64 protein-coding genes (2 of these 64 only partly in view) are annotated in these 55840 nt (G+C 46.6%); 51 read left to right on the top strand and 13 right to left on the bottom strand.

What is annotated here, in order from left to right; translation table 11 throughout:
* The 6 genes from rpsI to rlmB form a co-directional block, all read left to right on the top strand.
* Nucleotides 1-166, top strand: the 3' end of a protein-coding gene (gene rpsI / locus Q4Q49_RS10425; protein ID WP_006083052.1) for a 30S ribosomal protein S9. The gene continues 227 nt to the left of window position 1, outside the view; the window shows 166 of its 393 coding nt (coding positions 228-393); the start codon falls outside the window, past its left edge; it ends in the stop codon at nucleotides 164-166.
* A 153-nt stretch (nucleotides 167-319) separates the two neighbouring features.
* Nucleotides 320-508, top strand: coding sequence for a DUF2065 domain-containing protein (locus Q4Q49_RS10420; RefSeq protein ID WP_006083051.1), 189 nt, complete (start codon nucleotides 320-322; stop codon nucleotides 506-508).
* Between the two features lie 72 nt (nucleotides 509-580).
* Nucleotides 581-1876 carry an adenylosuccinate synthase gene (locus tag Q4Q49_RS10415; RefSeq protein ID WP_106649428.1) on the top strand — a complete coding sequence of 432 codons (1296 nt, stop codon included), beginning with the start codon at nucleotides 581-583 and terminating at the stop codon, nucleotides 1874-1876.
* A 124-nt stretch (nucleotides 1877-2000) separates the two neighbouring features.
* A complete protein-coding gene (motX, locus tag Q4Q49_RS10410) occupies nucleotides 2001-2657 on the top strand; it encodes a flagellar protein MotX (RefSeq protein WP_106649429.1) in 657 nt (218 codons plus the stop codon).
* 36 nt (nucleotides 2658-2693) lie between these two features.
* Complete coding sequence (rnr, locus tag Q4Q49_RS10405; RefSeq protein WP_006083048.1) at nucleotides 2694-5117, top strand: ribonuclease R; 2424 nt, start codon at nucleotides 2694-2696, stop codon at nucleotides 5115-5117.
* Nucleotides 5118-5858, top strand: a complete 741-nt coding sequence (rlmB, locus tag Q4Q49_RS10400) for a 23S rRNA (guanosine(2251)-2'-O)-methyltransferase RlmB (RefSeq protein ID WP_311999300.1) — start codon at nucleotides 5118-5120, stop codon at nucleotides 5856-5858.
* Nucleotides 5859-6006: 148 nt separating this feature from the next.
* Here the strand turns inward: rlmB and Q4Q49_RS10395 are convergent, their stop codons facing one another.
* A complete protein-coding gene (locus Q4Q49_RS10395) occupies nucleotides 6007-7449 on the bottom strand; it encodes an MFS transporter (protein WP_311999299.1) in 1443 nt (480 codons plus the stop codon).
* A gap of 240 nt (nucleotides 7450-7689) precedes the next feature.
* Nucleotides 7690-8433, bottom strand: coding sequence for a DUF481 domain-containing protein (locus Q4Q49_RS10390; protein ID WP_311999298.1), 744 nt, complete (start codon nucleotides 8431-8433; stop codon nucleotides 7690-7692).
* A gap of 213 nt (nucleotides 8434-8646) precedes the next feature.
* Here Q4Q49_RS10390 and rpsF point away from each other — a divergent pair, with 213 nt between their 5' ends.
* Genes rpsF through rplI form a run of 4 tightly spaced genes read left to right on the top strand, consistent with a single transcriptional unit; the run spans nucleotide 8647 to nucleotide 10085 of the window.
* A complete protein-coding gene (gene rpsF, locus Q4Q49_RS10385) occupies nucleotides 8647-9042 on the top strand; it encodes a 30S ribosomal protein S6 (RefSeq protein WP_006083044.1) in 396 nt (131 codons plus the stop codon).
* 8 nt (nucleotides 9043-9050) lie between these two features.
* Complete coding sequence (priB, locus tag Q4Q49_RS10380; protein WP_006083043.1) at nucleotides 9051-9356, top strand: primosomal replication protein N; 306 nt, start codon at nucleotides 9051-9053, stop codon at nucleotides 9354-9356.
* A 12-nt stretch (nucleotides 9357-9368) separates the two neighbouring features.
* On the top strand, nucleotides 9369-9596 hold the full coding sequence (gene rpsR / locus Q4Q49_RS10375) for a 30S ribosomal protein S18 (RefSeq protein WP_006083042.1): 228 nt from the start codon (nucleotides 9369-9371) through the stop codon (nucleotides 9594-9596).
* 36 nt (nucleotides 9597-9632) lie between these two features.
* Complete coding sequence (rplI, locus tag Q4Q49_RS10370; RefSeq protein WP_106649434.1) at nucleotides 9633-10085, top strand: 50S ribosomal protein L9; 453 nt, start codon at nucleotides 9633-9635, stop codon at nucleotides 10083-10085.
* Nucleotides 10086-10338: 253 nt separating this feature from the next.
* Here the strand turns inward: rplI and Q4Q49_RS10365 are convergent, their stop codons facing one another.
* Nucleotides 10339-12537, bottom strand: coding sequence for a S46 family peptidase (locus Q4Q49_RS10365; RefSeq protein WP_311999297.1), 2199 nt, complete (start codon nucleotides 12535-12537; stop codon nucleotides 10339-10341).
* Nucleotides 12538-12662: 125 nt separating this feature from the next.
* Between Q4Q49_RS10365 and dnaB the strand changes: the two genes are divergently transcribed.
* Both dnaB and alr read left to right on the top strand, forming a co-directional pair.
* A complete protein-coding gene (gene dnaB, locus Q4Q49_RS10360; protein ID WP_006083039.1) occupies nucleotides 12663-14069 on the top strand; it encodes a replicative DNA helicase in 1407 nt (468 codons plus the stop codon).
* Between the two features lie 103 nt (nucleotides 14070-14172).
* Complete coding sequence (alr, locus tag Q4Q49_RS10355) at nucleotides 14173-15249, top strand: alanine racemase (protein ID WP_012586772.1); 1077 nt, start codon at nucleotides 14173-14175, stop codon at nucleotides 15247-15249.
* A gap of 550 nt (nucleotides 15250-15799) precedes the next feature.
* On the opposite strand, the gene Q4Q49_RS10350 is transcribed toward alr, so the two are convergent.
* The gene (locus Q4Q49_RS10350; protein WP_006083037.1) at nucleotides 15800-16264 is read right to left on the bottom strand and encodes a chemotaxis protein CheX; all 465 of its coding nucleotides are present in this window, start codon (nucleotides 16262-16264) and stop codon (nucleotides 15800-15802) included.
* Nucleotides 16265-16819: 555 nt separating this feature from the next.
* Here Q4Q49_RS10350 and Q4Q49_RS10345 point away from each other — a divergent pair.
* The 9 genes from Q4Q49_RS10345 (at nucleotide 16820) to Q4Q49_RS10305 (ending at nucleotide 25397) form a co-directional block, all read left to right on the top strand.
* Nucleotides 16820-19012: a TonB-dependent siderophore receptor gene (locus Q4Q49_RS10345; RefSeq protein ID WP_311999296.1), complete on the top strand. Its 2193-nt coding sequence runs from the start codon at nucleotides 16820-16822 to the stop codon at nucleotides 19010-19012.
* A gap of 99 nt (nucleotides 19013-19111) precedes the next feature.
* A complete protein-coding gene (locus Q4Q49_RS10340; protein WP_311999295.1) occupies nucleotides 19112-19786 on the top strand; it encodes a Fe2+-dependent dioxygenase in 675 nt (224 codons plus the stop codon).
* Nucleotides 19787-20222: 436 nt separating this feature from the next.
* A complete protein-coding gene (locus Q4Q49_RS10335; protein WP_311999293.1) occupies nucleotides 20223-20708 on the top strand; it encodes a hypothetical protein in 486 nt (161 codons plus the stop codon).
* Between the two features lie 130 nt (nucleotides 20709-20838).
* A complete protein-coding gene (locus Q4Q49_RS10330) occupies nucleotides 20839-21303 on the top strand; it encodes a hypothetical protein (RefSeq protein WP_041411001.1) in 465 nt (154 codons plus the stop codon).
* A 198-nt stretch (nucleotides 21304-21501) separates the two neighbouring features.
* Nucleotides 21502-21771 (top strand): DUF1778 domain-containing protein, encoded by a 270-nt coding sequence (locus Q4Q49_RS10325; RefSeq protein WP_012586779.1) that lies wholly within the window; start codon nucleotides 21502-21504, stop codon nucleotides 21769-21771.
* Entirely contained in the window at nucleotides 21768-22298 is a 531-nt protein-coding gene (locus tag Q4Q49_RS10320; RefSeq protein ID WP_311999292.1) for a GNAT family N-acetyltransferase, read from the top strand. Before Q4Q49_RS10325 ends, Q4Q49_RS10320 begins: the two co-directional genes overlap by 4 nt.
* A 344-nt stretch (nucleotides 22299-22642) precedes the next feature.
* Nucleotides 22643-23599 (top strand): hypothetical protein, encoded by a 957-nt coding sequence (locus Q4Q49_RS10315; RefSeq protein ID WP_311999291.1) that lies wholly within the window; start codon nucleotides 22643-22645, stop codon nucleotides 23597-23599.
* 78 nt (nucleotides 23600-23677) lie between these two features.
* Entirely contained in the window at nucleotides 23678-24829 is a 1152-nt protein-coding gene (locus tag Q4Q49_RS10310; protein ID WP_311999290.1) for a hypothetical protein, read from the top strand.
* An 88-nt stretch (nucleotides 24830-24917) separates the two neighbouring features.
* Nucleotides 24918-25397, top strand: a complete 480-nt coding sequence (locus tag Q4Q49_RS10305; protein ID WP_311999289.1) for a hypothetical protein — start codon at nucleotides 24918-24920, stop codon at nucleotides 25395-25397.
* Between the two features lie 79 nt (nucleotides 25398-25476).
* Here Q4Q49_RS10305 and Q4Q49_RS10300 read toward each other — a convergent pair whose 3' ends face one another.
* Genes Q4Q49_RS10300 through Q4Q49_RS10270 form a run of 7 tightly spaced genes read right to left on the bottom strand, consistent with a single transcriptional unit; the run spans nucleotide 25477 to nucleotide 27604 of the window.
* The gene (locus tag Q4Q49_RS10300) at nucleotides 25477-25794 is read right to left on the bottom strand and encodes a hypothetical protein (protein ID WP_311999288.1); all 318 of its coding nucleotides are present in this window, start codon (nucleotides 25792-25794) and stop codon (nucleotides 25477-25479) included.
* Nucleotides 25791-26021, bottom strand: coding sequence for a hypothetical protein (locus Q4Q49_RS10295; protein WP_012089043.1), 231 nt, complete (start codon nucleotides 26019-26021; stop codon nucleotides 25791-25793). Before Q4Q49_RS10295 ends, Q4Q49_RS10300 begins: the two co-directional genes overlap by 4 nt.
* Entirely contained in the window at nucleotides 26018-26296 is a 279-nt protein-coding gene (locus tag Q4Q49_RS10290) for a hypothetical protein (RefSeq protein ID WP_311999287.1), read from the bottom strand. The genes Q4Q49_RS10295 and Q4Q49_RS10290 overlap by 4 nt, the downstream gene beginning before the upstream one ends.
* Nucleotides 26297-26590, bottom strand: coding sequence for a hypothetical protein (locus tag Q4Q49_RS10285; RefSeq protein ID WP_311999286.1), 294 nt, complete (start codon nucleotides 26588-26590; stop codon nucleotides 26297-26299).
* Nucleotides 26591-26620: 30 nt separating this feature from the next.
* Complete coding sequence (locus Q4Q49_RS10280) at nucleotides 26621-26968, bottom strand: hypothetical protein (RefSeq protein WP_011847795.1); 348 nt, start codon at nucleotides 26966-26968, stop codon at nucleotides 26621-26623.
* A gap of 25 nt (nucleotides 26969-26993) precedes the next feature.
* On the bottom strand, nucleotides 26994-27254 hold the full coding sequence (locus Q4Q49_RS10275; RefSeq protein ID WP_011847794.1) for a pyocin activator PrtN family protein: 261 nt from the start codon (nucleotides 27252-27254) through the stop codon (nucleotides 26994-26996).
* Nucleotides 27251-27604: a hypothetical protein gene (locus Q4Q49_RS10270; RefSeq protein WP_012586789.1), complete on the bottom strand. Its 354-nt coding sequence runs from the start codon at nucleotides 27602-27604 to the stop codon at nucleotides 27251-27253. The genes Q4Q49_RS10275 and Q4Q49_RS10270 overlap by 4 nt, the downstream gene beginning before the upstream one ends.
* A 627-nt stretch (nucleotides 27605-28231) precedes the next feature.
* Between Q4Q49_RS10270 and Q4Q49_RS10265 the strand changes: the two genes are divergently transcribed.
* From Q4Q49_RS10265 to Q4Q49_RS10250, 4 genes are all read left to right on the top strand, one after another.
* Entirely contained in the window at nucleotides 28232-28684 is a 453-nt protein-coding gene (locus tag Q4Q49_RS10265; RefSeq protein WP_311999285.1) for a VOC family protein, read from the top strand.
* 85 nt (nucleotides 28685-28769) lie between these two features.
* Nucleotides 28770-29387, top strand: a complete 618-nt coding sequence (locus Q4Q49_RS10260; RefSeq protein ID WP_311999284.1) for a hypothetical protein — start codon at nucleotides 28770-28772, stop codon at nucleotides 29385-29387.
* A gap of 141 nt (nucleotides 29388-29528) precedes the next feature.
* A complete protein-coding gene (locus tag Q4Q49_RS10255; RefSeq protein ID WP_311999283.1) occupies nucleotides 29529-30068 on the top strand; it encodes a TIR domain-containing protein in 540 nt (179 codons plus the stop codon).
* Nucleotides 30068-30712, top strand: coding sequence for a hypothetical protein (locus Q4Q49_RS10250; RefSeq protein WP_311999282.1), 645 nt, complete (start codon nucleotides 30068-30070; stop codon nucleotides 30710-30712). Before Q4Q49_RS10255 ends, Q4Q49_RS10250 begins: the two co-directional genes overlap by 1 nt.
* 221 nt (nucleotides 30713-30933) lie before the next feature.
* Here Q4Q49_RS10250 and Q4Q49_RS10245 read toward each other — a convergent pair whose 3' ends face one another.
* Nucleotides 30934-31635, bottom strand: coding sequence for a helix-turn-helix transcriptional regulator (locus Q4Q49_RS10245; protein ID WP_311999281.1), 702 nt, complete (start codon nucleotides 31633-31635; stop codon nucleotides 30934-30936).
* A 79-nt stretch (nucleotides 31636-31714) separates the two neighbouring features.
* Here Q4Q49_RS10245 and Q4Q49_RS10240 point away from each other — a divergent pair, with 79 nt between their 5' ends.
* From Q4Q49_RS10240 to Q4Q49_RS10135, 23 genes are all read left to right on the top strand, one after another.
* Nucleotides 31715-31918, top strand: coding sequence for a Cro/CI family transcriptional regulator (locus tag Q4Q49_RS10240; protein WP_311999280.1), 204 nt, complete (start codon nucleotides 31715-31717; stop codon nucleotides 31916-31918).
* Nucleotides 31919-31949: 31 nt separating this feature from the next.
* Complete coding sequence (locus tag Q4Q49_RS10235; RefSeq protein WP_311999279.1) at nucleotides 31950-32558, top strand: hypothetical protein; 609 nt, start codon at nucleotides 31950-31952, stop codon at nucleotides 32556-32558.
* A gap of 164 nt (nucleotides 32559-32722) precedes the next feature.
* On the top strand, nucleotides 32723-33472 hold the full coding sequence (locus Q4Q49_RS10230) for a helix-turn-helix domain-containing protein (RefSeq protein WP_311999278.1): 750 nt from the start codon (nucleotides 32723-32725) through the stop codon (nucleotides 33470-33472).
* A complete protein-coding gene (locus Q4Q49_RS10225; protein ID WP_311999277.1) occupies nucleotides 33469-34155 on the top strand; it encodes a replication protein P in 687 nt (228 codons plus the stop codon). The genes Q4Q49_RS10230 and Q4Q49_RS10225 overlap by 4 nt, the downstream gene beginning before the upstream one ends.
* On the top strand, nucleotides 34145-35401 hold the full coding sequence (locus tag Q4Q49_RS10220; RefSeq protein ID WP_311999276.1) for a tyrosine-type recombinase/integrase: 1257 nt from the start codon (nucleotides 34145-34147) through the stop codon (nucleotides 35399-35401). The genes Q4Q49_RS10225 and Q4Q49_RS10220 overlap by 11 nt, the downstream gene beginning before the upstream one ends.
* Nucleotides 35402-35456: 55 nt before the next feature.
* Complete coding sequence (locus Q4Q49_RS10215; protein ID WP_115335513.1) at nucleotides 35457-35675, top strand: helix-turn-helix transcriptional regulator; 219 nt, start codon at nucleotides 35457-35459, stop codon at nucleotides 35673-35675.
* Nucleotides 35662-36039: a hypothetical protein gene (locus tag Q4Q49_RS10210; RefSeq protein ID WP_311999275.1), complete on the top strand. Its 378-nt coding sequence runs from the start codon at nucleotides 35662-35664 to the stop codon at nucleotides 36037-36039. Before Q4Q49_RS10215 ends, Q4Q49_RS10210 begins: the two co-directional genes overlap by 14 nt.
* An 8-nt stretch (nucleotides 36040-36047) precedes the next feature.
* Nucleotides 36048-36662, top strand: coding sequence for an oligoribonuclease (orn, locus tag Q4Q49_RS10205; RefSeq protein ID WP_011847781.1), 615 nt, complete (start codon nucleotides 36048-36050; stop codon nucleotides 36660-36662).
* Nucleotides 36663-36984: 322 nt separating this feature from the next.
* Nucleotides 36985-37647 (top strand): hypothetical protein, encoded by a 663-nt coding sequence (locus Q4Q49_RS10200; RefSeq protein ID WP_311999274.1) that lies wholly within the window; start codon nucleotides 36985-36987, stop codon nucleotides 37645-37647.
* 444 nt (nucleotides 37648-38091) lie between these two features.
* On the top strand, nucleotides 38092-38625 hold the full coding sequence (locus tag Q4Q49_RS10195) for a lysozyme (RefSeq protein WP_311999273.1): 534 nt from the start codon (nucleotides 38092-38094) through the stop codon (nucleotides 38623-38625).
* Nucleotides 38606-39109 carry a hypothetical protein gene (locus Q4Q49_RS10190; RefSeq protein ID WP_311999272.1) on the top strand — a complete coding sequence of 168 codons (504 nt, stop codon included), beginning with the start codon at nucleotides 38606-38608 and terminating at the stop codon, nucleotides 39107-39109. The genes Q4Q49_RS10195 and Q4Q49_RS10190 overlap by 20 nt, the downstream gene beginning before the upstream one ends.
* Nucleotides 38991-39239, top strand: a complete 249-nt coding sequence (locus Q4Q49_RS22185) for a hypothetical protein (RefSeq protein WP_409373184.1) — start codon at nucleotides 38991-38993, stop codon at nucleotides 39237-39239. Before Q4Q49_RS10190 ends, Q4Q49_RS22185 begins: the two co-directional genes overlap by 119 nt.
* Nucleotides 39220-39576 (top strand): HP1 family phage holin, encoded by a 357-nt coding sequence (locus Q4Q49_RS10185; protein ID WP_220592014.1) that lies wholly within the window; start codon nucleotides 39220-39222, stop codon nucleotides 39574-39576. Before Q4Q49_RS22185 ends, Q4Q49_RS10185 begins: the two co-directional genes overlap by 20 nt.
* A complete protein-coding gene (locus Q4Q49_RS10180; RefSeq protein WP_311999271.1) occupies nucleotides 39530-40063 on the top strand; it encodes a terminase small subunit in 534 nt (177 codons plus the stop codon). Before Q4Q49_RS10185 ends, Q4Q49_RS10180 begins: the two co-directional genes overlap by 47 nt.
* A complete protein-coding gene (locus tag Q4Q49_RS10175; protein ID WP_311999270.1) occupies nucleotides 40038-42035 on the top strand; it encodes a terminase gpA endonuclease subunit in 1998 nt (665 codons plus the stop codon). Before Q4Q49_RS10180 ends, Q4Q49_RS10175 begins: the two co-directional genes overlap by 26 nt.
* Before the next feature lie 29 nt (nucleotides 42036-42064).
* Complete coding sequence (locus Q4Q49_RS10170) at nucleotides 42065-42271, top strand: hypothetical protein (protein ID WP_106649468.1); 207 nt, start codon at nucleotides 42065-42067, stop codon at nucleotides 42269-42271.
* 49 nt (nucleotides 42272-42320) lie between these two features.
* Nucleotides 42321-43895 (top strand): phage portal protein, encoded by a 1575-nt coding sequence (locus Q4Q49_RS10165; protein ID WP_311999269.1) that lies wholly within the window; start codon nucleotides 42321-42323, stop codon nucleotides 43893-43895.
* Nucleotides 43804-45870 carry a ClpP-like prohead protease/major capsid protein fusion protein gene (locus tag Q4Q49_RS10160; protein ID WP_409373182.1) on the top strand — a complete coding sequence of 689 codons (2067 nt, stop codon included), beginning with the start codon at nucleotides 43804-43806 and terminating at the stop codon, nucleotides 45868-45870. Before Q4Q49_RS10165 ends, Q4Q49_RS10160 begins: the two co-directional genes overlap by 92 nt.
* 80 nt (nucleotides 45871-45950) lie before the next feature.
* The gene (locus tag Q4Q49_RS10155) at nucleotides 45951-46274 is read left to right on the top strand and encodes a capsid cement protein (protein WP_311999268.1); all 324 of its coding nucleotides are present in this window, start codon (nucleotides 45951-45953) and stop codon (nucleotides 46272-46274) included.
* Complete coding sequence (locus tag Q4Q49_RS10150; protein WP_311999267.1) at nucleotides 46267-46611, top strand: hypothetical protein; 345 nt, start codon at nucleotides 46267-46269, stop codon at nucleotides 46609-46611. Before Q4Q49_RS10155 ends, Q4Q49_RS10150 begins: the two co-directional genes overlap by 8 nt.
* Before the next feature lie 3 nt (nucleotides 46612-46614).
* Nucleotides 46615-47184 carry a hypothetical protein gene (locus Q4Q49_RS10145; RefSeq protein ID WP_311999266.1) on the top strand — a complete coding sequence of 190 codons (570 nt, stop codon included), beginning with the start codon at nucleotides 46615-46617 and terminating at the stop codon, nucleotides 47182-47184.
* A gap of 15 nt (nucleotides 47185-47199) precedes the next feature.
* Nucleotides 47200-47625, top strand: a complete 426-nt coding sequence (locus tag Q4Q49_RS10140; RefSeq protein WP_105251452.1) for a hypothetical protein — start codon at nucleotides 47200-47202, stop codon at nucleotides 47623-47625.
* Nucleotides 47622-48341, top strand: a complete 720-nt coding sequence (locus Q4Q49_RS10135; protein WP_106649474.1) for a hypothetical protein — start codon at nucleotides 47622-47624, stop codon at nucleotides 48339-48341. The genes Q4Q49_RS10140 and Q4Q49_RS10135 overlap by 4 nt, the downstream gene beginning before the upstream one ends.
* Before the next feature lie 91 nt (nucleotides 48342-48432).
* On the opposite strand, the gene Q4Q49_RS10130 is transcribed toward Q4Q49_RS10135, so the two are convergent.
* Nucleotides 48433-49017, bottom strand: a complete 585-nt coding sequence (locus Q4Q49_RS10130) for a Rha family transcriptional regulator (protein ID WP_311999265.1) — start codon at nucleotides 49015-49017, stop codon at nucleotides 48433-48435.
* 474 nt (nucleotides 49018-49491) lie between these two features.
* Between Q4Q49_RS10130 and Q4Q49_RS10125 the strand changes: the two genes are divergently transcribed.
* The 3 genes in view from Q4Q49_RS10125 to Q4Q49_RS10115 are tightly spaced (at most 38 nt apart) and all read left to right on the top strand, a layout consistent with a single transcriptional unit that may run on beyond the window.
* Nucleotides 49492-53412 carry a tape measure protein gene (locus Q4Q49_RS10125; protein ID WP_311999264.1) on the top strand — a complete coding sequence of 1307 codons (3921 nt, stop codon included), beginning with the start codon at nucleotides 49492-49494 and terminating at the stop codon, nucleotides 53410-53412.
* A 38-nt stretch (nucleotides 53413-53450) separates the two neighbouring features.
* A complete protein-coding gene (locus Q4Q49_RS10120) occupies nucleotides 53451-53822 on the top strand; it encodes a hypothetical protein (RefSeq protein ID WP_311999263.1) in 372 nt (123 codons plus the stop codon).
* 7 nt (nucleotides 53823-53829) lie between these two features.
* A protein-coding gene (locus Q4Q49_RS10115) for a hypothetical protein (protein ID WP_311999262.1) crosses the window boundary here: on the top strand, nucleotides 53830-55840 show its 5' portion. 464 nt of this gene lie beyond the right edge of the window; 2011 of the gene's 2475 nt are visible here — the first part of the coding sequence; its start codon is at nucleotides 53830-53832; the stop codon falls past the right edge of the window.

Genomic DNA, 55840 nt, shown 5'->3' with positions numbered 1-55840 from the left:
AGGCGCAATACGTCACGGTATTACCCGTGCTCTGATGCAATTAGATGAAGCACTGCGTCCATCACTACGTTCTGCTGGTTTCGTTACCCGTGACGCTCGTAAAGTTGAGCGTAAGAAAGTGGGTCTACGTAAAGCACGTCGTAAGCCACAATTCTCTAAGCGTTAATTCGTTTTTGGAATATCAAAAAACCCAGCCTATGCTGGGTTTTTTATTGGCTAGAATTTACGGTACTGGCGAATTCATTTAAATAAGAGACTCTGTTGTTGAAGTGAGCTGATATACACTAAATTGCATTGAGTGATTGAGTTTGAGGTGCGCATGACTTTTCAAGTTTTTATGCTGGCAGTGGCACTTGTATTACTTTTAGAAGGCGTAGGGCCGTTATTATTTCCGAATAAATGGCGTCGTTATTTAAATGAACTCTCCCATCAAAATCAGCAGGTTATCCAGCGACTCGGTGGCGCATTAGTCACAGCAGGAGTGGTGATTTTGGTAATTTTTGCGTAAAAAACACCCAGCTTGCCCTTACTGACTAAGATCTGTTAAAATTCTTTTTTAACCGCAACCTTGCAGCAAATAATGGGCAAAAACGTAGTTGTTCTCGGCACCCAATGGGGTGACGAAGGAAAAGGTAAGATTGTCGACCTTCTAACAGAACAGGCAAAATATGTAGTTCGCTATCAAGGCGGCCACAATGCTGGTCATACCTTGGTTATCGACGGTGAAAAAACCGTTCTTCATCTGATCCCATCAGGTATCTTGCGCGATAATGTGAAATGCATTATTGGCAATGGTGTGGTGCTTGCACCTGACGCCCTGATGAAAGAGATCAACATGCTGAAAGATCGTGGTGTTCCTGTTGAGGAACGTCTGTTGATCTCTGAAGCGTGTCCGCTGATCCTACCCTTCCATTGCGCCTTAGATATCGCCCGTGAAAAAGCACGTGGCAATAAAGCTATTGGTACAACTGGCCGTGGTATCGGACCTGCGTATGAAGACAAGATATCCCGTCGCGGTCTGCGAGTAGGCGATCTGTTCAATGCGCAGCTGTTTGCTGAAAAGCTGAAAGAAGTTATGAAATACCATAACTTTATGCTGACAGAGTACTATCAAGTTGAAGCGGTTGATTACGAGCAAACGCTAGCAGATGCTTTGGCTATGGCCGACTATCTGAAGAGCATGTGTGTTGATGTGACTGAACTATTGGATACTGCGCGTAAAGCCGGTGAACCAATTCTGTTCGAAGGCGCTCAAGGTACATTACTCGACATCGACCACGGAACATACCCATTTGTAACCTCTTCAAATACCACTGCCGGTGGTGTTGCGACGGGCAGCGGTTTTGGTCCACGTCATTTAGACTATGTCTTAGGTATCATGAAGGCTTACACCACTCGTGTGGGTGCAGGTCCATTCCCTACTGAACTGTTATGTGAAGTTGGTGATCATTTAGGTACTAAAGGTCATGAGTTTGGTGCGACAACGGGTCGTAAGCGTCGTCCAGGTTGGTTGGATGCTGTGGCAATGCGCCGCGCGGTTCAAATCAACAGTGTTAGCGGCTTCTGCTTGACTAAGTTAGATGTACTTGATGGTCTGAAAGAAGTGAAGATTTGTGTGGGTTATCAGAATCCTGATGGCACTATCTCTAAAGTGACCCCGCTTGCGGCTGAAGGTTATGAACTGGTTACGCCTGTTTATGAAACTATGCCAGGTTGGAGCGAGTCGACTTTTGGCGCGACATCAATTGAGCAACTGCCACCGGCAGCGATCAATTATATCAAGCGTCTTGAAGAGTTGTTAGAAACACCAATCGACATTATCTCTACGGGTCCTGACCGTAACGAAACCATGATTTTGGTTAATCCGTTCAATTAAGACCTGTTAAGGCCGTGTTTCACGGCCTTTTCTCTACTTCTTTATGCCTTTCTCTATTTCCTTCTGCGGTTAGATGTTTAGCTCAAGAATTCAGCTCAAGCTCAAGAAATAGGTTATACTGCCGATGCAAGTATTCACCCTATTGTCATTGAGAGTCGTTATGCTACGTACAGCACTAGTTGCGCTACTGCCCTTAGTATCTTCAATGTGCTTTGCCCAAACGCAGGCGGTGGATATTTATAGCCAAGACCAATTGCTTGATTTGATCCGTAGCGATCAATATTTAGCGAAAGTGAAACGTGATGATTGCCAGTTAGTTCAAGACATTGAGGCGCGAGCCCAAGTCTTAAAACAGCCTTTATATCAATTCCTTTGGGGCGAAATGCTCAATCATGGAACTTGTGTAAAGGCTAACCCTGTGAAGGGGATTGCTTTGTTACGTGACTCGGCCGAACAAGGTAGCTCAGAAGCGATGTTAAAGCTTGCCGAGTATTATCAGAGTGGGAAATTTGTCATCCGCAATAAAGACAGAGCAGTGCATTATTTATTGCCTGCTGCTGCAAGTGGTGATTTATCCGCTCGTATGATGTTAGTGCGTTTATTCGGTGAAGGTTATGGTAGTCCTAGGGATTACGAGATGGCCTATCACTGGTTATATAACGATGTATTTGCGGACGAGGCGACGAAGAAAAAAGCCTTGTCTTTACTGCAGGTGTTAGCAGCTAAAATGCCCCCCAGTGCAGTGGCGCGGGCTCAGCAAGAACAGTTGCGAACCCGTTAAGTTGTCTCTTCTAGAGACACATTATTTGGATATTGAATGATCAAAGACCCTCATTTTGAGCGTGAACAGGATAAGTACGAAAACCCTATCCCAAGCCGTGAGTATATTATCGATTACTTACGTTCTCAGAAATCACCTATCACTCGTGACAGTATTGCTGCGGCGTTAAACATCCAAGAGGAAGAACAACTTGAGGCCCTGCGCCGTCGCCTTCGTGCGATGGAACGCGATGGCGAACTTGTGTTCACCCGTGGGCAGAGCTATGGCTTGCCCGAGAAAATGGATCTTATCCCCGGCACAGTGCTCGGACACAGAGAAGGCTTCGGCTTTTTCAAACCCGATGAAGGCGGTGATGACTTATTTATTTCGAACCGCGACATGCTGATGTATTTCCACGGTGATAAAGTGCTAGCGCAAAAAGCAGGCACAGATCGTCGTGGTCGTCGCGAAGCGCGTTTGGTGCGTTTGATCCAGCCGCGCAGTGCTGCAATTGTCGGCCGTTATCATGTTGATAGCGGTATGGCATTTGTCATTGCCGATGATAAGCGTATTACTCAAGAAATCTTAGTCGCGAATGAAGATCGCAACGGCGCCCGTCAAGGCGATGTGGTTGTGGTTGAATTAACGCGTCGCCCAGGTCGTTTTGTTAAGGCTGCGGGTAAAGTGACTGAAGTGCTTGGTAAGCAAATGGCGCCGGGGATGGAAATCGAAATCGCCCTGCGTAACTATGACTTGCCCCATACTTGGTCACCTGTGATCGAGAAGAAACTGCGCCGAATTCCCGATGAAGTGACCGACGCCGATAAAGTTGGCCGTGTGGATTTACGTCATCTGCCATTAGTGACTATCGACGGCGAAGACGCCCGTGATTTTGACGATGCCGTGTATGCGGAGAAAAAAGCCGGTGGCGGCTGGCGTTTATGGGTTGCGATTGCTGACGTTAGTTATTATGTTCGCACCGATTCAGCCTTAGATACTGAAGCGCGTGCCCGTGGTAACTCAGTGTATTTCCCATCGCAAGTGATCCCTATGCTGCCGGAGAAAATCTCCAACGGCCTATGTTCGCTTAATCCTCACGTCGACCGTTTATGTATGGTCGCTGAGATGACAGTGTCTGCCAAAGGCAAGTTGTCGGGTTATAAGTTTTATCCGGCTGTGATGTATTCCCATGCCCGTTTCACTTATACCCAAGTGGCTGAGATGTTAGAAGGCGGCCCGATTGCGCCTGAGCATGAAGCCTTGTTCCCGCATCTGCAGTGTTTACAGTCATTGTATTTAGCGCTAGATGAGCAAAGAGCTGAGCGTGGTGCGATTGCGTTTGAAACCATGGAAACGCAGTTCATTTTCAATGAGCAGCGCAAGATTGATAAAATCGTGCCGCGTGGCCGTAATCAAGCACATAAAATCATTGAAGAATGCATGATTTTAGCCAACGTTTCTGCAGCTAAATTTGTGAAGAAACACAAAGGCGACGTGCTGTACCGAGTGCATGAAGCGCCATCTGAGCAAAAGTTGGCGAACTTTAAAGAGTTCCTTGCTGAGCGTGGTTTGACTATGCCTGGCGGACTTGAGCCAACGCCGTCTGATTACCAGAACGTGATGCTGCAAATTGCCGACCGTCCCGATGCTGAACTTATCCAAGTGATGTTGCTGCGCTCTATGCGTCAGGCAATTTACACCCCAGATAATGAAGGTCACTTCGGTCTAGCCTTAGAAGAATATGCGCATTTTACCTCGCCCATTCGCCGTTATCCGGATTTAGTCTTACATCGTGTGATCCGTTATTTACTGGCGAAGGAAAGAGGCGAAGCCACAGAAAAGTGGACGCAGGATGGTGGCTACCACTATCAACTCGATGAACTCGACCAATTGGGCGAAGAGTGTTCGACTACAGAGCGTCGTGCCGATGAAGCGACTCGTGATGTTAGCGATTGGCTCAAGTGCGAGTTTATGCAAGATCACGTCGGCGATACCTTCGAAGCTGTGATTGCCTCAGTGACCAGCTTTGGTTTATTCGTGCGCTTAAATGAGCTGTTTATCGATGGCTTAGTACATATCTCAAGCCTAGGTAGTGATTACTACCAATTCGATCCTATGCGTCAACGCCTTATCGGTGAGCATACAGGCCAAGTCTATCAAGTGGGCGATCCTGTGACGGTTAAGGTCGCTGCTGTTAACTTAGATGACAGACAGATTGATTTAGTCATGCTGGGCGATGACGGTAAAGGCGGCAAGCGTAAAGCATCTGCCAGCCGTGATAAGCCGATGACTGCCCGTGAGCGTGTTAATCGCGAAGGTGCTAAGCAAGGCAAAGCGGGTAAAACCGCAACGCCTAGTACTAAGGCTGAAGCTGGCAAAGCCAAACCTAAGGCTAAAGCGGGCACTAAAGCGAAAAAAACAGCAGTAAAAGATCCGGCTAAAAAGCCAAAAGCCGCTAAGCGGAGCACGAGAAAGAAATAAATGAAAAAACAAGATATTATTTTTGGGATCCACGCAGTTGAAGCCCTGTTAAAGCATAGCCCTGAGCGCATTATCGAGTTATGGCTGTTACAAGGCCGTGACGATGAGCGCTTAACTGTGCTGGCCAATCAGGCTAGAGCTTTTGGCACGACGATTCAAGTCGCTTCTCGTAAAGCCTTAGATGACAAAGCGGAAAGCAGCCAACATCAAGGCATAGTCGCGCGCGTTAAAGCGGCGAAAGTATTGAACGAGCAAGATTTAGATGTGCTGCTTGCTAACACTGAGCAAGCATTCCTGCTGATTTTGGATGGCGTGACGGATCCCCATAACTTAGGCGCTTGTCTACGTAATGCTGATGCGGCGGGCGTGCAAGGTATTATCGTGCCTAAAGACAATTCAGTTGGCTTAACGGCCACTGTAAGTAAAGTGGCATGTGGCGCTGCGGAAACAGTGCCTTTATTCCAAGTGACTAATCTTGCACGTACTATGCGTCACTTGCAGGATAAGGGTGTGTGGATTGTGGGCACCGCGGGCGAAGCAGATTGCGAGCTTTATCAAGCCGATCTCAAAGGATCATTAGCGATTGCCATGGGCGCGGAAGATAAAGGTTTACGCCGTTTAAGCCGTGAGTCTTGTGATTCACTGATCTCTATCCCTATGGCGGGTAGTGTGTCGAGCTTGAATGTATCGGTTGCGACCGGTATTTGCTTATTTGAAGCTGTGCGTCAGCGCCGCAGCTAATTACGCTCACGTTTGCCTGATTTCGCACATGCGGTATCAGGCTTGCAGTAACGACTTGTTGCAGTAACTATCTGTTTTAGTTATAGATTGCAGAAATAAAAAGACCGATTAACTTTAAACAGTTAATCGGTCTTTTTTGTTGGTCTTTTTATGTCTGCGCTTTGTCTAGGTTAACCGGATGGCTATCGGCTTCATCCGTTTGAACGGCTTCAGGCTCAGTTTGCTCGATATCGAAACTGAAGGTGAGTTGTTCCTCATCACTGTCATTTGCGTCGATAATATCGTCATCGACGCCATCAGCCCCTAAATCATATTCCGCTTCATCTAGGTTAGCACTGGGCGTCATATGTTCTTGAATCGATTCAACATCAACCCTAGGGTCTAGCGCCGCCGCCAGTGGTGAAGAGACTAAGTCGCCCGTCGCCATTATGTAGTCTTGGGTGACATTGGTTTCGGCTTTTTGTTGTGCATGTACATAACGTAGCCGCACAAACAAGATTAAGGTACAGGCAGACATAAAGCCATATAGCATGCTGTTACCAAGCCATTGCATCAACGTCGAGGCGATCAGTGGACCGATACTGGCCCCTAAGCCGAAGGTCAATAAGATAGTTGCGGATAAGCCGACTCGCTCATTCTGTTCGACTCGCGAGTTCGCCAGTGCTGTAGCAAGGGGATAGAAGGTGAAGCCCAAAATACCGAAGAGGAAAGTCATCACCAGCGAAATCACCGGATGATAGGGTGTTAAGGCGATGGCTAAAGCTAAAATGCCAAGCAATATACAGTTGATACGAATAAGGCGGCTGCGGGACATAATGTCGGACAGTTTCCCCATAGGCCATTGCGCCAGTAACCCCGCTAAAATCGTTGCCGTCATATAAGTAGCAACTTTTTCAGGCGGTAAACCTAAGTTGCTCGCATAGGCGGGCGCGAGACCATAAAACGAACCCACTATCATGCTACCAATTGCGATGGTTGTGAGTGCTTGCGGCGCTTTTTTCCAGTAATGGGCAATTTTGAGTGGGGCAGGAACCAAAGGCGCAGGGTGAAGACGACGCGTGAGTGAAATAGGTACGATACAGAGTGAGAAACAAATCGCGATAAGCAGTAACGGTTCTAGACCTAATTCGGGGAAGATACTGATCGCGCCTTGGCCTAAGATCAAGCCGAAGTAAGATACGATCATATAACTCGCGAACACTGTACCCCTTTGGTTACTTTCGGCCTGTTCGTTAAGCCAACTTTCGAGCACCATGTATTGGCACATCATGCCCATACCGACAACGAGCCTGAGGAGCAGCCAAACTGCTAGTTCATCCACAAGTGCATGACCCAATGCAGATGCGGCGACTATGCCAGCACTGGCAACAAAGGCGCGGATATGGCCCACTTGGGCAATAAGTCTATGACCAATCTTAGAGCCCGCCACTAGGCCAACATAATAGGCCGACATCATGCCGCCTATCCATATCTGTGGCACGTTCATCACCGAGAGCCTGAGCCCAAGGTAAGTTGTGAGCAAACCGCCGGCCAGTACCATTAATAATGTGGTGCTATATAAAGAGGCGAAAGTGCGCAGCGGATTAGTCATATACAACTCCGAAAACACAAACAAGATTGATAATAAACCGTGAGTATATCAGGGGGTGGTGTTTATGTTGTGTTGCAAATTGTTGGTAAATCTTGATTAATTGCGCATTTTTGCTCAAAAAATTCTTAGATTATGCTGAAATAACTTGGGCGAGGGCGGAGGAGCTTTAACGTCGCCGCCAGCCAAAGATGACTTTGGCGACGTGTACTTGCTTGTATTGCTACGGATTATCTAAAGCGGTTATCTAAAGGTATAAAGCAGGTTGAAGGTGGTGATGGTATCTGTCTGTTGGCTACCCTCTGGTACCACTTCAGTGTATTTGATGTTCATGCCGATTTTAAACGCCCAATCTTGGAACACCAGATTCTTGTAGTTCATGTCTAAGGTGAGGGTATTGTTGTTCTCGCCGACTTCCGCAGTTAAATCTGCATTGAGACTGCTGTATTCCTGCAGTTTTTGAGAAAACTTTGCAGCGGTACGCAAAATGACGTCTTTCTCAGCATCAGGATTGGGAATATCCACAGATTCTGCAGGTAAGTTATATCGGTAACCGGGGCCGATTTCAAGACTGAGTTTGGTCTTGTAGCTGCTGATGGCATTAAAACCGTAACCACTAGAAATAGTTGAGATTTGCGTGTAACTACCGAATTGATCCCAAGTAAAATCACCGCGTCCGAAGATATAACCCTTAGTGAGTTTATAGTTCGACTGGAGTTGGAGTTCGTATTTTTCGGAAGTCGTCTTGCTTTTTTCTGAGGCAAAGTAGGCTTTGAGCGTGGCTTCTTGCTTGGTTTGCTTAGTGTCGTAAATCAGTTGGGTTCGACCGTTAAAACTGCTGGATTCGGTATTGCCTGTATTCAGTTGCAAACCCGCTTCGATTTCTGCGGTAAAATCGCTGGGCGGTTCCTGATAATCAGGTGGAACAAGCGCAAGCGCAGGAAATGAAAGGGAAAATAAAAAGATTGGCACAATAACTTTTAGCATTATGTTTTATTCTTGGTTAGCTGATGTCAGACGTCCGAATATAGATGAAGCGCCATCATACCTGTATTGATTGGCGAGGCAAAGTTATTGCTTGAGTTTCTGGCTTGCTTTCTGTACTATCTCGCGCTCAAATCAGTCACTATTTTTCGTTCCTTGCCTCCATTTGGTTTGACTGAGCCAATACCGAGGCTACATAACCGTAAGGAGCAATAAATGCGTCATTACGAAATCGTATTTATGGTTCACCCAGATCAAAGTGAACAAGTACCAGGTATGATTGAGCGTTACACAGGTGTTATCACCGAAGCTAACGGCACAATCCACCGTTTAGAAGATTGGGGCCGTCGTCAACTGGCTTACCCAATCCTTGATCTGCATAAAGCTCACTACGTTCTGATGAACGTTGAAGCTAAAGCAGAGACGATCGAAGAGCTAGAAACAGCTTTCCGTTTCAACGACGCAGTTCTGCGTAACATGGTAATGCGTACTAAAGTTGCCGTTACTGAAGCATCTCCAATGGCTAAAGCTAGAGATGAGCGCGATTCACGTCGTGGCCCAGCTGGCGAACGCTCATACGATGAAGCTCACGCTGAAGAAATCGCTGAGTAAGGTAATCTGTGACCACCAATAACTTGGTGTTGTCAGGAACGATAACTCGTTCAAGACGCTTTAAAAGCCCAGCGGGTATTGCACACAGTGTGATTATGTTGGAACACAAATCGCAGCGTTATGAAGCAGATATGCTCCGCAACGTCTACGTACAAATTCAAGTGATATTGAGTGGGCCACGCTTTGAAAGCGTCGCAGAAGATCTGAAAGCAGGTGTGGAAGTACAAGTGCAAGGCTTTATGACGCTTCAACAGGGGCGCAATGGTCAGAACCGCTTAGTTATCCATGCCGAAAATGTCGAATTGAAAACTTAGGAGACTGTCAACATGGCACGTTATTTCCGTCGTCGCAAGTTCTGCCGTTTCACCGCTGAAGGTGTTGCAGAAATTGATTACAAAGATATCGTTACTTTAAAGAACTACATCACTGAAAGCGGCAAGATTGTTCCTAGCCGTATCACTGGTACTAGTGCTAAATATCAGCGCCAACTAGCTCGCGCTATCAAGCGTGCTCGTTATCTTTCTCTACTGCCATATACTGATTTACATCAGTAATTGCAGTATTCCTAATCGAATATAGAGGATTTGATAATGAACGTTATTCTGCTTGATAAAATCGCTAACCTAGGCAACTTGGGTGACCAAGTAACAGTTAAGGCTGGTTACGCACGTAACTTCCTTTTGCCACAAGGTAAAGCTGTTGTTGCTAACGAAAGCAACGTTAAAGTATTTGAAGCTCGTCGCGCTGAATTAGAAGCTAAATTAGCTGCTGAATTAGCTGCTGCTAACCTACGTGCTGAGAAAATCACTGCACTGGAAGCGGTTGTTATCGCTTCTAAAGCGGGTGATGAAGGCAAACTGTTTGGTTCAGTTGGCAACCGTGACATCGCTGATGCAGTGACTGCTGCTGGTGTTGAGCTGGCTAAATCAGAAGTTCGTTTACCATTAGGCGCTCTGCGTACTACTGGCGACTTCGAAGTTGAAGTTCAGTTACACACTGAAGTTAAAGCTGTTGTTAAAGTATCTGTGGTTGCAGAAGCTTAATTACGACTCGCTTTAAATATAAAAAGACACCGCCTCGGCGGTGTTTTTTTATGGCTGAAATTTAGGATTTGAGTGTATTTAGGTTTGGATATCGGCTCTGCGATGGATTTAAGCGATAGGTAATATGCGCCTATTCATTCAATCTCATTATCTCAAAGTGCATTCACTGCTAAAATACGAGCCCAAATAAAAGCCGCTTACTGCAAAACAGTGAGCGGCTTTTTGTTTAGAGCAACTGATTCAGCTCTGGGTGTTAATTTCTTACTAAATCTAGTTCTTTAATCAGATTATCGGCATGGTCGACTTCGTCCATCATCCACAGGATATAGCGGATATCCACGTGTACTGCGCGGGTGATGGTTGGGTTGAAGAACCAATCTTTAGTGATGGCCTCGTAGGTGGAGTCGAAGTTAAGCCCCACTAACTCACCTTTACCGTTAAAGACGGGCGAACCCGAGTTACCGCCTGTGGTGTCAACGCTCGATAAGAAGTTAACCGGTACAGAGTTAAATTCTTCGGGTTTGTCTAAGCAAGAGAAGAGTCTGCAAATCCAGCCGCGGGGATCTTGATAAACTGACTTCACTAAATGATTGCCAAAACGCTGCTCGGCAATCGCATCGAGGAGCTTTTTCGGTGCATTGTAGGGCTCTACGCCTGTGTGTTTCGCGACTATGCCATCTAGACGAGTAAACGGCTGTTTGTAGAGTGCATCACGTGATTGATAACCATCGACCATACCGTAGCTGATACGCAGCGTACCGTTGGCGTCAGGATAGACCGGCCAGTTGTTGGCCTTATAGTATTCGATCACTGCGGCCATATAGTCTGGGCGAGCAGTTGATAACTTACCGTCTAAGATTTTTTCCGTTTTTTCCTGCGCCATATTAGTGTCGTAAAGTGCTACGGCTAAACGAATAAAGGGATCGGCACTGGTTTCGAAGGCGTTAACATCGGCATTCATCCACGCCAGACGTTGGGCTTGGTCTATGAGCGTAGTGAGTGAATACAAACCATCGAGTTTAGCCGCAAGATCTACGTCTTTACTGTTTACACTTAACATTTTATCGAGCGCAGCCACGCGATTCGATTGGCCTAGGTAAGCATTTAAATCCTGTAACCACAATGTCTTATCGACTTTGACATCGAAACTCGAATCGATACGTTTAAGACGCGAGCTCAGCATCGCTAAATCACGCTCTTGATAGCCTTGTTCACGTTCGGCATCGGGCTTTTGTTTTTCTTTCGCAAGACGATACAAGCTGTTTGCTGCGGTTAACAGGGTGCTCGATTGGGCATTAGTAAAGTAGTAATTACTTTGGAACGCCTGTTGTTGCTCGGCAAGTAGCACTTCTAACTCAGCGATGAGGTTTTGATTTAGCTTAGGATTTTTTTTAAGCCAAGCTAAAAAGTTATCCTCACGGCTTTGTTTAATGCCCACGATATCCGTGGCTTTAAAACCCGCTAACAGGCCATTGAGTTTCTTCATTCGGTTGGCCATTGAAGCCATATTGCCAGCGTACTTAATGGCGATATCGGCATCTTTTTGCCCCATAGCTTCGATAGTATCAATCTGTAATTGATAGCGTTTAGCTTGGGTGGGATACAGCCAGTCACTGGCAAACTTAAGTTCACTAGTAAGATTATAGCGACTGGTTGAGCCCGGATAGCCTGCGACGAACACGCCGTCACCGGCTTTCACGCCATCGGCGTTTATTTTAAGGTAACTCTTTGGCTTGTAAGGGATGTTATCGTCGCTATATGCAGCGGGTTGGCCATCCTTTCCGACGTAAGCTCGTAAGAAGGCAAAATCACCCGAGTGGCGTGGATATTCATAGTTATCGATGTCGCCGCCGTAGGCACCGACACTTTCCGGAGGTGCATACACTAAGCGTACATCGCGGATCATCAATTGCTTGATTAGGTAGTATTCTAGGCCGTTATGGAAACTGCGGACATTACAGCGATAATTCGCATCGGCTTCACAGCTTTTGATCAGTTCTTTACTGTGATTTTGAATGTCTTCGTAACGGCTCAGTGGATCTTGGCTTAGGCCTTGATTGATTTGGGCGGTGACATCGGTTACTGCCTCTGTGATGTATAAACGTTCGTTAGGACCGGCAGAGGGTTCCTTGTCCATTGATGTAGCTAAAAAGCCTTGTTCGAGATAGTTATGTTCTTTCTTAGTGTTATATTGTATCGCCTTGAAGGCACAATGGTGGTTTGTCACAACTAGCCCTTGGGGGGAGACAAAACTGGCGGTACAATAGCCCAGCCCTACAACGGCGTTCATTGGATAACTTGTAAGATCGGCCAGTTTTTCTGCAGGGATATTGATTCCGCGTTCACTGAGTTTGTCTGCAATAGAAGGCATTTGATAAGGTTGCCATTGTCCTTCGTCGGCAGTTGCTATGCCGGATGTCATTACTAAGGCCGCAACCAATGCAATACGCATGTTCTTTCCTTATTGATTATTAGAGTGTCCGTTGGAATGAGATAACAGGCGAGTGTAAACATCCTGTTTGCTTGACGCGGGTTTTATATCATATTTTGTTAAGTTGTTGGAAATCGGGAGCGTTAATGTCACAACAAGGTGCTTTTAAGCCTAAAAGTAAGCCAAGAGATTTGCAGCTTGATGGACTCAAGCTGCCACCGCATTCAATTGAGGCTGAACAATCGGTATTAGGCGGCTTGATGTTAGATGCCGAAGCGTGGGACAGGGTCGCTGAGGCCGTCGTAAAAGATGACTTTTACTCCCGTTCACATAAGATGATCTTCTCTGCCATGCACAGATTGGTCGATTTGGGGCAACCGATCGATTTGATCACGGTTTCTGAACAGCTCGAAGTTGAAAATCAATTAGAAGATGCCGGCGGTTTTGCCTATTTAGGTGAAATTGCGAAAAATACCCCAAGTGCGGGTAACATTTTATCTTACGCCGAAATCGTCCGTGAACGAGCCGTAGTGCGTGACATGATCCGCGTAGCGCACGAAATTGCCGATGCGGGTTACAACCCAGAAGGCCGCGATTCGAGCGAATTACTCGACCTTGCTGAGAGTAAAGTCTTTAAGATCGCTGAGATGCGCACCAATTCCAACGAAGGTCCCGAAGGCATTAAGACCATTCTGGAAAAAACCGTCGATAAGATTGAGCAGCTTTATAATAACCCCCATAACGGTGTGACTGGGGTTTCGAGCGGCTTTAACGATCTGGATAAAATGACCGCTGGCTTTCAGTCCGGTGACTTGATTATCGTTGCTGCGCGTCCTTCTATGGGTAAGACCACCTTCGCGATGAACTTGTGCGAACAAGCCGCGATGAATGAAGACAAGCCGGTGCTTATTTTCAGTCTCGAGATGCCGTCAGAACAGATTATGATGCGTATGTTGGCCTCCTTGGGCCGCGTCGACCAAACCAAAATCCGTACCGGTCAGCTCGATGACGAGGATTGGGCGCGGGTTTCATCGACCATGGGTATCATGCTCGAGCAAGGCAAAATGTATATCGATGACGGTTCGGGGTTAACGCCGACCGAAGTCCGTAGCCGCGCGCGTCGTATCGCCCGTGAGTACGGTGGCTTATCGATGATCATGATAGATTACCTGCAGTTAATGCAGGTGCCCGCCTTGAAAGATAACCGTACCTTAGAGATTTCTGAGATTTCACGCTCCCTAAAGGCGTTAGCCAAAGAGTTAGAAATCCCGATTATTGCCCTGTCGCAGCTTAACCGCTCGCTTGAGCAAAGGGCCGATAAACGCCCGGTAAACTCGGATTTGCGTGAATCGGGCGCTATCGAGCAGGATGCGGATCTCATCATGTTTATTTATCGCGATGAAGTGTATAACAACGATTCTCAAGATAAAGGTACGGCCGAAATCATTATCGGTAAGCAACGTAACGGCCCGATTGGTCGGGTGCGACTCACCTTCCAAGGGCAGTTTTCGCGCTTCGATAATTATGCCGGACCTCAGTTTGAAGAAGACTAAATTCATGTTTGAAAATAGTAAATTTGCGTATGCAGAAGACGTGCTGTGCTGATGTATTTTTTATATCCGTGACTTTTTATTTCCTGAGTGAGCAAGGTAAATTTTGAACCCTTTTCCCCGTGCAGAAATTAGCAGTAGTGCACTGCAAACCAATCTCGCTGCGTTGCGTCAACAGGCACCAGCGAGTCGCGTGATGGCCGTCGTTAAAGCGAACGGTTATGGTCATGGATTATTAAATGTCGCCCATTGTTTAGTCAGTGCCGATGGCTTTGGCTTAGCACGATTGGATGAAGCCTTAGAATTACGAGCGGGCGGCGTGACAGCGCGTTTGTTATTGCTGGAAGGTTTTTTCCGTGCCACCGATCTCCCGTTACTCGTCGGGCATGATATCGACACTGTGGTGCATCATAGCTCTCAGCTGGAGATGTTGGAGCAAACTGTATTGTCTAAGCCTGTGACTGTTTGGCTGAAGGTCGATTCAGGCATGCACCGCTTAGGCTTTACGCCTGAGCAATTCTCAACGGTTTACGATCGATTAATGGCCTGTCCCAATGTGGCAAAACCGATTCATTTGATGACGCATTTTGCCTGCGCAGATGAGCCAGATAACACTTATACCTCAGTGCAGATGGCGGCTTTTAATTCCTTAACGGCTGGCTTACCCGGATTTAGAACCTTAGCCAACTCCGCCGGTGCCTTGTATTGGCCGCAAAGCCAAGGCGATTGGATCCGTCCGGGAATCGCACTCTATGGTGTGTCACCTGTCACGGGAGATTGCGGTGCGAATCACGGACTAGTACCTGCGATGGAACTGGTATCACAGTTGATTGCGGTGCGGGATCATAAAGCCAATCAGCCAGTGGGTTATGGTTGTTTCTGGACCGCGAAGCAAGATACCCGTTTGGGTGTTGTCGCAATTGGTTATGGTGATGGTTATCCCCGCAATGCACCGGAAGGTACACCTGTGTGGGTTAATGGTCGTCGCGTACCCATAGTTGGCCGCGTCTCTATGGACATGTTGACTGTCGACTTAGGCCAAGATGCGCAAGATAAGGTTGGCGACAGTGCTCTGTTGTGGGGTAAAGCATTACCCGTTGAAGAAGTCGCTGAACATATCGGTACTATCGCTTATGAATTAGTCACTAAGCTCACTCCAAGGGTTGCGGTTTGCTTAGCTTAGCTTTGTTAACTTCATCTCGTGGGTTTACTCTCATGGGCTTAATCTCGCGTGCTTGGTCTCATGAGACTAGCCTGGTGAAATGAACCTCGTTAGCTTGAGCGACTACAGCATTAAAATGCAGAATCATAAAACGGTGTGTTAAACACCGTTTTTTATTTGTGGCAACTCTAGGGTGAAGTCTCGCGGTGAATCATCAGCACTATGTTTGCATCTACTGATTGCAGTGAATAAAACCGTCATAGGTTAGTAATTTTTGCAGTGTAATGTGTGCTGAGCGAGTAGGGCTTAGATAAGCGCATTGCAGTTAAGTACTGATTTGATGTGCAGGCTGGGTGACTCGATATGTTTACGGGTAGAGCCGCGCGAATTGAACAGTTATCGAACACAAATGAGACAGTAAAAAGAACGGTAAAAACATGTCCAGGTGCTGGTAATCCAGCCGTTCTGATCTTTGTTATCTAGCTTTAAATAAGCAAATGAAACATAAGATCCAGAGCGACAGGAGCGTTAATGTCATTCGAGCAATGCTGGCCTGGTATATTCTAAGTTATTAATTTTCAAAACATATTTCGATATAAGCGGTCCCATGTGGGCTAGTAAAAGGCATGATAATCTTAGTGCCATTGGCTTTATGGGAAATAGTGTGGCCTTTTCCTGACACGACCATAGGGGTGGCCATTTCAAATTCATAGCCTTTCTGACCCAATAGATTTTTTGCACCACCAGTCACCATGTTGGTGATTTCACCCACTAGGTCAGTCACTTCCTCGTTAATTTTACCCGGGTTTTCGCCCAGCATATTCTGCATTATCTGCAAAACCAGCTTTTGTTCGAAGGTAATCGATAGTGATCCTTTTGTTTGGGGGCCAACGAGCCCAATGAGGCCAGACACATCCCCCTTCGCTAAGTTATCTGATTTGATTTGAGGTTTGCCCGGCGTCAAATCCATGCTCGCCATAGTCGAAATGACATTGAGCAGAGATTGGAGGAAAGGATTAATAAAATTAACGTTCATGCCTAAGTTTGTCCTCTTTTGAGCCTAAACCATGGAGTAATGGCATGGCTTAAGGCTATTAGAAAAGTTGCTTATTGACAGCAATCTTGATCACACTCTTCAGCTTAGATGACACAAATGGAAATGTGAGGTTAATTTCACTATTTTCTTGTTATTTAGCGTAAAGAGCTTTCCATGAAAATGCTTAAAACGATACTGCAACAGCACATTTTTACATGATATCCACTCAGGTTAGAAGATGAGTTTCAATCTAAAGGCTGATAGTGCTGGTTATTATACTGCAAATTGAGGATCACGGTCATTTCAGTAGACGTTTAAAGTTTTAATGTTAAATTTCTTTATTTACAAATAATTATGAAATTTTAACCATAAATTTAGTTCAAATGATGCCTGTAGCATTTAACGATGATAAAAGCTGAAACTGTGATTTACATTAAACTTGAATGTAAATGATAATAATTATTGATCACACAAATGATTTTACATATATTAGCGGGCGATTAACAGGTGGGGGACATCTGTTACAGGGTTTAGTCCGCAACAGGAATGCTTTTAATGAAATTTGCAAAACGCCGCAATGGTCGAGTCGCACTCGGTGCCCACGTTTTAGGTTCGTTAACTATAGGTATGGCTGTATCAGCTACCCCTGCAATAGCAGCGGAGCAGGCACAAGTCGCTGGTAAGAAAGTCGAACATATTGAGGTTAACGGCGAATATTTGGGTTACAACACGCGCAAAGTACAGTCTGGTAAATTTACTGATGATCTGCTCAATAGCGCTAAAACTGTCACTGTGATTAACCAAGATTTGATCAAAGACATGGGGGCACAAAGTTTTACCGATGCTCTGCGGGCAACCCCTGGTATTACGCTTGGTACGGGTGAAGGTGGTAATCCCTACGGTGACAGACCGTTTATTCGTGGTTATGACGCTCAATCTTCGACGTTTATTAATGGTATGCGAGATGTGGGTTCCCAGAGCCGTGAGACTTTTAACATCGAACAAATCGAGGTGCTAAAGGGGCCTAGTTCTGTTTATAACGGCCGTGGTGCGGTTGGCGGCAGCATCAATATTGTGACGAAAAAAGCCCAAGCAGAAGATTTTATTAATGCGGATGTGGCGATTGGTACTGATTCCTTAAAACGCGCGAGTCTTGACGTTAACCATGTCATTGCTGATGAAGCTGCGGTGCGGGTGAACTTAATGGCACACGATGCCAATACACCGGGTCGTGATGAAGTCTCTGGTAATCGCTGGGGCATTGCACCCTCAGTGACCTTTGGTTTGACGATACCCACTAAGGTGACGTTGGAATACTATCATTTTGAAAATCATGACATACCTGATTATGGGATCCCCTATGATCAAGCAACTGGTGAGCCTGCCGATGTCGATCCTAATAATTTTTATGGCTTATTGTCGCGGGATTTTCGCGATAATAATGACGACACAGCTTCAGTGCTGATAAGCCATGACTTCAACAATGACATACAATTTACCTCGACCTCAGTGTATAGCCGTAATACCAATTATTACATTGTGACCAACCCCGATGACACGACAGGCAATGTCGCCAATGGTTATGTCTGGCGTAATACTAAATCGCGCCACTCAGTGACTAAAACGCTCGCAACCCAATTACAGTTGGCGGGTGAGGCTAAACTAGCTGGATTCACCAACCGTTTTGCGATTGGTACTGAGTTTAGCAACGAGCGCACCAGCAACTTAAGTTATACGGTCGATACGGGGAATGGTCGTAATGCGGGTTGTAATGATGCACTGCTGGCTAATTACAATTGTACTTTGCTATCTAACCCTAATCCTCACGATCCTTGGGTCGGCAGCGTAACACTAGGGACTGATGCTACTGTAACCGAAACAGACACTCGCTCAGTTTATGCTTTCAATACCATAGAGTTGAATGAATCTTGGATGATTAACGGTGGCGTACGCTGGGATGATTACAGCACTGCTGCACAGAACTCGGCTTCGTCACTATCCAATGACGATGACTTTTTAAACTACCAATTATCAGCACTGTATAAACCTGCGGTCAACGGCAGTATCTATGCGGCGTGGGGCACATCTTCGAATCCGCCAGGGACATCTAATGGCGATGGTTCAGATCGTCTTGGTAGTAACAATGAGGATTTAAAGCCTGAAGATACTGAAAGTTACGAGCTAGGTACTAAGTGGGATTTCTTCAGTGGCCGCTTATCGCTTAATGGTTCAGTATTCCAAATTGAGAAAAACAACGCTCGCGTTGCAACTTCTGCTGATCGCAATTCACCGCAAGAAAACGTCGGTGAGCAGAAAGTGAAGGGCTTCGAAATTGGTTTTTCAGGTGATATCACTGAGCATTGGCATGGATTTGGTGGATACACCTATCTTGATGCTAGTCTAGAAAGTAATGGATTTAATGCCGCTTTCGATGGCAATCGTTTCCCTAATACGGCCAAAAATAGCATCAGTTTATTTACGACTTATGACATTACTGAGCAGTTAAATGTCGGAACTGGCGCCTACTATATGGGTCAGGTTTATGGTAATACCGCCAATACCTTATCGATTCCTTCATACTGGCGTTTTGATGTGGTTTCATCTTACAAGATGAATGACTTTCTGACCCTGCGCTTGAATGTGCAAAACCTAACGGACGAGCGTTATTACGATAAAGCCTATACCGCGCATTTTGCTAACATGGCGCCTGGGCGTTTGGTCATGTTAAGTGCTGATATGCATTTTTAATGTTAGGCATTAGCTAATGTTACGGCAGCCTTCGGGCTGCCTTTTATGTTTTATAAACGCTATAAGTCATATTGTATTTTTGCCCTATGGAACCCTGAGATGCTGATTGAAATTCCTAATGTTTTCTCAAAACAAGAAGTGAGTCACTTACGCGAACAGTTAGATGCGCGTTGCTGGATAGACGGTAATCAAACCTCTGGCGCAATGGCGACAACCCGTAAACGGAATCAACAGTTAGACAAAGACGATCCCGTGGCTATTCGCATCGGTGAGCTGATTATGGAACGCTTACTGGCCCATCCATTATTTGTTTCGGCGGCCTTGCCATTACAGTTTTATCCTCCCTTATTTAACCGTTATCAAGGCGGAGAAACTTTTGGTTATCATATTGATAATGCAATTCGCTCGACAAACGAGGGTATGGTGCGTACCGATCTTTCTGCGACCTTGTTTCTCAGTGAACCAGAAAGCTATCAGGGCGGCGAATTAGTAATCCAAGATACCTATGGTCAGCAAAGTATTAAGCTTGCTGCCGGCTCATTAGTCTTGTATCCCTCGACGAGTTTGCATCAGGTAACTCCTGTGACCTCGGGAGAGCGTACCGCTGCCTTTATGTGGTTGCAGAGTATGGTGCGTGATGAAGGTCAGCGCCGTTTGCTATTTCAACTTGATCAATCGATTCAATCTTTGACAGCACAAACTACGGCAGAACAAGAGTTGTTTAATTTGACGGGGATTTACCATAACTTACTCAGGCGTTGGAGCGAGCTATAGTTTTGGCTCAGAGACAGGCTTCAATTCCAGCTTAAACTCCCCAAAGTGGTCAGTTTAGGATATAATCCGCTAGCTCTGAGGGGCAATAAAACAGTAAACGTTAACTCGTTTACTGTTTTTCCATTTTTAAGCTTAAGGTTTATTGGTAATCTGCGGCTTAAATTAAGGTTCTTTACCCTTCTAAGCGATAACTTACTGGCAAATTTTAATTACTTGAGTCGATAGTAACGTGTTGAAAAATAATCTTAATGATGGCCTACTGCTCGACCGCACCTTTTCCGTTGCGCCCATGCTGGATAGGTAAGATTTTAATTTAACTATCTGATTTATATAAGGTGGTTAAAAGTGTGGTTCACTATAGGTTCACCGATTTTAAAAAGTTGTTTTGTGGTTCCCCGCTGGTGATATGATTGTGTGATAAACATTGAGGTGATCTATGGATAGAAAAACTTTAATAATACTCGCGCTGATATTAACGGTCGGTCCTACTTTTTCGGCTAATGCTGAAGTCTATAAATGTGCTGATGGAAAATATCAAGCCGATCCCTGTGATGAAAATAGTCAGCCAGTTGATTTAAGTGGCGTCGGTAGCTTTATTAAAAGCAGTGACAGCATTTCTCAATCAAGCGTTAGTTCAAACGCTACCTCTGATAAGAAAAAAGAAATCAGTACCTATATCGAGAAGCAACGTATTGCCCGAGAGATCACTCGGCTTGAGGCTGATCGTAAGCGGGTGATTGCTGAACGTGACCAGCGCTTACGCAATCTGCGCGAAAGTCGGCAGTATGCGAATAACAACTTAGCCGGTGCAACGTGGGAGCAAAGCTTGGCGCAGGAAATGACTGCCACAGCCCAAGAGGCCGATACGCAGGTGTCATCTATCGATCGGCAGATTGAGCAGCTTAAAGACGAGTTAAAATAGCGCGGGCTCGTTTTAATGTCGTATGTCCGCCTTATGACTTCAGTTGTCCTAAATCAAACTCTAATACATCTATATCTTGATATCAGAGGTTGGAACTCGCGCTTGTGTACTAAATAAAGGAGATGTTTTTTTGTTTGAATTCAGTGAAATAGCAATAGTTATCGGTGCAGCATCTGGGCTTGTAGCTTTAGTTATGCACTTTAGGAATTTATTTCTAGAAACCGGCGTCCTCAAGCTTCGAGCCTATGTAGGCTATGTCGATGGAACTCATAAACAACCTGATAATGCAGTGAGCGTTGTGCTTTTAAATAGAGGGAAAACAAAGGTTTATATACATAAATTCGGAATTCGTGAGCCGAAAAGAAAAATAAATATGAATGGTCTAAAAGTTACAGCCGAAGGCGGCGTCTACGATACAATGTTTAATGACTTTAATACATTAACTATCGAGCCAAATCAGAAGAAAGTTTTTCATTTTGATGGCTATAGTGAACAAGGTATTAAGGAGCTACTTCAACTAAGAAAGGTTAAAGCTTTTGTTGTCGATTCAAACGGTAAAAAGTATGAATCAATAATAACGCAATACGGCTTATAAGAAATTAGACAAGGACAAAAACAGTTGGCTTTTGATCATTCCTCGCCATTTTAAATAACTAATGTTTTAGCTTAAATAGGTTTTATCCCCACAAATCAAAAAGTCGTATCCGTACTGTGTCCGTACAAGTTGCGCTGTGGTTGTTTAAACTTTATACTCCAACCCATTACGGATTAACTCCGTACGATAGGAGGTTTTATGGCGACTGCAAGACTTGATATCCGTTTGGATGAAGAGATCAAAGCTAAGGCTGAGAAAGCATCGGCTTTGCTTGGTTTAAAAAGCTTAACTGAATACGTTGTTCGCTTAATGGACGAAGATTCAACTCAGGTGATTGCTGAGCACGAAAGCATTACGGTTAAAGCTGATGTATTCGACCAATTCATAATGGCTTGTGATGAGGCTAAGGCCCCGAACAAGGCATTACGTGAAGCGGCAGCATTTACTAAACGTGGTGAGTTTAAGTGAGTTATTCCAAGACTTTTAAAGAATTGGATAAATCACAACACGATAGAGCATCATTTGACTGTGGCGAAGCAGAGTTAAACGATTTTATCCAAACTCAAGCAGCGAAACACATGCAAGCAGGTATTAGCCGTACAATGGTTTTACCTGCTGCTACGCCATTACCCAATCAAAAATATCCAATTTGTTCATTTTATACTATCGCCCCAAGTTCAATTTGCCGTGATACCTTGCCGCAAGCCATGGGTAAAAAGTTACCACGCTATCCCGTTCCGGTCTTTCTGCTTGCTCAACTTGCTGTCCATAAAGAGTTTCATGGTAATGGGTTAGGTAAAGCTAGCTTAATCAAAGCACTAGAATATCTTTGGGAAATTAACGCTCACATGCGAGCTTATGCCATTGTGGTCGATTGCTTAACTGGCCAAGCTGAATCATTTTACGCTAAGTACGGTTTCGAGGTGCTTTGTGAAATCAACGGTCGTGTAAGAATGTTTATTCCAATGAAAACTGTCGGTCAGTTGTTCCCTTAGCTACTAGCTCCCCGCCTTACCTGCTTATGCCTCACATTAGATGTTGTTTACTAATGCAGTAATAATCGATTTGATCACATTTCACGAAATAAAACCAAAATACTTTTTCCCGTTTACAGGGCTAGTGTCAGTATATGCCATTTGTAATCAATGAGTTATTTGCACGTTGCTTGAGGTGGTAGGTTTGGATCTCGCACATCTGCGTTTTTCCACATGGTTTATTTGTTAAAGAACTGATAAGTTCCTTTTATTACAAGTAATTAACTATGCGCGTTTTTACTGGTCTTCTGAGGTGAACGCGCAGCGCACTCATAAAACGTTAGACATCAATCAGAGATCGAAGCATGGATTTAGCTCAAAAATTTGAAATCCACTATCATCTTTTAGACAAAAGCCATTCCATGAATGCTTTCGTCAAAAATAAGTGTGAAGCGGAGTTTCTAGCCGTCGCAAACGAAGTAGCGGAGATTTTAGGTGTCCATCTCGTTTGGGAATCGCAAGCCCTAGAAGAAGGTGGAATACGTGAAATTTGGGTAGCGATTGGGTCAAATAATTCACAGATAGCTCTAATAATTTCTGTATTAGCACTCATTTGGTCTACGGTGCCGCAAACCGATCAGGAATTAGTTGATCTTCAAAAGGAAGAGACTCGGCTGTCCATTGAAGAGAAGAAGCTTGAGATAGAAAAGCTGAAAAAAGAACTAGAAAAAGAAGCTCCATCTCAAGAGGCACTAAAAAGCGCATCAAAAATCGCTAATGATAGCTATAAGGTAGTTACGAGACGCTCTAATTTCTATAAGTCTATATCTGGGTGCGAAAAGGTATATCAGGTGGGGTTTTCAAGTCTCGATATTGAGAGCCGCCATTTGGGATATGAGCGTATCGTCGAAAGTAGTGATTTTAGAAAATTCATTGTTACTTCTAATGAGCTAAAACCACTAGAAATTAAATCGGCAAGAATAGAAATAGTTTCTCCCGTTCTTAAAGAGGGAAAAGCAAAATGGAAGGGAATCTACGAGGGCGAGCATATCAGTTTTTCGATGGATGACCGAGAATTCAAAAGTGCGGTTTTATCGCGTCAAATTTCTTTTAAAAATGGTTCCGAAATAGTTTGCGTTCTTCTGATTCATAAGAAAGTCGATGAACTAGGTGAGGTGGTTACGTCAGGTTATTCTGTAGATGTGGTTCTAGAGAATATTGAGTCAGGTTTATCCAAAGAAACGCCACAGGGTAAAAGATATCTTCACACACAAAAGTTACTTGAAGCGCAAATCGACTTGTTTGGAGATACAAATGTCTAACAAACGCAGGCGGTGTGACAAAATTTCTGCTGCGCTTCAATTTTTCCCATGCTGCGGGCGTTAGCCTGAAGGAGCCATATGAGAGTTCGCCTACCCATCCCCGCAAACTGGCAAGACTTCGAATCACTATGTCACCGGCTATGGAAGGAAGTGTGGTGTGATTCAAATGCGCAACGTCATGGCAGATCTGGCCAATCGCAATCCGGCGTAGATATCTATGGCCGTCCCGTCTATGGAACAAGTTACGCTGGTGTCCAATGTAAAGACAAAGACGGCCGGCTAGGCAGTACGCTCACCGAGAAGCAACTTCTCAAGGAGTGCGCCGATGCCAGAGCATTCACACCGCAGCTTCAAGCATTTACTTTGGCTACTACGGCGCCTTCAGACCAAGCCATCCAATCAGTAGCGAGAGACTTGAATGCTAAAAGCACGTTTCCCTTCGATGTGCATGTTTGGTCTTGGGATGAAATTGAGGCTGAGATCGCGTGCAGACCGACACTCGTCAACGCTTTTTATCCGTCAGCGCCAGTAGCCAGTGATGCACCGAGCGTCAAGATTTCCGTTTCCGCACCCAAGGACCAGTTCTTTGCATTCTTCTCTCGCCCACAGTTAGTTGAGCAATTAGGGCCGTCGCTGAAGGAAAGTTTGATCCAAGTCTCATATGAACTTTGCGACAACGCCTTTGTGCATGGCGGCGCTCGGCACATTGAACTATCGTTCGATGGCACAAGACTTCTAATTAGAGACGATGGGGCATCATTTAATCCTCTCGCTGGACTCGACAGTACAAAGGTTTCCCGGTATGGGAATCTTGGCTCTTATGTTCTCGATGCATTTCGTAAAAAGCATGGTGTGGACGTCGCTATATCGCATACGCGAGATAGTACCAATGGCAGAAATGATAATGTGCTGCAATTCGAGATTCAACAACGGGCCAAGTGTGTCGGGGTACCTGCGGTACTTGACATACAGGTCGATCTATCTACGATGTTTGGGCGTCAAGGAGCTAAAGGTCTTGCTGAGGAAATTGTGGTTCCTATAGGAACCAAAGAAGTGGTTATCACCGTTTCAGACATGTTTAACGTCAGCGGTACTATACATTTCATTCATTGCCTTCGGGAAAAGCTTCCACCATCTATCTTGCTGGTCATATCTCATCCGAGGACATGTCTGCTGGGAGAGTTATCACATTTGTTTGATAGTTCGCTGGTCAAGTTCCAGCCAAGATGAGCAGCAGGCTAACACATCATTCCACCGGACCTACGCGAAAAGCCGCGCAGGCCAGTGAATTCAAACTTTAGCCCTAAAGGTTACGACAATGATTTCATTACTGCGAATAGTTGCAAAATTGCCAATACCTACTGAGTGGCGATTGTCTTGGCAAAGAACATTACTAGAGAAGGCATATGCAAAAGATATTTCGGCTGCAAGAAAACTCAAGGAAACAGAGAAAGTTGAAAGTTTAGAGCATGACCAACGGTTTGAAATTGATCTGCACGATGAAGAGGAAGACGCTTACCTAACAAAACAACTTCTATCAAAAGCTCGTAAACTTCGCGTTCCTGTGCCTCACCGATATAATGAAGATAAAACCGAATCTGAACATTGGTACGAAGGTCACTATACGGGGCGCTGGTATTTAACTACTCGCGGTTTTTCAGCGCTAAGAGAAGAAATTCGCCGTGAAGTTAAAGCGCGTCATGAAAGTCGTGCACAATGGGTAGTTTGGCTTTCCGCTCTAACTGGTGTCATTGGTGCGGCCACTGGGCTTATTGCTTTGTTACTTCACAAAACATGATGAAATATAGGGCTAACTCATCATTCAAGGCGTTCGCTTCGCTCACTTGGGACTGGTTAAAACCCGCCCCAAGTGAGCGTCACTCCTCTTTGTCCTTAGGTGCAAAAAACAGCGCGACGGGGCCATCTTCGGTGTCGTGAATACTCAGCAGGAATGATCCGGTCTTGTCGCAAATGGGGTTCCAATCACTGATATCGGTGTCGCCCTCGTCAAAGTAGCGCTCGATGAGGTTTTCTGGCGCATCGAGTTCAAACCAAATCGCCACAAACTCGCCGCCTTGTCGTGCCGCCCATGCTTCACACTCTGCGCGGGTCACACCTTCATCCCACTCGGGCAAATCTGGATGGGTCCAATAACCTTCTTCACGTTCTACAGTTGCTGCTTGTATTGGGTTCATGCTGCTTCTCCTTTTATCCTGAGTTTTGATTCTGCGTTGAGTGCGAATACTTCGGCGTCGGCTTGGCCGAAGTCGCTGCACTCGATGGCGTTAAAAGACTTACAAATGCCCCAGCCGTGGTAATTATTGGGGGTGTACTTCACTTCGATTTGTTGCTGATCGCACATCAAGGTGGAGTAGGGCTTAGATAACGTGACCACGCCCGCTTTGGTACTGAACGTATTCATGCCGCCTCCTTGTTTTGGTTGTCGCTTGTTTGGCTGACTGGCGGATGGCAGGGCAGGCGCATAGGGTGATATCGGTACGAATACACTATGGTGCGGTTAATGCCCTTGGCGAGGTTGGTTAAGCCGTTGCCCAACGCTTGCCAGTACAGGCAATCTAATGCGCCCAGCGCCAGCGCGATTTTGATGCTGTCGCCCGTTTTGGCCTTGAGTAATAGGCTTAACTTATGGCTGCGGTAATGATTTAGCAGATGGCGAAACGCCGCTGATTGAGTCATTTAGGCCACCTGCTTCGGTTGCAAAGGGCTTGTTAGCAAAGGGTTTGATTGCAGCTTGGCCCAGTCGATGGCTTTAATGGCCTCGACCGTGGCGGCGATTTGCTCTAGCTTCTTTTGCCCGCGCATAAAGTTCGACAGTTCAATCCCGTGGCGAGCCGCCGCGCGTTCGGCGGGTAGGGCGCTGGTGTAATGCAGCGTTAACGCGGCAATCACCTCGGGCGAACTAATGCGGGTGAGCGACAGCAATAACGCAATGCGCTGCTTTGATTCAAAGCCCGGGAGTAAGTGGTTCATACGCTATTCCTTCCTTTTGAATTAGCAGGGCTAAGCTGCGGCTTCGCCGTTAAACACCACCAGATTGATGATGGGTTTCTTGGTTTTGGGGTTCACCTTGTCCGACAGCTTGTGATAGCGAATATGCACATCGCGGTGGGCTTCTTGGGTCATGGCTAACACTATGTATTGCTGGCACAGCGCGGGCGTCGATAACGAATGCGACAGGCGTTGTGGCTTCATGGTTTCAAACAAGTGCTGCGCCATATCATTCAACTTAGCTTGGTACTCATCGGGGCTCAGTTGACGGCGGTTAGGGTGCGCGCCTACAGAGGTGCTGCACTTTTTGGCCGCTTGATTTTTCGCTAAGGTCATGGACACGCCGTAAACAAAAAACATAGATACCTCCCCACTGAGCCGCTGATTACGCTAAGTTGATTTGATCTTGCTTGGCGGCGTCGCGTTGCTTGTCGAGGTATTCGGCAAGGTCGGTGACATTGACCATCCAAGGCGCTTTGTTGCTGTTACTGGTGCGAAAGGCGGCTAAGGGCAAGCGGCCGGCTTTGGCATAGTTGGCCGCGGTGCGCGGTTCGAGGCCAAAATACTCTTTGCTGATTTGATCCAGTGGCACTATCACTTTGTTGAACTGGGCCATAAGCAAAAACGCGGTGTTGATGCCGTTCATGTTGGTTGCTCCGCTTGGGTGAGTTGCAGCGGATGCACGTTAGTGGCCGCCTGTTCGTTACGCCACACCATCACCTTGCCGTACAAACCTTGCTGGGGCTCGGTAAAGCGCAGGCAGAAGTTGAGCCCGAGTTCGCCCGTGTGGCGAATGAACTGGCGGTAAAAGGCAGCGCTTGGGTGGTGATAGGCAAAATGCTTGACCAGTTCGGCACAGCGGGCTTGCACCCGTGGGCAATCCATCGGATCGGTGTGGCCCTTGGCCAGCGCCATTAAGCAGGCAAAACGTATTGCAACCAGTAGACGAAACTCATCGCGTTGCTTAGGTGTGGTGTGAACTTTCGCTAGAATCATTTCCCTGTCCTCGGTAGTTTTTTTAAGTTTTCTTAAATATAATTTAGGAAAACCTAAGTGCAAGGTCAAGTTAAAATTTAGGAAAACTTAAAATATTTTTGGATGTTTTTGTTTTGATGGTTTTTTGAACGAGTGATAATGCAGAGTAAGCGATTGAACTAATGAGGGTTTATGGTGATACTAGATAAGGCTATTTTTTATGAGTAAGACAAATTGCTCTTTTATGCCCTAAAAGTGTTTTGGCTCGTTAGAACAATCGAAAATTACCTCACCTGTTGCCCTACAAATTCTCATCTATTTGGCTAATGTTTGGCCCTACCGTAAAGCGACTTTCAATGTATGGGTATACAGTCGTATTTAAATTTAGATACTTTTGAGTGTTTTTTAACTCATTTTTTTGCGCGTTTTTTCCAGCCTAAAATTAATAAACCATTTAAAATCATGTTGATATACTTATCCAGAATTAGTTAATAGGTTTGGAAAACGCGCATGCGCGTTTTTCCGGATGGTGTATTTGATTAAAAGCTGATAAATTCTTTGTATACAGATAGTTAACTGTGCGCGTTTTCACTGGTCTAATGAGGTAAACGCGCATGCGCACTAATAAAATGTTATACGGTATGAATCATGGCCAGCATCGACATATTTCCACCACTAACACCAGAGCTAAATGTTCGCTGCATTAAAAAGTCGTTGAGCTTTTATACAGAGCTACTCGGCTTCTCGATTTGCTTCGAACGTCCCGAGGATGGCTTTGCAACCATCGATCTTGACGGTGCAGTTCTCATGCTTGAACAGATAGAAGAATTGGCACCACAAAATGATCCTTGGGTCACAGCAGATCTTGAATACCCCTTTGGTCGAGGCATAAATTTCCAGATAACCGTTAAAAATCTTGATGGTATACACAGTCGACTGACGGATAAAAACTATCCAATCCAGCTACCACTAGAGCAAAAATCATATCGGGTTGGTGGTAAGTTCGTCAGCGTTAGGCAATTTATGATCATTGACCCAGATGGCTACTTACTCAGGTTAAACAGCCTTGCCAACGTAAATACTGGTGCGGCCCAGGTATAACAATTGGTTCAAATCGTTCGCTGCGCTCACTGGGACGGGCTAAAGCCCGCCCCTTAACCAAACGTTAAATGACTAAGGAGATACCGTGAGCAAAGATGCTCAAGTTGAACAAGAAACAACTTTTGAAAGGTTGCCAGCAGTACCACACGCTGATGTTAATGCTTTGAAAGCGTTGTTCAAAATAGCTTTAGATAAAAGAGATTTTGAAATAACTCAGCTGGTACAAAGGAATAATTTCTTCATGATCTTTCAAGGAGTTTTATTTGCTGGTGTCATGCAGTCAAACCATACTAAGCCAGCTGTTACATTACTTGTTTGCTTAGCAGGTTTATTAATTTCTCTTTTCCAAACTGGAATGGCAAGTGGCGCAAAGTTTTGGCAAGAGTACTGGGAAGAAGCGCTAAAAAACATAGAAAAGGAATTATTAACACACATTCACCGTACAGATGAATCACGACGAGCAACTTGGAGCTTATTTCACGATAGAACAGCTATTTATAATGGCATGGTGAACAAGCGCCTTCATTCTCATAATAAAAGCTTTATGTCTATTACTTCATGGTTAGTAGCTAAAAGGTTTTCTGTAAGCCGAATTCCAATTTATGTTGGTCTTTCATTATCCGTAATTTGGGCTGTAATGGTTTTTATGGCAATTGATATCGACTTTACGGGTATAAGCATTGAAATAAAAGGGTTTAGCTAATCGTCATTTAACAAGTGCCTAAACCAAAGGACGCAAAACAGCAGGCTTGCGCTCCTTCGTCGCTAATTTTAGCCTGCTATTTCGCGCCGGTTAGGCAAGCGTTATGTTTTTAAAAATAGCAATTAACAAAAGGAGTATCATATGACAAGGCATAAATGTTTTATTTCTTATCATCACGAAGATCAGGATGAAGTGGATGAATTTATTCGCACATTTGATCATGAAAGAGATGTATTCATCTCAAGAGGGTTAGGACCAGAAATGAGTCTAGATATTATAAATAGCCAAAATACTGACTATGTTATGAGTCGGATTCGAGAATTATATTTGAAAGATTCGACCGTAACTATTGTTTTGCTGGGTAAATGTACTTGGGCTAGGCGATATGTTGATTGGGAGCTTCAGTCATCGCTGCGCTCTGGTGAAACGGTAACACCAAATGGTATTTTAGCAATTAAATTGCCAAGTTTTCCTAAGGATGCTGCCTTCCCCAATAGGCTCAACTTAAACCTGAAACAGAGTGACGATCAGCTAGACTGTTATGCTAGGTGGATTGAATATCCAACACGAAAAGATACATTGAAAAATGCGATTGATGCCGCTTTTAACCGAAGAAATACTCATAAAGCATGGATCGATAACCCTCGAGAAAAATTTTCCTATAATCGGACTTGCTCATAATGAGTGATAATGCAGACAAATTACTTAACTTCACGATTGATGAAAAGTTTAATGTTAATTTTTCGGTTGATGGTGATTTGATTTTGTATGCTGTGGCTTTAATGGCATTATATGCGTTTTATCAGATTTTCTTCTCAAGAAGGTTTAAATCATTTGAAATAGATGAAGCCGAAATTGGCATTGGTAACCAAAAAATCAAGTTACGACCCAACATTGTAGATATGCAAATTGCATACAAAGTTTGGGTTGAGTTAAGTACTAGGAAAATTGGCTTACCTATAGACTATGAAAATGATGTAATTGTAGAAGTTTATAACTCATGGTATGGCTTTTTTTCTGTCGTTAGAGAGTTAGTTAAGGACGTCCCAGTTTCCAACTTTCGTCGTAAAGATACAGAAAAAATAATTAGTCTTTCTATCGAGGTCTTGAATATGGGGATCAGGCCACATGTTACAAAATGGCAAGCGAGATATCGACGTTGGTATGAGAGAGTGTCTGTATTACCTGAAAATGAGTCCAAAACACCTCAAGAAATTCAAAGGGACTACCCATACTATGATGAGCTTATAAGTGACTTAAGGAGTGTTAATCAATGTTTGATACAATATAGAATCAAAATGCATCAAATCATTTCAAAAGCGTAAATTAATTGCCTTCTTTATATGGCGACAATTGAGTGTTGGCGTACAAACATAACAAGCAATTCCAGGTGTCGCATACTGCGCACCTGAATTGGGCGTTATTGCTAATAGAAGGCGTTATTGCTAATAGAATAGTTAAGCTGAATCTGGCTAATAAGCGTAATTGTTTAACAGGGTTATACTCAACAATATGTTGGGAAAGCTATTTTCGAGTTGCAAATGCTTTACAACAGAACTGAGTACCAAAACACTTTGCCGATGACTTTAATATTTTTAAGTTGTTCGTTATTGATGTGCTCGTCTGGCCACTCATCGGTGTTGTAGCTACGTAGGCGTAGACCACCACCGGGGAGTTTGTAGAGCATTTTGACCCGCATCATGCCATCGTGGTTAATGGCGTACATTTTACCATCGATGATTTCGGTGGCTGAGGTATCGACACCCACAGTTGAGCCGTGGGGTAATACCGGCTCCATGCTGTTGCCATTCACTTTGACACAGGCCGCATGGTCCGTGTTTACGCCTTGACGCTTAAGGCTACTTTTAGCAAAGCGGAGCTTAGGGCCTTTATACTCAACACCTTCCGTAATGCCTTCGCCAGCTGAGAGCTCGATATCCACGTAAAAGGGGATTTCGACTTCATCCTCACCTAGTGGACTATCGTTGTCCCATAGATCAAAACCGCCTGCCCATTCAGCATTCGATTCTGGTTTCTTCGTGTTTTTACTATTGCCAAACATCAACCAGTCGGGTGAGCACTGAAGTGCTTGAGCCAACTTGTAGAGGTTTTCACCTTTTGGAGATGTATCACCTGATTCCCATTGTGAAATGGTAACGCTTGAAACTCCGACTTTTTTACTAAGTTGGAGTTGAGTCAGGTTGATTATCTTTCTTCGCTCTTTAGAGCGTTCACCGAGTGTTTTCATATAAGTTATCTTAAATCAATTTGACTTAGGTTTTATTTATGTCGATACTTAGGAAAACTTAAGTTTAGGGTGGTAAAAAATGAAAACTCAGCTTGCCGTCGAATATTTCAAAGGGAAATCGAAACTAGCGAATGCATTAGGTATTAATCCAGCTTCCGTTTCTCAATGGGGTGAAGACGTTCCCGAACTCCGCGCTTATCAAATTGAGCGGCTAACTGATGGCGCACTCAAAGCTAACCCCGTCATTGTTTTAGATAATCCTGAGTCAGTGGGTGTGGCTTAGGTTCACTGTAGGTTGAAGGAGGACAATACACATGAAAACCCATTCACGTAAAAATGACAGCCGTTTGAATTTGTTGATGAAAACGATTCATCGGGTGTTGGAGTTACCCAAGATGACGCGCTTTGCGCTGGCGATAGATTTTGTTGCGGCAGTTGAGCGCCTTGGGCTAAGCGAGGTTTTAGCGGCGGAGGGCATTAGCTTTGCGAGCACGCAAGACGTGCACAACGATGCGCGGATTAATGCCCAAAAGCTGTTCCGCTGGCTTGGCCAGTACGAGGGCCAACATCCGCAGGTTGATCGCTTGTTTCATGTTGAGCAAGCAATGGTGGCGGCACTGCCCGAGCATTTGCGGGTGCAGTATCTCAACGATGTATTTGGTTGCACAGGGGTGACTGTCATTGCCGATCGCATGAGTGACGGCCATGTGTTGCATGTGGCCGATATGGCGGCATCGTTAACCAAAGAGAACGCCGAGGCACAAGTGGCGGTGATCCATTTGGGTCCGGCGCCGAAGCGCGAGCAGTTAGTGGCGGCGCACCGTGAGTTAAAAGAGTCGGCGGCGACCACGCAAGCGAGCATGGCGGCGTTAGAGCTGGCGTATCCGTATTTAGCGAGTCATGGCGGTAAGGCGGGTTGTTGATGACGGTACACGAACACGCATCGATTACTTATCGAGAATAAGAAAGCCCGCAAAAGTTTGGCGACAGGCGCGGGCTTAATACCTAAGAGAGGCGATTACATGTTACGAAAGCATGGGGGTTGCGTCAATTCGGCTTTGTGGGTTACTCCGTTTGGGGGTGGTTTATGAGTATGGAATTGATGGTAAAAGCGATGAAGGCCAAGGTGGGTAATCCACTGCGTAAGTTGGTGTTGATTAAGCTGGCCGACAACGCGAACGATAATGGTGAATGTTGGCCGAGCCATCAGCATATTGCTGACCAGTGCGAGATTGGTCATAGCACAGTGAGAAAGCATATTGCTGCACTGGTTGATATGGGTTTTGTGACGATTAAAAATCGTAAGGGACCTAAGGGAAATTTAACCAATATTTACACGATTTCAATCTGCTACGAGGTAGCACCCCCTGTGCTAGCAGATAGCACCGAAGGGGTGCCACCAGATAGCATAGGTATGCCACCAGATAGCACACCCCCTGTGCCACCAGATAGCACCGGAATCTATCACTCTTTTGAACCTATCAATGAATCTTTAAAAGATAGTTGTCCAGCAACGAGTGCTAAGTCGGTTTTCAATGCGTTTTTTAAAGCGTATCCCGCCCATCGCAAAGGCGGGGCGGATTCGGCTGCATGGAAAGCGTGGAAGGCCGAAAAGCTGACCGACGCCGATTGTGTGTTGGCGGTGAGCTGGTTGAAGGAGGCTGCGGCGCTGGATGCGAGTTGGGGCTTTAGCGCTAACGGCCAGTTTGTGCTGGGCATTACCAAGTTTATCCGCGAACGCCACTGGCTAACGCCGTTGCCAAGACCGATAGCAACTGCCGTTGGTCAAGTGGATTGGAGTTATGCGGTGTATGACCCAGAGGACCCCTTGATATGACGGCCAAGCAAAATACGAGCATGAAATCACTGCAGACCTTAATCCGCCAGCCGCTGGTTGGGCAGGGCGCGCGGGTGACACAATCCGAGCCGACGGCAATGGATATGGCGATTGTGGACAGCGTGTTTAGCAAGTTACGGGTGTTGTTCCCTGTGAGTGCGCCGCGGCCTGAGGATGAAGCGACCCACAAAGCCGAGTGGCTTAAAACCTTGGCGGCGCAGGGCATTGCGAGTCGCGAGCAAGTGCAAGCGGGGCTGAATCGCGCGAGACGCGAGCAGGGCGATAGGCAGTTTTGGCCGACACCGCGCCAGTTTGCGCTTTGGTGCCAACCCACGGCCTGTGATTTGGGGCTGCCCAAGTTGGAAGCCGCGTTCAAGGAGGCAACCCGCCATTACCATCACCCTGACAAGCATTCGTGGAGCCATGATGTGGTGCGCTTAGCGGTGCGTGAAACGGGCAGTTGGATGTTTGCGACTGGGCTCGAAAAGGATGTGTTGATGACCTTTGAGCGCAATTACAAAGTGTTATGTCGGCGCTTTAGCCGTGGCGAGTTGACCGATGTTGAGTTGCCTAAGGCGTTACCTGAAACGGTGACGCGGCCGACTGAGGCGGCAAAGGCGAAATCGATTATTGCCAATTTACGGGCAAACCTAGGGCTTAAGGGGGCAAACGATGGCTGCTAGCGGGGTTGAGATTGGTAAGTTGAACGATGCCGCGCTGCGCCGTTGGTTACGTGGCGGTTTGACGCGGGATTTTAGGGACCCGCAGTTTCCTGAGCTGCGTTTACGGGCGACGGCGGATAGGACGAAGGCGAGTGTGCATTTGGTGATTAATGAGGGAGATAAGACGGTTTGGAAGAAGCAAGGCGTGTGGCCGAGCATGTGCATTAAGACGTTTTTAGCGGATTTACCTGTGATGCTGGCTAAGCGCAGTGCGGGCGCGGATGTGTTGCGCGGTGAGTTTGCGACTGTGACTGATTTGCTGTTGTGGTATGGGGATTATTTGGATGGCAATACGACCTTAAGCCCGAGCTGGCGCGATAACTGTAGGTCGATTATGCGTAAGCAGTTGTTGCCTAAGTTGGGGGATGTGGCCTTGGCTGAGTTGTCGTTTTTGGTGGTGGATAGTGCGTTGGTGAAGCTGATGCTGAATGAGGGGTATGCGCCGCATTACATTCGTTTGAGTGTGAATGTGCTTAAGCGGGCGTTGAGTTTGGCGGCTGATTTTAGGTTGTTATTGCTTAATCCTCTGATGGGGTATCGAGTGACGATGAGTTTAACCTTATCACCTAAGCCTGATACGCGCTTGATGGAGTCGGACTTAGGGCCGTTGTTTGTGGCTTTGCGGGATGCATTTATGCCGGTGGCGATGTTGTTTATGTTGATGCTGATGTTTGGCACGCGCATTGGTGAAACCCGTTTGGCACGATGGGAGCATTTTGCGGGTGAGTATTGGTTTATCCCTGCGGCGAATGCGAAGAACCGCCAAGAGCACCGGCTACCGTTAACGCCTACGGCTAAGGCGTTGATCCAGCATTATTTGCAGTGGCAGCTTAAAAATGTGGGTAAGCGGGCGTTTTTGTTTGCGGGTGATGTTGGCGCTATTAGCCAGCGCACTGCGCATTATTGGAGTGAGACGATTCGATTTAAAGAGTTTACTTCGCATGATTTGCGCAAGCTTTGCCGCACGATTATCCAAGACATGGGCGTGGATACTATGGTGGGTGAGCGGTTGCTTAATCATGCCTTGCCTGTGCTTTTGCGTACCTATGTTCATTCGACTTTGGATAAGGGTATGTTGAGTGCGCTTGATGCGTATCACGCGCATTTAATTTCGCTCGGTTTTAGTGAGGTTGCGCCCGAGATAATCCCTAGATCGTCTGCGAATGTTGGGAGTGCTCAAACCCTTGGTGCGAGTGGGTGGCTGTGATGATCGTTGCATCAGCCTTACAAGAGTATGCAATGGCACTAAATAAGGTGGTTTTATGAGCAATCGGTCAGCAATCATTCTAAAAACTGGGCGTGGTATTAGGGGCTTTAGTCAGCATGAAGTGGCTGAGATTTACGGAGTTGATCGCCGTACTTATCAGCGATGGGAGAGCGGCAAAAGCAATGTTCCTTCTAACCATTTTCTTGCCATCTTGGATGATGTATTTCATTTATCGATTGAGCAGATCACGGAGGTAGCGAATGAGGCCATCTAATTTAAGAGTGACATTGGTTGCCGATGGGCGTGATGACTTGGTCAACATAAAAGCCCTTCGTGCTGGGCTCAATGCCTGGGGGCGTTATTGGGCGTTCCAAGAACTCGGTAAAGGTTTCACTAATCGCAGTGCTTGCGATAAGTTAGGCGAGGTGCAGGTTTATGGTGGTGCGTTGGTTAGGGAGCTGAGCGTTCCTAAGCATGTGGTCCAGTTCGATAGGATGATTGAGCGGTTATCGCCAAATTGTATTCGGGCGATTCGCACCTGCTACGTGTGCAAAGGCCAGTGGGCATTGATGGGGTTCGACAGTAAGAAGTCGTATGTGTATTGGTTGAGAAGGGCAGAGATTCAATTAGCAAAGTGAGGTGGGTGATGGAGCAATTCTTTTTGTTTGGTGATTTAGAAACGGGTGGACTGAACGGCCGCTTAGACAATGGGATGCTGGGTATGGAGTATTACCCTATCTTTGAGCTGGCCTTTATCGTGACTGATAGTGAGTTAAATCAAGTGGGTGAAGCGCTGCACGTTGTTGTGCATCAAGACGATGAACACATTGCAAGGTCACATGAGTGGGCGATAGATGTGCATACCAAGAGTGGGTTGTTAGCTGCTGTTCGTGCCTCATCAGTATCGTTAGCACAGGCTGAGCAGATGGTTATCGAACACCTGAAAGCACTGGGAATACCTAAGCATGACCGCAAAGCTAAGACTGGCGTGGTGTTTGCGGGTAACTCAATCATGTTTGATCGTTCGTTTATCATGTGCCAAATGCCTGAGCTTCATGAGTACATGCATTACAGGCAGCTAGATATATCAGCACTAGGGCTCGCAGCTAGAGCTTGGGCGCCTGAGGTTGAGCGTAATGCGATTAAGGCTAAGCAGTATCAGCATGAAGCCTTAGCCGATATTCGGGAGTCGATAGCAGAACTCAAGTACTATCGCGACGAGTTGTTTGGTTGTGAAATATCATCTTTGTCAATAGGTTAGGCGCGGCCTGTTCAAATGAGAATGGCTATCATCAGAGCTAGATGCGACCTATTATCATCACGGGTCCTTCCGGCTCGATTCACTGCGGGGGCGGTGACGCGCAATGCTTCACTACATATGAGAATTTTGGGGAGGTTGGTTGTTGTTTTATGAGCCCCCTAAAACACCCTTCCAACACTCGCTAAGAAATCCCTATTAACCAATTGATATTTTTCTGAAAATTGTTTGTAATGCATGTGCGGTTATTAGCAGATCGACAGGGATCTTATGACCAACTTTTGATCTTCTTGGTGTAGTTGAAAATCAATTAAGGTATGCAGGTATGCAGAATTTATTGTCAGGTGACGTTTCGTGGCTAAATGCCTCAGCAGTAATATTGCTGATGCTTCCAATTGTTAAGTTATTATCATCACTATATTTTGAAAAGCACAAAATTAATCTTAAGAAGCTTGAGATTGCTCAGTCAGTTTTAAGCGGTAATCTCAATAAGCCCAGTATTAAGCAACGGTATCTTATCGAGCAAATTTTCACATCAATTTATAAGTATCGTTTTTCATACGATGAAATCAATGTGCTACTTAAATATATAAATCCTAGTCAAGCTTTTGATTTATATGTAAAAGCTGGTCATTTCCTTGAGTTATCCAATAAGATGAACTCATTTAGATTGAACAAGCATTACTGGCATATATCAACTCGTTACTTTTCAGTATACCCACATAACTGGTATCTGATGCTTAGATATTTTGTGTGTGGTTTCATTGGTGTAATAGTGTGGATTATGGGATTTAACCTATTGTCTAAAAACGATTTTGTTAATGGGCTTTTTAACAATTGGGGCTATATGCCAGTTTGTTATTGGGTATTTTTGGCTTTTGTCGGAGGAATTGTTTTTTTTGCTTTTGCGTTTAAATCTATAGCTTTAGTTGGCGGCATAAATAAGGCTTTCACTTTTATTGATATGAGTGATAAATCACTTAAGTGATAAGTAAAACGATAAATCCTCTGTGATTAAGTTTTCACGTATCACATATTTACAAATTCCGAAACGGCACTTTTGTCGCTTTATGCGGCACATTTGCCGCTTTCAAGGCCCTTAAAATCGAGTACATTTGTATACGCTTGCTAAGGTTACATTTATTCAGTCGCACGTTATTTGTCTGCCAAGGGCTCCTTTTAGGGGCCCTTTTTATTTGTCGCCATTTCTTATTCGCAAACATCCAAATAGCTGTTCGTTAGCTAACCCCAGCTGAAAAAAAGCGGCCGCTGCAATGGTGGTCGTGGTGGGTATGTGTTGCCGTGGTGTTCGACATTGCCGCTACGGACGTTGAAAGACACTAAAAACATCAGCTGTTAGAGGCGGCTACCTCACCGTTGACCTAACCGTTGGCCGCGCTAAGGCTAACCTCATTTTAAAGGAGACTGACCTATGTCATTAAAGCAAAAGCTCATGGCACTGGGGCTTTCTTCTGCTGTCGCACTGGCGGGGGCTAATTTGATTGCCCCCGCTGAAGCGCCGAACGGCGAGCCCATTCTGCACACCTATCTTGATCCGGTGGATATTATCACCGCTTGCTTAGGGCACACTGGCCCCGAGCTTGAGATCAACCAGTTTTTTAGCGAGCAGCAATGCATTGAAATGTTCGCCAAGGATTTAGGTAAAGCCGATCGGCAGCTGCGGCGGCTAACGTATCCGGTGCAACTTACTGAAGGTGAACACGCTGCTTACCTCAGTCTGATTTACAACTTTGGTGCGGGTAACTTTCAAACCTCCACCTTGCGCAAGCTGTTACTGCGCGGAGAAAGGGTGGCCGCTTGTCACCAGCTCACCGATGCATGCGGTAAACACGGCTGTAATGGGTTTGTCTATGCGCGTGATATCAAGTTGCCTGGCTTAGTCGAACGCCGCAAAAAAGAACGTAAAATCTGCTTAAAGGATTTATATGTGGAACAAAATCATTAATGCCACTGGCTCGCTGCACCTGTATTTAATCGCAGCGCTCATCATAGTGATAACGCTACTTGGCTTAAGCCTCACCGCCGTTAAAGCTGATCTCGCGTTAAAAAACTCGCAGATTGAAACGGCCGCCGTTAACCAGCGAATGCTGCAAGATGATCTCACGGTTGTCACCGATGAACTGCAAGCGCAGGCCATCGAACGTGACAGGCTCGCTAAGGATTACGCCTTTGCCTTAGCGCTCAGTGAACAAACCGCTAAAGCTAAGGCTGAGATTGATCGCCAACTTGCCGATCAGCGCGAAGCCATTAAAAAACTAAGGACCTCAGCCAATGAACAAACCCGAAGTTGGGCTAATACTGCTGTGCCTGATGATGTTAAGCGGCTGCTCAAGCACGCCGCCTATTGCGCGCACCGTAGTCACCAAGCAGACCCAATATGTGTTACCGCCGCAATCATTAATGAGCCAGTGCCTGCCAGCCGAATGTAGTTCAGACGCTAATGCCGATCTGCCCGATTGCATCATTCAACTCTTAGCCGTGATCACCAAATGCGATACCGATTTGCATAACATCGAAACATGGCGAATGGAAAAACAGCATGAACAATCCATACATTAATGATGTTGCCACCCAAAAAGGGTTTACGTTGAGTGCCTATATATCGTCACTAATGAGCACATTGGGAGGTGCCTTTACTATGGATAAAGTGGCGATGTTAATTGGCGTATTACTCGCCTTCCTCACTTTTTTGGGCAACTTTGCTTATCAAGAGTTTCGCCGTCAACGTGAGCGTCGCAAAGAGCAACGAGAGCGCTTACAAGAAGAAAAAGACGAAAAGCGCAAACAAGAACTTCACGCCGCCGACATGCAACTGAAAGCCGCCCTGCTAAAACAAGTGGAGCATCCTAATGGCCCGCATTCAACCATCACCACCCGAGCCTGTTCTACTGAGTAAAACCGACCTATGCAAAAGCCTTGAGATCAGCACCCAAGCATTTGATAAGTGGGACGTGCCAGTGCACAGCAAGCGCGGCCGCGTGTGTTTATACAAAATGGCCGATGTGGTGGGTAACAGACTTGCCAACGAGCGCAAAAAAACCATCACTAAACCCGATGAAGATGATCCCGATAAGCCAGATATGGACTACGAACGCTGGCGCTTAATCCGAGCCCAAGCAGTTGGGCAGGAGATTAAAAACGAAAAAGACCTCAAAGAAGTGGTCGAAGTTAATTTTGCTACCTTTGTGCTAAATCGCATTGCTGCGCAAATTGCCCCAGTGCTCGATCAAATACATATACGGGTAAAACGCAAATTCCCCGACATTCCAGAACGCACAATCGACGCTATCAAAGCGGAGGTGATTAAAAGCCAAAACACCGCCGCCGATCTCGCGGAGGGCATTGAGGGTTTATTAGATGAGTATATCGGCCGCGCAGATTAAAAATCTGAAAGCTGCCGTTGCTGCTGGGCTGCGTTCGTTCTATCGCCCACCCATGCTCACCTGTTCTGAATATGCCGACGAGCACTTTTACATGTCGTCGGAGTCCTCTTACACCGAGGGCAAGTGGGAAAGTTTACCGTTTCAAATTGGCATTCTTAATGCCATGGGTAACGACCAAATCAGCACGCTTAACTTAATGAAGTCAGCGCGGGTCGGTTACACCAAAATGCTGATGGCTAACGCTGCTTACAAGATTGAACACAAAAAGCGCAACGTGTTGATCTATCAGCCTCGTGATGGTCAAGCCAAAACCTTCATGAAAAAGCACGTTGAAACGGCGATTCGTGATATCCCTGTGTGGCGCGCGCTTGCACCTTGGATGGGTCGCAAACATAAAGACAGCACGCTAGAAGATAAAATATTCACCAATGGCAAAACGCTGATGGTGCGCGGTGGTACCGCTGCAGCTAACTATCGCGAAATCTCCACCGATGATGTGATCTACGATGAGCTAGCGGGTTTTGATGAATCCATCGAGCACGAAGGTAACGCCACATCGCTCGGTGATACTCGTATCGAACTGTCGATGTTTCCTAAGTCGATTCGCGGTTCAACGCCTAAAGTGCTCGGTACCTGCCAGATTGAAAAAGCCTGCAGCGAATCACCGCACTATTTTAGGTTCAGCTTACCTTGCCCACACTGCGACGAACTGCAGGATTTAAAGTGGGGCGGCCCCGAAGAAGCCTTTGGGATTAAGTGGCATAAAAATGCCAAGGGCGAGCACGATCCAGGCACAGCCTATTATCTGTGTGAGCACTGTGGTTGCTGTATCGAAAACAATCAGCTCGATGATATGGAGCTGCACCCAAGCGCGATTTGGATATGCGAAAACACCGGCATCCGCACTAAAGACTTTTTAGACTTTTATGATGCCGACGGAAACGACATCACCACGCCGCCCAATATCTCGATTCATATCTGGTCGGCCTATAACTCGCTCAACAGCTGGGCGAAACTGGTTACTGAGTTCTTTAAAGCCAAAGGCGATAAAGAAAAGCTGCAGACTTTCGTCAACACTAAGTTAGGCCAGCCATGGGATAACGACAACGGCGAACGCTTAGAGTGGGAAGAATTAGCGAAGCGCCGCGAAATGTACCCGAGTGGCAAAGTACCTAACTGGGTGGTGTATTTAACGGCAGGTATCGACACCCAAGATAACCGTTACGAAGGCCGTGTTTGGGGCTGGGGTGCGGGTAAAGAGGCGGCGCTAATTGACCGCTTTATTCTCCATGGTGATCCCGCTGATCAAGTGCTTAAAGACAAAGTGGCTGAGCGTATTGCGCAAAGCTATGCCCGTGCCGATGGCGTTGTACTCAATATTGGCGTAGTGGGTTGGGACTCTGGCGGCCACTACACCGATGACGTTTACGCCATGAGTAAAAAGCTTGGGCTAATGCGGGTTATACCCATTAGAGGTGCCAACGTTTACGGTAAGCCGATCGCCAACTTCCCCCGTAAGCGAACCGCCAAAGGTGTTTACTTAACGGAGGTCGGTACCGACAACGCCAAAGAGCTGTTGATGTCGATGTTGCGAATTGCCCCTGATGTTGATGTGCGCAAGCCAGGTGCGATTCACTTTCCGCTAAACGAAGCGGTATGTGATGACGTTGAGCTGCAACAGCTCACCAGTGAACGCAAGGTGCCGGTGCGCCAAAACGGGCGGATCATCTATAAATGGGACAACCAAAAGCGCCGCAACGAAGCGCTAGATTGTTTCGTTTACGCCTTAGCCGCGCTGTATATCGCGATAGATAAATTCGGCATCAATCTCGACAAGCTTTCACAAGTTACCCCGATCGCCATATCAAGCGACCAACCCAAAGAACCAAAACCTAAAGCCGTAAAACAGGCCAATGCAAATGCTGCTTACCTAAACGGTGGCGGTGGTGGCAGTTCTGGCGGTTGGCTGTAGTTAATGCCAATAAAGCCAAGGATAACAGCATGACCCAAACCCAATGCCAACAGATGATCGATGCGTACTTTCAGGCCGAGCTTGATGTGTTGGCAGGCAAGCAAACCACGATCAACGGCAAAACCATGACCACCGAGGACCTAGGCGAAATCCGCAAAGGTCGGCTTGAGTGGGAGCGCCGTTTAAACGCCTTTAGCCGTCCACAGGGTGGCGTCAAGTTAGCCAGCTTTAACTAATCAAGCCGCATTAATAGGGCACTTCTAAAAATATAAGTCGGAGCAACACATGAGCATTATCAATGATGCGCTGGCGATATTTGCCCCGCGTTTAGCATTACAGCGTGAAGCGGCCGCAATGAGCTACCGCAACCTGAAAGGGTATGAAGCCGCCAGCCCAAGCCGCACGCATCGCGCTAAAAAGGAAAGTCGCGGGGCAAACCAAGCGGTATTTGCGGCAGGTAAAAGCCTGCGTGAGCAAGCCCGCTGGCTAGATGAAAATCATGATCTCAGTATCGGCATTCTCGACCGGATGGAAGAACGGGTGATCGGTGCCCAGGGGATTGTGGTTGAACCCCAGCCGCGCAGTATTAGCGGTGAAATCCTTGATGACTTAGCCAACGATATTCAACGCCGTTTCGGTGCATGGTCGCTTAAATGTGATGTGACGGGCCGCTATAGTCGCCCTGAGCTTGAGCGCTTAGTGCTACGTAGCGCCCTGCGTGATGGTGATGTGTTCGGCCAGCATGTGATGGGTAAAGTGCCTAAGTTCGGCCACCCAAACGAGCAAGGCACTCAATACAGTATTGAAGCCTTAGAAGCCGACTTTATCCCCTATGAGTTAAACGAACCAGCAAAGCGGGTACGGCAAGGGCTCGAAGTGAACGGCTGGGGCCAAGTAGTTAACTATCACGTATTGTTCGATCACCCTGCGGATCAAGTCGGCTTTCGCTACAAAACCAAAGTGATACCCGCATCGAGCATGATGCACTTAGGCTTATTTAAACGCTTGCACCAGCTGCGTGGCGCTTCGTTATTCCACGGCATTTTAACCCGCCTTGGCGATATCAAAGACTATGAGGAATCTGAGCGAGTAGCCGCTCGGATTGCGGCCGCGCTGGCGTTTTACATCAAGCGCGGCGATGCCGCCATGTTTGTTCCTGACTCAAGTGGTGAATCGTCAAGCCGCGAAATCCCCATTGCACCTGGCATGACCTTCGATGATCTCAAGCCCGGTGAAGATGTGGGCATGATTGAATCAAACCGCCCTAATGTGCACTTAGTTGATTTTCGTAACGGCCAATTAAAAGCCGCCGCAGCCGGTACCCGTGGCAGCTATTCCAGCATTGCCCGTGACTACAACGGCAGTTATTCAAGCCAGCGCCAAGAGCTAGTTGAGCAAGACGAATCGAACCGCATTATGCAGCAGTGGTTTTGTGCTGGCTGGTCGCGGCCTGTGTTCCGCAACTTCTTAAAAATGGAAATGCACAACAAGCAGGACCCATTAGTGCTACCGCCTGATCTCGACATGCGCACCTTATTTGATGCCGTGTACTACGGGCCCACCATGCCATGGATTGACCCACGCAAAGAGGCCGAAGGCTGGGAAATGATGATCGCTGCCAACGTCGCAACCGAGGCCGATTGGACTCGCGCCCGTGGCCGTAATCCTGCAGAAGTAAAACGCCAGCGTAAGCGTGAGGTGGATTACAACCGCGAAAACAACATGGTCACGGCCAATGACCCCGACCCCTCGCTAGGAGATCCTAACAGTGAAAAAGACCCCAATAGCATCAGCAATGCTAAGCGCAATGCTGCCAAGCGGAGCGCTGAGCGTGCCCGTCGCAACGCTGAACCAGAGTAATAAACCCGCCAATAGCTGGTATAGCCTCAAAGCCCAAAACGGTAATGCCGAGTTAATGATCTATGACGAGATTGGCGGCTGGGGCATTAGTGCGCAACAGTTCGCCCGTGATCTACAGGCCCTAGGCAAAGTGGGCACCATTACCGCCCGTATTCATTCGCCAGGCGGCGATGTATTCGAAGGTATGGCGATTTACAACATGATCAAAGGCCACCCAGCGCACAAAGTTTGCTACATCGATGGCCTTGCAGCTTCGATGGCCAGTGTGATTGCCATGGCTTTTGATGAAGTCATCATGCCTGAAAACGCCATGATGATGGTGCATAAGCCTTGGGGCGGAACTCTCGGTGATGCCGAAGATATGCGCAAATACGCCGACTTGCTCGATAAGGTTGAAGGCAATTTAGTGGGCGCCTACCAACACAAAACAGGCTTGTCAGAAGATGAACTCCACGCTCTGTTAGCCGCTGAAACTTGGCTAACTGGGCGCGAAGCAGTGGAAAAAGGTTTTGCCAACACCCTCACCGATCCGCTGCAAATGGCGGCATCACTTAATTCAAAACGTCTTAAGGATTTTACTAATATGCCTGAAGCTCTCAAAAACCTGTTTGCACCGCAGGGTAACAGTGCTCCCAACCCACTCGTGCCAGCACCAGCAGCACCTAATGCTCAGTTGCCTGCGCCTGCAGCAACACAACCTGATACCACTGCTATTCAAGCGGCTGCGATTGCGTTTAATACTGAGCGTATGAACGGTATCAATGCAGCATTTGCTTTCTTTCCTGAGTTAGCCGAGTTACGTAATCAGTGTATTGCCGATGCCAACATCAATGCTGATAAAGCCAAAGACATGATCTTGGCAAAGCTGGGTGAGAACACCACACCGTGCGCTACGTTACCTCGCACGACTATTTATGCGGGCAACGGCAATATCGTTGGTGACTCGATTCGTGCTCAGTTAATGGCACGTTCCGGCCATGCAAAAGCCGAAGCTAGCAACAACTATTCGAGCTACACCATGCTTGAGTTGGCACGCGCCTCATTGTTAGATCGTGGTATCGGCTGCGCTGGATTCAACAAAATGGATATGGTCGGCTTAGCCTTTACCCACAGCTCAAGCGACTTTGGCAATATCCTGTTAGATGTAGCTAATAAATCAGTGTTAATGGGCTGGGAAACCGCCGAAGAAACCTTCGAGCGTTGGACCAAAAAAGGTCAACTAGGCAACTTTAATATCGCCAAACGTATCGGCCTTGGTGACTTTAATAGCCTGCGCCAAGTGCGTGAAGGCGCGGAATACAAGTACGTCACCGTTGGCGACCATGCGCAACAAATCGCGCTGGCTACCTATGGCGAGTTGTTCAGCATTACCCGTCAGGCCATTATCAACGACGATATGAGTATGTTGACTGATATCCCAATGAAAATGGGCTTTGCCGCCAAAGGCACCATTGGCGATTTGGTATATGCGGTATTAACCAAAAACCCCGCAATGGCTGATGGCAAAACGCTGTTCCATAATGAACACGGCAACTTAGGTTCCGGTGCGCCAAGTGTGGCGGCCCTCGATGCTAATCGCATGTTAATGCGTAAGCAAAAATCGGGTAATCGCCACCTGAATATTCGCCCTGAGTTTGTACTGTGCCCTGTAGCGCTTGAAACCACGTTTAACCAGATCATTAAGTCCAGTTCTGTTAAAGGTGCCGATGTGAATTCAGGTATTGCTAACCCAATCCAAAACTTTGCCGAAGTGATTGCTGAGCCTCGTTTAGATGATAACAGCGCGGTGCAGTGGTTCCTTTCTGCGGGCCAAGGCCGTGACACCATTGAGGTGGCTTACCTTGATGGCATCGACACGCCTTACATTGAACAGCAACAAGGCTTCACTATCGACGGCGTAGCCACCAAAGTGCGTATCGATGCGGGTGTGGCGCCGCTCGATTACCGTGGCTTGGTGAAATCAACAGGCGTGTAAACAGCGTTAAATCGACATAAATGGGCTATCAAACGATAGCCCTTTTTTATTCAGTTTTGTTTTTAAGCAGGAATACTCTCATGAAAAATTATGTGCAAGATGGCAAGACCATCAGCTTTACGCCCACCGCCGCAGTTGCCAGTGGTGAAGCGGTATTACTAGCCACATTGTTAGTTGTGGCGATTGGCGCTATTGCCGCAAACACACTTGGCGAAGGTGTCACAGAAGGCGTGTTTGAGCTGCCTAAAAAATCCACTGATGTGGTCGCTTTAGGTGTTGATCTGTATTGGGACGACACCGAAAAAGAACTGACCACCACCGCCACCGACAATACCAAAGTCGGTAAGGCGTGGTTGGCAGCTGGCAATGGCGCCGAAACCGTCTGGGTGAAGATCAATGCCTAACGTTGGCAACCACTTTGCCGATCGCGTGCGGGGTAAAATGGTGCGGCTGTTTCAGCGTTTGGCTGACCCGTGCCTTTTTACCCCAAGCGATGGCTCCGCGCCATTTACTCGCCTGGTGAGTTTGGATGATAACGGTGCAGAAATTGCGGCCTCTTCTAATGAATATATTCCCGAGCTAATCAGTCGTGCTGAGTTTTTACAATCCGAAGGGGCGGTAAATTCTGGTGATGAGTTTGCGATAGGTGAGGGCACTAGCGTCCAGCAAGGACGACTCACCCAAAGGGTAAGCATGGATTCAGTCAGCGTGACCTTTATCTATATTCCGCTAGAGGCCTAGCTAATGGCACGCATAAAGATTGAAGGCATGGAGGCGGTAACAAAGGAACTTAACCGCATTCGAACCGCTCAAGCGCCAGCGATTAATCGGGCGATTGAGGACTCGGTAAAGTTTGGTGAAAAAGCGGCTGTCGATGCGATCTTCAACAAGTATGGTTTCAATTCAAAAAGCTATGTAGAAAACTTGATTAGCTACAGTGTAGACCCACGAAATTTAAAGGGTTTCGTTACAGCCCGTTACCGCTCGAGTTCCTTAACCCGCTTTGCTTCAGGCAAAAAACGGATAGGTAAAAATGGGAGGTCAAGAGCTGATGGTCACATCATCCGTTCGTTGCGCAATGAACCACACTGGTTTAAAGGCACTTTTACCTTTATAGGTAGAAATGGCAATTTTGTAATGTACGAGCGTCATCGAGGCGAAAAGTGGCGCACCTTTAAACAAGCAAAAGATAAAGGGATTAAGGCTAAATATGGCCCTTCTGTCTTACAAGCTTTCAGAGGCGTGGAAGAAGATATTGAGCCACCAATTATTAAGCATCTACGCGAACGCTACGGCCACCACGCTAGCCGTTAACTAAGAGACAAACTCATGATCCAAGCAATCTTAGACCGCCTCGGGCTGGTTGACGGCGCCACTGTACGTGAAGGTTTTTATGTGCAGTCCATTGCCAAAGAAAGCAAGTTCATCTTTTTGCAGCCTTATACCGATGCCTTTGACGCTAAAAATGGCATTGATAAATATAAGGATGATCTGGTGCTGCAAGTGGTTGCTGGCGTAAAACTCGCTAAAAATCCGCAACCAACCAGTGAGCTAATCAACCTCGTGCGCGCTATCCGAAGTGCATTCTATAAAGATGAACGCTTCCCTGAAAAACCTAGCTGGTTGCCCTCGGTGATCAGCTTTAAAGAGACAGAGCCCTGCAAGTACATCATGCCCGAAGCCCATGAAGAACACGGCCTAGCGGTGTTCACCTTATCCCTTGTTAATACCGTTAAATTTGGAGACTCACTATGAGTGAAATAGTAACCGAAAGTTACATCGGCTCAGCGATCGTCTATATCGATGGCCGTGACTGTGGCAACGTGAGCGGCGTAAAGCTCGCTATCGAACAAGAAACCAAATCCTTGCCCAACTACCGTGGTGGCGGAGGTTATGCCGATGAAGTCACGTTGATTAAATCCGTAAAATTAAGTGCGACCTTTTACGATTTTAACAACGAGAACTTAGCGCTAGCTATGCGCGGTAAGATTGATGTATTAACTGCAACACCCGTCGCAGATGAAGAAATTATCGCTGTGCTCGATGGCTTAGCGCAAACCGCAAAAATGATTGATACCAGTATCGCCCCTGTTGTTAAAAATGAAGCGGGTGATGTGACTTATGTACTTGATGAAGATTATGTTGTCAGTGCCGCAGGTATCCGCGCGTTATCGACTGGCGCCATTACAGCAGGCCAAACATTAACCATTGGCTACACCAGCCAAGCGGGTAATGCGTTGCAGGCGTTAACGGAATCAGGCAAAACGGTCAGTGTGGTTGTTGACGGTATTAACGACTCAACCGGTAAACCGTGGATGCTTAAGTTCTATAAGTGGAAGCCCACACCCACATCAGGCTTAGACTTGATCGGTACCGATTACGGTAGCTTCGATATTGAAGGTGCTGTACTCGCTGACAGCTCAATCGTTGCCACGGGTAAGTCTAAGTTCTTCGTCCGTAGCGCAGCATAACCTGTCTCAAACAAAAGGCTCACAGCATTTATTCAATACTGTGAGCCTTTTTGCTAGGTTAAAAATCAAAGCAATAACAACGCTTTGCTTTTTAACTTAACCGTGCTTGCTCGCGGCCAATACGCGCGATACAGGCGATTTGTTGGTTAGCGGCTTCGCTAATTTCGATTAACTGCTCAAGGGATAAAAAGCGTGGTTCGCGGATATAGTTGACCAGCTTATCGCGCCGAGTGACGAACTGATCATCATCGATGGGCTGCGAGCTGACAATCTTACCGCCTTCCCATGTAAATAACATGCGTTGACGTTCAAACGGGCTTTGGGTGCGGGAGAGGCGGGCTTGGGCTTCGTTAAAGGCATTAATGAAGTTGATCTTCAGTTCGGCAGCTTTGGCACCCGTAAACCCCATGACTAAAAACATAAAACCATCTTTGGTCAGGTGGTAACACTTTAAATCGCGCTGACTGGTTCCAACCTGTTGATTTTGCACGTTAGCTCGAAAATGAGCTGACGTAAAATCACTGGGAGCCTCAACAAGGATTTCTTCAATTTTACGCAAAACATTTTTATGCATTTTGCCAAAATAATCGGCAACGATCAGTGAGCTAGTAATGGTTTGCAGGCCGTTAATAAATACCAGTTGTGCGGGGGGGTTTTTAGACTGTTGTAGGTTCATGGGTGTCACTCCTAGATATCGTGAGTAATCATCACCAAATGGTACGAATCATTGGGTGATGAGCTGAGCAAGGTTCGTACTACCGCATCTAGGAAGCGGCCAGCCAAATGGCTGCCTCACCCAGCTCACCATAGAAGTGGTGCGCCGAGTCACGCAATAAAAAACCAGCACGAAAGGCTGGCGACAATTGCGCCTAGATACTGCGGGGTACGAATCCCGGCACTGGATTTTGCCAATGCCGAAATAGTATCGCCCCGCTTAGGCGCGTTTGTCAATTTTACTTATCAGTTAACTGATTTAGAGCGGTGGGTTGAGCAAGGTTGACCTTACCGCCACAGGAAACGGCCACCATTATGTGCCTTATCCAACCCACCTAGTCCCTGAGTTTACAAACTAATTGGTTGTGGTCGAGACATTTCGATCACAGCCGTTTTCGTGCGCGTGTGTTTTATTTTTACGATATGAGGATAATAAATGAGCTTTAAAGACCAAGTGATTAATTTAATCATTCAAGGCAAAGATCTGTTTTCCTCAGAGGCGAAAAAGTCTGAGCAAGCATTGCAGGAGTTGGGGCGCGAAAGCGAAAAGCTCAACGAGCAGCTTGATGAGCTCAAGCAGCAGCAAGAAGCGATAAAAGCCATTGATTCATTAAGTGCAGCCATTAAAAAAGGCGAGCGTAATTATGTTGATAATGCTCAAGCGCTGGATAAATTAAAGCAAGAGCAAAAGCAAGCCACCGCTGAGGCAAAAAAGCTCGAGCAGGCGCAAAAAGAGGCGGCAACCTCAACCAGTAAACTGGAAACTCAGTATAGCCAAACCGTTGCGGAGCTAAGTCAATACGATGCACAGCTTGCTACCGCTCGCGCCGAAGTTGAGCGTTTAACGGCAACGCAAGATAAAGGCGCTCAGGCCAGCAAAGAACAAGCACAGGCGTTATCTAAAGCGAAGAATGATCTACAGCAGCTTGAAACCGCACAAATCAACACTGCCAATAGTGCTAGTAAGCTAGCCACTGAACTCGATCAAGAGCGTATTGGACTGGATAAGCTCGGTGATGAAGTAGAAAAAGCGAGTCGTAGTAAGGCCGAATATGCGCTCAAGGTTAAAAGCGCGCGCACTGAGTTAAATCAACTCGGCTCTAGCCTTGGTCGAAATAAGGCGGAGTTAGACAAACAACAAACTGTGCTCAATAAAGCCGGCGTTGATATGAACAAGCTGGCTGATGCCAGCAAAGACTTAAAGACCCAGCAAGCCGCCGCTGAAATCGCGCTTAAGGGCGTAAACGATAAGCTTGCTCGCCACAATAAATTGCTTGATGAAAGCAAAAAATCATCAAGTGATTTTGGCGGTAGCATCAAAGCCGCTACGGGTTCGATCATTGCTATGGCTGGCGCGTATGTTGGTGTCGATAGGCTTTGGGAAAGTTTAAAATCTATCCTCACTGCAGGCGATAAAGCCAAAGCCTTTAGCGCCCAAATGACGGCCATGATGGGCAGCATTGCTGCAGGTGAGCAAGCAACGGCGTGGATCAAGGATTTTGCTAACCGCACAGGTACCCAGCTCGATAGCGCTAAGCAAGCCTTCGCCTCGTTAAAAACCTTCGGCATCGACCCCATGAATGGGGCGTTGCAATCGATGGTCGATTACAACGCTAAGCTAGGCGGTAGCCAAGAAAAACTAGAAGGCATCATCCTCGCCACAGGCCAAGCGTGGGCCAAGCAAAAGCTGCAAGGTGAAGAAATCCTGCAGCTGGTAGAACGCGGCGTTCCCGTGTGGGATTTGCTGGAAAAGGTCACAGGTAAAAACACGGTCCAACTGGGTAAGCTGAGTGAAGCGGGCAAGCTTGGCCGTGATGTGATGCAGCAACTGTTTGACGAAATGGGCAAGCAAGCCAATGGTCAAGCGGCATTAAGTCTCGATCGGTTAAGTGGTCAGTTAAATCTTCTCTCGAATAAGTGGGAGTCGTTTAAGCAGATCATTGCTGATTCTGGCGCCTATCAAGTGGCGATTGATTTACTTAAAGACCTTAACACTACGTTTGATCAGTTAAATCAAAGCGGCAAGATTAAGGCCGCAGCACAAGATATTAGCGACTTTTTCAAAGCCATTTTAAAAGATGGCGGCGCAAGCCTTAAAGGCATGCTGGAAAACATCACTGCCTTTGCTACTGGGCTTAATGTTGTCGCGGGTTCTATAAGATTAGTGTTTAATGTTTTCACCTCTGTGGTGGCTACATTTGGCGCCGCAATAAGTGGTGTGTTTGCCCTTATTCTGCAAGGTTGGGCTACGGTCATTAGTGTGTTTGGTGGTGATGAGTTAGCGCAAACTCTTCAAACCCAAGCGAACGCGCTTAAGGCTGTCTCTAAGGCTTATCTTGATCAAGTAGAGCAAGATGCCCGTGATGCGACTGCTGCACTTAAACAAATGGGTGTTGATATCCGTTTAGACTCGGATGGCACCACTCAGACCCAAGTTGATAATGCTGAAAAAGTAAAAGCGGCAGTTAAAAGCCAGCTTGAGCAACAGATAGAAGCGAGTCAACAAGCGGTGGCAGCGGCCGAAAAAGCCAATGAATCTGCAACTAAAGAAGTTGATGCATGGAAGGCGCGCGAACAGGCAGCTAAAGAGCATTACACCGCATTAAAAAACTCAGGTACAGCAACCCTTGCTGAACTTGAGGCGGCTCAGATCCAACTTGAAAACGCCACATTGCGCCTCGGTGATGTGCAGTTATCGCAGCTTGATAAACAAAATCAACTTGCGGCCTCAAATGCTGCTCTCTCAACGGCGACGGTTAATCTTCGCAACGAACAAAACCAGCTGGCGCAAGATCAACTCACTAAAGTGCGTGATGCATTTATTGCGGGTGAAGCATCGGTTGAGGACTATAAAACAGCCCAAGACAATGCCAAGAAAACGGCCGCTGAGTTAGCAAAGGCACAAACTCAGTTAACCACTGAAATTAAAAAAACCTCCACAGCCGCCAATGATTTTGAATTGGCAATGGCAAAGGCTGGCATCACCACTATTAAGGTTTTACGTGACCAAGCGGCCGAGGCTAAAAAGACGTATGAAGAAGTTAAACAAGGCGCTAAGGATGGCACTGCGTCAACCAATGAGCTAAACCAAGCGTTTTTAAAGTATGCCGAAGCTGCGCTTAAGGCCGAACAAGCGTCGTTAAAAGTAGGTCAAGCAAGTGATGGGCAGGTTGAGGCTAGCCTAAGGCAACAAGCTGCGACTATGGGGCTTGCGGGCGATATCGATAAACTGATTGCGCAATATTCTCGATTAAAAGATGCCCAATCTGGCTTAGGTGATAACACTCAACAAACGGCTGATAATGTAAAAAAAGGTTCTACAGAAATCGGCACGACCATATCTAATACTATGGATACCGTTGTTAAGTCAGCTGAGCAAGCAGGAGTGGGCTTGCAGTCTATTGCTCAATACTTTGCCGATATTGGTACCGCCATATATGACAACGTAAAAGCTTTAAGTGATGGTGCTGCGCGTTACTTCAACACCATTGTTTATGGTGTGCAGAACGTGAAAAAGGAATTTGGTGATCTTGGGCAAGTCGAAAACGAAATAGAACGTTTAACGGGTGTTATTTATGAGCTTGATAACACGTTAGCTAAAACGGTTGATTTTGTCGGGCTTCGCACCTGGGCACTTGAAACCGAGAAAGCCGGCAAGATTGCCGAGCGCGCCTATTATCGCCAAAAGCTTGAACTGCTTAATCTAGTGGATGCACTCGATAATACCGATAAAGCGAATCTCAGCATTATCAACAGCGCAACACGAGCAACTAAAGCGCTTGATCTAGTGAATGATCAAGATATGTCTTTGCTCACTTCCGCACTGGACAGCGCCAAACAGCGCATGGACTCTCTGCGCGATAGTGCCGAGTCCACGCTTAAGTCGCTGCAGGATGAGCTTGATGGCTACCTTGGCCGCCAAGATGAAATTGAAAAACGCCGCTATCAGGAACAAGTCGCCGATCTTAAGGAGCAACTCGCCGCTGCTGAACGCACAGGCGATAAGCAGCTTATTGCCGATTTACATGAAGCAGAGCGAACGCTAAAGCAAGTTTATGAGTTCCGCACTGCTGAAATTAAAACCCAGCAAGCAACCGATAAGCAAAGCGCTGCCGAGGCGAAGAAGCAAGCCGAAGCCAGTGCTGCAACGGCTAAGGCTGCGGCTCAAACTCAAGCAACCGCTACCGTTAACACGCAAGTCAACACTCAAACTAGCACGCAATCTGTGGCTAACACTTCAGATATGCAAGTGCTGCAACTGCAGGTTGGCAATAGCACCTTTAATGCCCAAATGAAGCGCAGCCTCGTCACCGAACTGATGAACGAGATCAAACGTCTGCAATCTGTTGGCGGTTAGCCAATCCTGTTATTCGCCCCATTTAATCAAAGGTCCCTATGACAACCATCGATAGCATCGATATCGCGGTGGATTTGCTGTGGCTAAACCGCGACAACACGCCCCGCGTGGCGGCCAACATGAAGCGCGCCTTAAACGGCGCGCCATTGGTGCAGCAAACCATTATTCCAGCGGGTATTGCCATGGAGTTAGGCACCAAATCGGGATGGATGCTGCGCACTGATGTTGAACAACTAAAAGCCCATGCCGCCATTACGTTAACCGCCTTCACGTTGGCCTATGAAGGCACCAGTTACAACGTAGTTTGGGATAACACTGCAGGCTCGCCCATTACGGGCGAGGATTTATTTGACGAAGTTGGCGGGTTTGAAAAGCTCACTAACGTGGTTCTTAAGTTTCTGACCTTATAGGCCATTTATGACTATTTCCCGTTTAGATTTAAAAGTATTTAAGCCCGAGTTACTGGGTTCAAGTAATGAGGCTGGCGGCCAACGGACTAAGAACGCTGTGCAGTCAGGCTTGCTTAACGAGCTATTTTCAGCGATATCAGATATCGACCATGCCCAATCCAGTATCGACATTGTAAAAGCGTTCCCTGCGCTCGATACGCCAGACACCAGCACTTTGATTGATGCACATGTGTTTATCAGTGAGCCACCGATAGACCCATTAGTTAACGTATTCATGATCGAGTCTGCCGCGCTGGATGATGAATCTCGCATGACGGATATGAAAGAGATCATTGAGTCGTCAGTCACTGCAGGGGAATTGATCCGTGAAGGTGGTCCCGGATTCCTTGTAAACCAAAACTCGTTTTCCTCAGATTACCTGCAGTCGTCTTATCGCTTTAATGATCGCGACTATTGGAAAACCACTTATCTGCAGGTTGGACAAGTGATCTGCATCACCGTGGAATATCCTGGTATTGAAAACGTGGCATGGCCACGAAAAACCCATTTTTGTAAAGTCACGCGCACCAGCATAGTGAACGGTGCTGTGGGTACCGTAGTTTTTGAACCACCGATCCCCTTTGCGACACCAGAACCTGGTTTGCAAATCAATGGCCAGAGTAAATGCACTCGCTTGCGATTATCTAACACTGCATCCCCATTAAAATTCCACGGGGTAACTAAGCTGACTGCCGCCGCCAGCGGGGTAAATTTAGCTGTGGGCGCGACTCAATTATCGTTACTGCCTGCGATCACCACCTTAGCGCCAAAGCCCGGCAATACTATTACGGGCGGCAGTGATAACGGCGATGCCACTGTTAGCCAAGTGATCCGCAAAGTGATTAGCCAGCCAAGTGCAGAAGGGACGTATAGCTATACCTTCACCACAGCGGATTTACTGATAGATACTGATGTCGTCACTGCAGTTTCTACCGAGCCTTATGGGGTTTTCAGTGGGAGTAGTGCTTTAGTTCAGTCGATTACTGTCGGAACGGGGAACGTGACCGTTACGCTGCGGCCTGATGTGCGCTTTGCCTATAATCCCACTGTCTCGCTCTATTATGTTTCTGCGTATAAATACAGCATTTACTCAAGCACTAATGCATTCCCAGCGAATAAGCAGCTAACGGTCGGCAGTATCAAAGGCCGCGCTGTGTTTGCTGATAGTAACTATGTGCCTCAGGACGTTTTTGAAAATGTGAATAGTGGTATCGGTAAGTTGTATGACACCACTGAGTTGCTGGCGACCATTGATTATTTTACGGGTGTCGTTACCAAGCAAACGGTCAGCCGTGGTGATTTTGAATTGAGCTATTCAGGTTTAGTTGAATCAACCACTGCAGCGGCTGCCGGCGATACTACGGCTAAATTTGCCCTGAGTGTGGCTAATCCATTGTTAGAGAGCTTTTACGTGCAGGTTGAGCGAATATCCGACCACGCCATTATCAGCGCCTCATCTGACAACCAAGGCGTGATAACGGGCAGTGGCATTAGCGGCACAATCGTAGATGGTTTGGTTGAACTGTTATTTACCAATCCGGTGGATTTAACCACGCTGCGCTATGACATTACTGACCAATTGCGCCAGCTACCACCCGCCGAGATTTACGGGCTAAACCCACTGCGTATCCCCAATGATGGCATTGTCGATATGTTCAGACGCTGGGGCACTGTCGCGTTGTCTCATACCCAAGTGCAGCAAGTCACAGGCTCTGTCGGCACAGTGTTTACGATTCGTGAAAATGCCCAGTTTGTGGATATTACCGATGCCAATGGCGCAAGCCTATGGACCACTAATAACGACCATTTCACCGTAAACAAGGTGGCAGGCACGGTCACGATTAACAGTGATTTTACCGGCTTTGCCACGCCGTTTGTGCTGAGCGATACCATTATGGAACTCGGTCTAGTGTCATCGTTTACAGGCAATAGCCTTGTGCTTGCCAAGCCCTTAGCCCGTGAATATCCGGCAGGTACCA

The organism is Shewanella sp. SP1S1-7, assembly GCF_031932105.1.
GTDB classification, from domain to species: Bacteria; Pseudomonadota; Gammaproteobacteria; order Enterobacterales; family Shewanellaceae; genus Shewanella; species Shewanella baltica.
The sequence above is the reverse complement of the archived record's forward strand: the minus strand, read 5'-3'. Positions and strand labels throughout refer to the sequence as shown.

Excerpts from the sequence above, each read along its gene's own strand:
- Q4Q49_RS10420 (WP_006083051.1), top strand. The coding sequence starts at position 320 with ATGACTTTTCAAGTTTTTATGCTGGCAGTGGCACTTGTATTACTTTTA.
- Q4Q49_RS10415 (WP_106649428.1), top strand. The coding sequence starts at position 581 with ATGGGCAAAAACGTAGTTGTTCTCGGCACCCAATGGGGTGACGAAGGA.
- motX (WP_106649429.1), top strand. The coding sequence starts at position 2,001 with ATGCAAGTATTCACCCTATTGTCATTGAGAGTCGTTATGCTACGTACA.
- rnr (WP_006083048.1), top strand. The coding sequence starts at position 2,694 with ATGATCAAAGACCCTCATTTTGAGCGTGAACAGGATAAGTACGAAAAC.
- rlmB (WP_311999300.1), top strand. The coding sequence starts at position 5,118 with ATGAAAAAACAAGATATTATTTTTGGGATCCACGCAGTTGAAGCCCTG.
- Q4Q49_RS10395 (WP_311999299.1), bottom strand. The coding sequence starts at position 7,449 with ATGACTAATCCGCTGCGCACTTTCGCCTCTTTATATAGCACCACATTA.
- Q4Q49_RS10390 (WP_311999298.1), bottom strand. The coding sequence starts at position 8,433 with ATGCTAAAAGTTATTGTGCCAATCTTTTTATTTTCCCTTTCATTTCCT.
- rpsF (WP_006083044.1), top strand. The coding sequence starts at position 8,647 with ATGCGTCATTACGAAATCGTATTTATGGTTCACCCAGATCAAAGTGAA.
- rpsR (WP_006083042.1), top strand. The coding sequence starts at position 9,369 with ATGGCACGTTATTTCCGTCGTCGCAAGTTCTGCCGTTTCACCGCTGAA.
- rplI (WP_106649434.1), top strand. The coding sequence starts at position 9,633 with ATGAACGTTATTCTGCTTGATAAAATCGCTAACCTAGGCAACTTGGGT.
- Q4Q49_RS10365 (WP_311999297.1), bottom strand. The coding sequence starts at position 12,537 with ATGCGTATTGCATTGGTTGCGGCCTTAGTAATGACATCCGGCATAGCA.
- dnaB (WP_006083039.1), top strand. The coding sequence starts at position 12,663 with ATGTCACAACAAGGTGCTTTTAAGCCTAAAAGTAAGCCAAGAGATTTG.
- Q4Q49_RS10350 (WP_006083037.1), bottom strand. The coding sequence starts at position 16,264 with ATGAACGTTAATTTTATTAATCCTTTCCTCCAATCTCTGCTCAATGTC.
- Q4Q49_RS10345 (WP_311999296.1), top strand. The coding sequence starts at position 16,820 with ATGAAATTTGCAAAACGCCGCAATGGTCGAGTCGCACTCGGTGCCCAC.
- Q4Q49_RS10340 (WP_311999295.1), top strand. The coding sequence starts at position 19,112 with ATGCTGATTGAAATTCCTAATGTTTTCTCAAAACAAGAAGTGAGTCAC.
- Q4Q49_RS10335 (WP_311999293.1), top strand. The coding sequence starts at position 20,223 with ATGGATAGAAAAACTTTAATAATACTCGCGCTGATATTAACGGTCGGT.
- Q4Q49_RS10325 (WP_012586779.1), top strand. The coding sequence starts at position 21,502 with ATGGCGACTGCAAGACTTGATATCCGTTTGGATGAAGAGATCAAAGCT.
- Q4Q49_RS10315 (WP_311999291.1), top strand. The coding sequence starts at position 22,643 with ATGGATTTAGCTCAAAAATTTGAAATCCACTATCATCTTTTAGACAAA.
- Q4Q49_RS10310 (WP_311999290.1), top strand. The coding sequence starts at position 23,678 with ATGAGAGTTCGCCTACCCATCCCCGCAAACTGGCAAGACTTCGAATCA.
- Q4Q49_RS10305 (WP_311999289.1), top strand. The coding sequence starts at position 24,918 with ATGATTTCATTACTGCGAATAGTTGCAAAATTGCCAATACCTACTGAG.
- Q4Q49_RS10300 (WP_311999288.1), bottom strand. The coding sequence starts at position 25,794 with ATGAACCCAATACAAGCAGCAACTGTAGAACGTGAAGAAGGTTATTGG.
- Q4Q49_RS10295 (WP_012089043.1), bottom strand. The coding sequence starts at position 26,021 with ATGAATACGTTCAGTACCAAAGCGGGCGTGGTCACGTTATCTAAGCCC.
- Q4Q49_RS10290 (WP_311999287.1), bottom strand. The coding sequence starts at position 26,296 with ATGACTCAATCAGCGGCGTTTCGCCATCTGCTAAATCATTACCGCAGC.
- Q4Q49_RS10285 (WP_311999286.1), bottom strand. The coding sequence starts at position 26,590 with ATGAACCACTTACTCCCGGGCTTTGAATCAAAGCAGCGCATTGCGTTA.
- Q4Q49_RS10280 (WP_011847795.1), bottom strand. The coding sequence starts at position 26,968 with ATGTTTTTTGTTTACGGCGTGTCCATGACCTTAGCGAAAAATCAAGCG.
- Q4Q49_RS10275 (WP_011847794.1), bottom strand. The coding sequence starts at position 27,254 with ATGAACGGCATCAACACCGCGTTTTTGCTTATGGCCCAGTTCAACAAA.
- Q4Q49_RS10270 (WP_012586789.1), bottom strand. The coding sequence starts at position 27,604 with ATGATTCTAGCGAAAGTTCACACCACACCTAAGCAACGCGATGAGTTT.
- Q4Q49_RS10265 (WP_311999285.1), top strand. The coding sequence starts at position 28,232 with ATGGCCAGCATCGACATATTTCCACCACTAACACCAGAGCTAAATGTT.
- Q4Q49_RS10255 (WP_311999283.1), top strand. The coding sequence starts at position 29,529 with ATGACAAGGCATAAATGTTTTATTTCTTATCATCACGAAGATCAGGAT.
- Q4Q49_RS10250 (WP_311999282.1), top strand. The coding sequence starts at position 30,068 with ATGAGTGATAATGCAGACAAATTACTTAACTTCACGATTGATGAAAAG.
- Q4Q49_RS10245 (WP_311999281.1), bottom strand. The coding sequence starts at position 31,635 with ATGAAAACACTCGGTGAACGCTCTAAAGAGCGAAGAAAGATAATCAAC.
- Q4Q49_RS10240 (WP_311999280.1), top strand. The coding sequence starts at position 31,715 with ATGAAAACTCAGCTTGCCGTCGAATATTTCAAAGGGAAATCGAAACTA.
- Q4Q49_RS10235 (WP_311999279.1), top strand. The coding sequence starts at position 31,950 with ATGAAAACCCATTCACGTAAAAATGACAGCCGTTTGAATTTGTTGATG.
- Q4Q49_RS10230 (WP_311999278.1), top strand. The coding sequence starts at position 32,723 with ATGAGTATGGAATTGATGGTAAAAGCGATGAAGGCCAAGGTGGGTAAT.
- Q4Q49_RS10225 (WP_311999277.1), top strand. The coding sequence starts at position 33,469 with ATGACGGCCAAGCAAAATACGAGCATGAAATCACTGCAGACCTTAATC.
- Q4Q49_RS10220 (WP_311999276.1), top strand. The coding sequence starts at position 34,145 with ATGGCTGCTAGCGGGGTTGAGATTGGTAAGTTGAACGATGCCGCGCTG.
- Q4Q49_RS10215 (WP_115335513.1), top strand. The coding sequence starts at position 35,457 with ATGAGCAATCGGTCAGCAATCATTCTAAAAACTGGGCGTGGTATTAGG.
- Q4Q49_RS10210 (WP_311999275.1), top strand. The coding sequence starts at position 35,662 with ATGAGGCCATCTAATTTAAGAGTGACATTGGTTGCCGATGGGCGTGAT.
- orn (WP_011847781.1), top strand. The coding sequence starts at position 36,048 with ATGGAGCAATTCTTTTTGTTTGGTGATTTAGAAACGGGTGGACTGAAC.
- Q4Q49_RS10200 (WP_311999274.1), top strand. The coding sequence starts at position 36,985 with ATGCAGAATTTATTGTCAGGTGACGTTTCGTGGCTAAATGCCTCAGCA.
- Q4Q49_RS10195 (WP_311999273.1), top strand. The coding sequence starts at position 38,092 with ATGTCATTAAAGCAAAAGCTCATGGCACTGGGGCTTTCTTCTGCTGTC.
- Q4Q49_RS10190 (WP_311999272.1), top strand. The coding sequence starts at position 38,606 with ATGTGGAACAAAATCATTAATGCCACTGGCTCGCTGCACCTGTATTTA.
- Q4Q49_RS22185 (WP_409373184.1), top strand. The coding sequence starts at position 38,991 with ATGATGTTAAGCGGCTGCTCAAGCACGCCGCCTATTGCGCGCACCGTA.
- Q4Q49_RS10185 (WP_220592014.1), top strand. The coding sequence starts at position 39,220 with ATGAACAATCCATACATTAATGATGTTGCCACCCAAAAAGGGTTTACG.
- Q4Q49_RS10180 (WP_311999271.1), top strand. The coding sequence starts at position 39,530 with ATGGCCCGCATTCAACCATCACCACCCGAGCCTGTTCTACTGAGTAAA.
- Q4Q49_RS10175 (WP_311999270.1), top strand. The coding sequence starts at position 40,038 with ATGAGTATATCGGCCGCGCAGATTAAAAATCTGAAAGCTGCCGTTGCT.
- Q4Q49_RS10170 (WP_106649468.1), top strand. The coding sequence starts at position 42,065 with ATGACCCAAACCCAATGCCAACAGATGATCGATGCGTACTTTCAGGCC.
- Q4Q49_RS10165 (WP_311999269.1), top strand. The coding sequence starts at position 42,321 with ATGAGCATTATCAATGATGCGCTGGCGATATTTGCCCCGCGTTTAGCA.
- Q4Q49_RS10155 (WP_311999268.1), top strand. The coding sequence starts at position 45,951 with ATGAAAAATTATGTGCAAGATGGCAAGACCATCAGCTTTACGCCCACC.
- Q4Q49_RS10150 (WP_311999267.1), top strand. The coding sequence starts at position 46,267 with ATGCCTAACGTTGGCAACCACTTTGCCGATCGCGTGCGGGGTAAAATG.
- Q4Q49_RS10145 (WP_311999266.1), top strand. The coding sequence starts at position 46,615 with ATGGCACGCATAAAGATTGAAGGCATGGAGGCGGTAACAAAGGAACTT.
- Q4Q49_RS10140 (WP_105251452.1), top strand. The coding sequence starts at position 47,200 with ATGATCCAAGCAATCTTAGACCGCCTCGGGCTGGTTGACGGCGCCACT.
- Q4Q49_RS10135 (WP_106649474.1), top strand. The coding sequence starts at position 47,622 with ATGAGTGAAATAGTAACCGAAAGTTACATCGGCTCAGCGATCGTCTAT.
- Q4Q49_RS10130 (WP_311999265.1), bottom strand. The coding sequence starts at position 49,017 with ATGAACCTACAACAGTCTAAAAACCCCCCCGCACAACTGGTATTTATT.
- Q4Q49_RS10125 (WP_311999264.1), top strand. The coding sequence starts at position 49,492 with ATGAGCTTTAAAGACCAAGTGATTAATTTAATCATTCAAGGCAAAGAT.
- Q4Q49_RS10120 (WP_311999263.1), top strand. The coding sequence starts at position 53,451 with ATGACAACCATCGATAGCATCGATATCGCGGTGGATTTGCTGTGGCTA.